At 38.7% G+C, this 53378-nt stretch carries 56 protein-coding genes and 2 tRNA genes; 3 read left to right on the forward strand and 55 right to left on the reverse strand.

The genetic code is table 11. From position 1 onward, the window contains the following. Positions 1-239: 239 nt before the first annotated feature. The 17 genes from lysS to spoIIE form a co-directional block, all read right to left on the reverse strand. Positions 240-1724 (reverse strand): lysine--tRNA ligase, encoded by a 1485-nt coding sequence (gene lysS, locus V7138_RS06340; RefSeq protein WP_335395100.1) that lies wholly within the window; start codon positions 1722-1724, stop codon positions 240-242. 149 nt (positions 1725-1873) lie between these two features. After that, positions 1874-2875, reverse strand: a complete 1002-nt coding sequence (gene dusB, locus V7138_RS06345) for a tRNA dihydrouridine synthase DusB (RefSeq protein WP_335395103.1) — start codon at positions 2873-2875, stop codon at positions 1874-1876. A gap of 42 nt (positions 2876-2917) precedes the next feature. Beyond that, positions 2918-3124 (reverse strand): helix-turn-helix domain-containing protein, encoded by a 207-nt coding sequence (locus tag V7138_RS06350; protein WP_335395106.1) that lies wholly within the window; start codon positions 3122-3124, stop codon positions 2918-2920. Then, on the reverse strand, positions 3076-3600 hold the full coding sequence (folK, locus tag V7138_RS06355; RefSeq protein ID WP_335395109.1) for a 2-amino-4-hydroxy-6-hydroxymethyldihydropteridine diphosphokinase: 525 nt from the start codon (positions 3598-3600) through the stop codon (positions 3076-3078). The genes V7138_RS06350 and folK overlap by 49 nt, the downstream gene beginning before the upstream one ends. Beyond that, entirely contained in the window at positions 3593-3961 is a 369-nt protein-coding gene (gene folB / locus V7138_RS06360) for a dihydroneopterin aldolase (protein WP_335395112.1), read from the reverse strand. The genes folK and folB overlap by 8 nt, the downstream gene beginning before the upstream one ends. Next, entirely contained in the window at positions 3961-4809 is an 849-nt protein-coding gene (folP, locus tag V7138_RS06365; RefSeq protein ID WP_335395115.1) for a dihydropteroate synthase, read from the reverse strand. The genes folB and folP overlap by 1 nt, the downstream gene beginning before the upstream one ends. Positions 4810-4837: 28 nt before the next feature. Next, the gene (gene pabA / locus V7138_RS06370; protein WP_335395118.1) at positions 4838-5449 is read right to left on the reverse strand and encodes an aminodeoxychorismate/anthranilate synthase component II; all 612 of its coding nucleotides are present in this window, start codon (positions 5447-5449) and stop codon (positions 4838-4840) included. Between the two features lie 176 nt (positions 5450-5625). Further along, positions 5626-6555 carry a cysteine synthase A gene (gene cysK / locus V7138_RS06375; RefSeq protein WP_335395121.1) on the reverse strand — a complete coding sequence of 310 codons (930 nt, stop codon included), beginning with the start codon at positions 6553-6555 and terminating at the stop codon, positions 5626-5628. A gap of 111 nt (positions 6556-6666) precedes the next feature. Next, positions 6667-7590, reverse strand: a complete 924-nt coding sequence (locus V7138_RS06380) for a peptidyl-prolyl cis-trans isomerase (RefSeq protein WP_335395124.1) — start codon at positions 7588-7590, stop codon at positions 6667-6669. Between the two features lie 19 nt (positions 7591-7609). Then, positions 7610-8488, reverse strand: a complete 879-nt coding sequence (hslO, locus tag V7138_RS06385) for an Hsp33 family molecular chaperone HslO (RefSeq protein WP_335395127.1) — start codon at positions 8486-8488, stop codon at positions 7610-7612. A 38-nt stretch (positions 8489-8526) separates the two neighbouring features. Next, complete coding sequence (locus V7138_RS06390; RefSeq protein ID WP_335395129.1) at positions 8527-9300, reverse strand: type III pantothenate kinase; 774 nt, start codon at positions 9298-9300, stop codon at positions 8527-8529. Between the two features lie 156 nt (positions 9301-9456). Continuing rightward, positions 9457-11397 (reverse strand): ATP-dependent zinc metalloprotease FtsH, encoded by a 1941-nt coding sequence (ftsH, locus tag V7138_RS06395; RefSeq protein ID WP_335395132.1) that lies wholly within the window; start codon positions 11395-11397, stop codon positions 9457-9459. A 115-nt stretch (positions 11398-11512) separates the two neighbouring features. Next, a complete protein-coding gene (hpt, locus tag V7138_RS06400; RefSeq protein WP_010285416.1) occupies positions 11513-12052 on the reverse strand; it encodes a hypoxanthine phosphoribosyltransferase in 540 nt (179 codons plus the stop codon). 19 nt (positions 12053-12071) lie between these two features. Continuing rightward, entirely contained in the window at positions 12072-13454 is a 1383-nt protein-coding gene (gene tilS / locus V7138_RS06405) for a tRNA lysidine(34) synthetase TilS (RefSeq protein WP_335395134.1), read from the reverse strand. Positions 13455-13519: 65 nt separating this feature from the next. Beyond that, a complete protein-coding gene (locus V7138_RS06410) occupies positions 13520-14548 on the reverse strand; it encodes a serine/threonine-protein kinase (RefSeq protein WP_335395136.1) in 1029 nt (342 codons plus the stop codon). Next, the gene (locus tag V7138_RS06415; RefSeq protein ID WP_335395138.1) at positions 14514-15254 is read right to left on the reverse strand and encodes a vWA domain-containing protein; all 741 of its coding nucleotides are present in this window, start codon (positions 15252-15254) and stop codon (positions 14514-14516) included. Before V7138_RS06415 ends, V7138_RS06410 begins: the two co-directional genes overlap by 35 nt. 76 nt (positions 15255-15330) lie before the next feature. Then, on the reverse strand, positions 15331-17817 hold the full coding sequence (spoIIE, locus tag V7138_RS06420) for a stage II sporulation protein E (RefSeq protein ID WP_335395139.1): 2487 nt from the start codon (positions 17815-17817) through the stop codon (positions 15331-15333). 470 nt (positions 17818-18287) lie between these two features. Here spoIIE and V7138_RS06425 point away from each other — a divergent pair. Then, a tRNA-Met gene (locus tag V7138_RS06425) sits at positions 18288-18364 on the forward strand. 10 nt (positions 18365-18374) lie between these two features. After that, a tRNA-Glu gene (locus V7138_RS06430) sits at positions 18375-18446 on the forward strand. A 276-nt stretch (positions 18447-18722) separates the two neighbouring features. Here the strand turns inward: V7138_RS06430 and V7138_RS06435 are convergent. From V7138_RS06435 to metG, 27 genes are all read right to left on the reverse strand, one after another. Next, entirely contained in the window at positions 18723-19154 is a 432-nt protein-coding gene (locus V7138_RS06435) for a S1 domain-containing RNA-binding protein (RefSeq protein WP_335395142.1), read from the reverse strand. Between the two features lie 82 nt (positions 19155-19236). Then, positions 19237-19611 carry an FtsB family cell division protein gene (locus V7138_RS06440; RefSeq protein ID WP_335395143.1) on the reverse strand — a complete coding sequence of 125 codons (375 nt, stop codon included), beginning with the start codon at positions 19609-19611 and terminating at the stop codon, positions 19237-19239. A 15-nt stretch (positions 19612-19626) separates the two neighbouring features. Then, on the reverse strand, positions 19627-20262 hold the full coding sequence (yabQ, locus tag V7138_RS06445; RefSeq protein ID WP_335395144.1) for a spore cortex biosynthesis protein YabQ: 636 nt from the start codon (positions 20260-20262) through the stop codon (positions 19627-19629). After that, positions 20259-20564: a sporulation protein YabP gene (gene yabP / locus V7138_RS06450; RefSeq protein WP_077620163.1), complete on the reverse strand. Its 306-nt coding sequence runs from the start codon at positions 20562-20564 to the stop codon at positions 20259-20261. The genes yabQ and yabP overlap by 4 nt, the downstream gene beginning before the upstream one ends. Before the next feature lie 112 nt (positions 20565-20676). Further along, positions 20677-20937, reverse strand: a complete 261-nt coding sequence (locus V7138_RS06455) for an RNA-binding S4 domain-containing protein (RefSeq protein WP_335395145.1) — start codon at positions 20935-20937, stop codon at positions 20677-20679. A 15-nt stretch (positions 20938-20952) separates the two neighbouring features. After that, entirely contained in the window at positions 20953-22401 is a 1449-nt protein-coding gene (gene mazG / locus V7138_RS06460; RefSeq protein WP_335395146.1) for a nucleoside triphosphate pyrophosphohydrolase, read from the reverse strand. Beyond that, positions 22398-24020 (reverse strand): putative polysaccharide biosynthesis protein, encoded by a 1623-nt coding sequence (locus V7138_RS06465; protein WP_335395148.1) that lies wholly within the window; start codon positions 24018-24020, stop codon positions 22398-22400. Before V7138_RS06465 ends, mazG begins: the two co-directional genes overlap by 4 nt. 124 nt (positions 24021-24144) lie before the next feature. Beyond that, positions 24145-24681, reverse strand: coding sequence for a stage V sporulation protein T (spoVT, locus tag V7138_RS06470; RefSeq protein WP_335395150.1), 537 nt, complete (start codon positions 24679-24681; stop codon positions 24145-24147). 58 nt (positions 24682-24739) lie between these two features. After that, complete coding sequence (locus V7138_RS06475; protein ID WP_335395152.1) at positions 24740-24865, reverse strand: hypothetical protein; 126 nt, start codon at positions 24863-24865, stop codon at positions 24740-24742. Positions 24866-25091: 226 nt separating this feature from the next. Beyond that, positions 25092-28628 (reverse strand): transcription-repair coupling factor, encoded by a 3537-nt coding sequence (gene mfd / locus V7138_RS06480; protein ID WP_335395155.1) that lies wholly within the window; start codon positions 28626-28628, stop codon positions 25092-25094. Between the two features lie 128 nt (positions 28629-28756). Beyond that, positions 28757-28987 carry an anti-sigma-F factor Fin family protein gene (locus tag V7138_RS06485; RefSeq protein ID WP_335395157.1) on the reverse strand — a complete coding sequence of 77 codons (231 nt, stop codon included), beginning with the start codon at positions 28985-28987 and terminating at the stop codon, positions 28757-28759. A 99-nt stretch (positions 28988-29086) separates the two neighbouring features. Continuing rightward, positions 29087-29650 (reverse strand): aminoacyl-tRNA hydrolase, encoded by a 564-nt coding sequence (gene pth / locus V7138_RS06490; RefSeq protein WP_335395160.1) that lies wholly within the window; start codon positions 29648-29650, stop codon positions 29087-29089. Between the two features lie 91 nt (positions 29651-29741). Further along, a complete protein-coding gene (locus tag V7138_RS06495; RefSeq protein ID WP_335395162.1) occupies positions 29742-30371 on the reverse strand; it encodes a 50S ribosomal protein L25/general stress protein Ctc in 630 nt (209 codons plus the stop codon). Positions 30372-30477: 106 nt separating this feature from the next. Next, positions 30478-31431, reverse strand: coding sequence for a ribose-phosphate diphosphokinase (locus V7138_RS06500; RefSeq protein WP_335395164.1), 954 nt, complete (start codon positions 31429-31431; stop codon positions 30478-30480). An 18-nt stretch (positions 31432-31449) separates the two neighbouring features. Next, the gene (gene glmU / locus V7138_RS06505; protein ID WP_335395165.1) at positions 31450-32829 is read right to left on the reverse strand and encodes a bifunctional UDP-N-acetylglucosamine diphosphorylase/glucosamine-1-phosphate N-acetyltransferase GlmU; all 1380 of its coding nucleotides are present in this window, start codon (positions 32827-32829) and stop codon (positions 31450-31452) included. Between the two features lie 381 nt (positions 32830-33210). Continuing rightward, positions 33211-33501, reverse strand: a complete 291-nt coding sequence (gene spoVG / locus V7138_RS06510) for a septation regulator SpoVG (protein WP_010285377.1) — start codon at positions 33499-33501, stop codon at positions 33211-33213. A 145-nt stretch (positions 33502-33646) separates the two neighbouring features. Further along, positions 33647-34021, reverse strand: coding sequence for a RidA family protein (locus tag V7138_RS06515; RefSeq protein ID WP_335395168.1), 375 nt, complete (start codon positions 34019-34021; stop codon positions 33647-33649). Beyond that, positions 34018-34878, reverse strand: coding sequence for a pur operon repressor (purR, locus tag V7138_RS06520; RefSeq protein ID WP_335395170.1), 861 nt, complete (start codon positions 34876-34878; stop codon positions 34018-34020). Before purR ends, V7138_RS06515 begins: the two co-directional genes overlap by 4 nt. Before the next feature lie 142 nt (positions 34879-35020). Continuing rightward, positions 35021-35887 carry a 4-(cytidine 5'-diphospho)-2-C-methyl-D-erythritol kinase gene (gene ispE, locus V7138_RS06525; protein ID WP_335395172.1) on the reverse strand — a complete coding sequence of 289 codons (867 nt, stop codon included), beginning with the start codon at positions 35885-35887 and terminating at the stop codon, positions 35021-35023. A gap of 180 nt (positions 35888-36067) precedes the next feature. Then, entirely contained in the window at positions 36068-36253 is a 186-nt protein-coding gene (locus tag V7138_RS06530; RefSeq protein ID WP_335395175.1) for a small, acid-soluble spore protein, alpha/beta type, read from the reverse strand. A gap of 315 nt (positions 36254-36568) precedes the next feature. Beyond that, complete coding sequence (veg, locus tag V7138_RS06535) at positions 36569-36838, reverse strand: biofilm formation stimulator Veg (RefSeq protein WP_116354422.1); 270 nt, start codon at positions 36836-36838, stop codon at positions 36569-36571. A 247-nt stretch (positions 36839-37085) separates the two neighbouring features. Further along, positions 37086-37973: a sporulation peptidase YabG gene (gene yabG / locus V7138_RS06540; RefSeq protein ID WP_335395178.1), complete on the reverse strand. Its 888-nt coding sequence runs from the start codon at positions 37971-37973 to the stop codon at positions 37086-37088. Between the two features lie 328 nt (positions 37974-38301). Then, positions 38302-39195 (reverse strand): 16S rRNA (adenine(1518)-N(6)/adenine(1519)-N(6))-dimethyltransferase RsmA, encoded by an 894-nt coding sequence (gene rsmA / locus V7138_RS06545; protein ID WP_335395180.1) that lies wholly within the window; start codon positions 39193-39195, stop codon positions 38302-38304. Next, positions 39188-39751 (reverse strand): ribonuclease M5, encoded by a 564-nt coding sequence (rnmV, locus tag V7138_RS06550; protein WP_335395182.1) that lies wholly within the window; start codon positions 39749-39751, stop codon positions 39188-39190. Before rnmV ends, rsmA begins: the two co-directional genes overlap by 8 nt. Positions 39752-40121: 370 nt before the next feature. Beyond that, on the reverse strand, positions 40122-41318 hold the full coding sequence (locus V7138_RS06555) for a ubiquitin-like domain-containing protein (protein WP_335395184.1): 1197 nt from the start codon (positions 41316-41318) through the stop codon (positions 40122-40124). 224 nt (positions 41319-41542) lie between these two features. After that, positions 41543-42310, reverse strand: coding sequence for a TatD family hydrolase (locus V7138_RS06560; protein WP_335395188.1), 768 nt, complete (start codon positions 42308-42310; stop codon positions 41543-41545). A 65-nt stretch (positions 42311-42375) separates the two neighbouring features. Then, positions 42376-44376 (reverse strand): methionine--tRNA ligase, encoded by a 2001-nt coding sequence (gene metG, locus V7138_RS06565; protein WP_335395190.1) that lies wholly within the window; start codon positions 44374-44376, stop codon positions 42376-42378. A 420-nt stretch (positions 44377-44796) separates the two neighbouring features. On the opposite strand from metG, the gene V7138_RS06570 reads away from it, so the two are divergent. Beyond that, positions 44797-45081 carry an AbrB/MazE/SpoVT family DNA-binding domain-containing protein gene (locus V7138_RS06570; protein WP_335395192.1) on the forward strand — a complete coding sequence of 95 codons (285 nt, stop codon included), beginning with the start codon at positions 44797-44799 and terminating at the stop codon, positions 45079-45081. Between the two features lie 47 nt (positions 45082-45128). Here the strand turns inward: V7138_RS06570 and rsmI are convergent, their stop codons facing one another. The 11 genes from rsmI to V7138_RS06625 form a co-directional block, all read right to left on the reverse strand. Continuing rightward, positions 45129-46004 carry a 16S rRNA (cytidine(1402)-2'-O)-methyltransferase gene (gene rsmI / locus V7138_RS06575; protein WP_335395195.1) on the reverse strand — a complete coding sequence of 292 codons (876 nt, stop codon included), beginning with the start codon at positions 46002-46004 and terminating at the stop codon, positions 45129-45131. Then, positions 45970-46269 carry a GIY-YIG nuclease family protein gene (locus V7138_RS06580; RefSeq protein WP_335395197.1) on the reverse strand — a complete coding sequence of 100 codons (300 nt, stop codon included), beginning with the start codon at positions 46267-46269 and terminating at the stop codon, positions 45970-45972. Before V7138_RS06580 ends, rsmI begins: the two co-directional genes overlap by 35 nt. After that, the gene (locus tag V7138_RS06585) at positions 46256-46999 is read right to left on the reverse strand and encodes a tRNA1(Val) (adenine(37)-N6)-methyltransferase (RefSeq protein WP_335395200.1); all 744 of its coding nucleotides are present in this window, start codon (positions 46997-46999) and stop codon (positions 46256-46258) included. Before V7138_RS06585 ends, V7138_RS06580 begins: the two co-directional genes overlap by 14 nt. Before the next feature lie 96 nt (positions 47000-47095). Then, entirely contained in the window at positions 47096-47449 is a 354-nt protein-coding gene (gene yabA / locus V7138_RS06590) for a DNA replication initiation control protein YabA (protein WP_335395201.1), read from the reverse strand. Between the two features lie 13 nt (positions 47450-47462). Further along, the gene (locus V7138_RS06595) at positions 47463-48290 is read right to left on the reverse strand and encodes a PSP1 domain-containing protein (protein ID WP_335395202.1); all 828 of its coding nucleotides are present in this window, start codon (positions 48288-48290) and stop codon (positions 47463-47465) included. A gap of 2 nt (positions 48291-48292) precedes the next feature. Beyond that, complete coding sequence (gene holB, locus V7138_RS06600) at positions 48293-49288, reverse strand: DNA polymerase III subunit delta' (protein ID WP_335395203.1); 996 nt, start codon at positions 49286-49288, stop codon at positions 48293-48295. 19 nt (positions 49289-49307) lie between these two features. Then, the gene (locus V7138_RS06605) at positions 49308-49748 is read right to left on the reverse strand and encodes a YaaR family protein (protein ID WP_335395205.1); all 441 of its coding nucleotides are present in this window, start codon (positions 49746-49748) and stop codon (positions 49308-49310) included. 18 nt (positions 49749-49766) lie between these two features. Continuing rightward, positions 49767-50096, reverse strand: a complete 330-nt coding sequence (locus V7138_RS06610; protein WP_335395206.1) for a cyclic-di-AMP receptor — start codon at positions 50094-50096, stop codon at positions 49767-49769. A gap of 165 nt (positions 50097-50261) precedes the next feature. Then, positions 50262-50894 carry a dTMP kinase gene (gene tmk, locus V7138_RS06615; protein WP_335395207.1) on the reverse strand — a complete coding sequence of 211 codons (633 nt, stop codon included), beginning with the start codon at positions 50892-50894 and terminating at the stop codon, positions 50262-50264. A 16-nt stretch (positions 50895-50910) separates the two neighbouring features. Then, positions 50911-52344 (reverse strand): aminotransferase class I/II-fold pyridoxal phosphate-dependent enzyme, encoded by a 1434-nt coding sequence (locus tag V7138_RS06620; protein WP_335395209.1) that lies wholly within the window; start codon positions 52342-52344, stop codon positions 50911-50913. Positions 52345-52468: 124 nt separating this feature from the next. After that, entirely contained in the window at positions 52469-52687 is a 219-nt protein-coding gene (locus tag V7138_RS06625) for a sigma factor G inhibitor Gin (RefSeq protein ID WP_335395210.1), read from the reverse strand. Positions 52688-53378 lie beyond the last annotated feature (691 nt).

Below are 53378 nucleotides of genomic sequence, written 5' to 3' on the forward strand. Positions count from 1 at the left end.
GTTTTCAAAGAACTTTTTTGTTGCTCTCAGAAGCAACTTTATAATATTATCATCTATCTTTCTGATAGTCAATAACTTTTTTAATTTCTTTTTTGAATCACCGCCACATCTCAGCGGCAGATTTATAATATACCACCTTGAAAGTTTAAAGGCAAGGTTTTTTATCAAAAAATTATACTAGAAAAGTTTTCCATTAAATAACACAAAAACAGAGTGGAAATCCACTCTGTCTTTTCAACTTATTTATGACGCATTTGCGGGAAGAGTAATACGTCTCTTATTGACGGTGAATTCGTTAAGAGCATAACAAGTCTGTCTACTCCGATTCCTAATCCGCCTGTTGGTGGTAAACCATATTCTAATGCTTCTACGAAATCCTCGTCCATCATATGAGCTTCGTCATTTCCTTGCTCTCTTTCTTTGAGTTGAGCTTCGAATCTTTGACGTTGATCAATAGGGTCATTTAACTCTGTAAATGCATTGGCATGTTCTCTTCCAACAATGAATAGCTCAAAGCGATCTGTAAATCTAGGATCTTCTGGATTTTTCTTTGCTAGTGGTGAAATTTCCACTGGATGTCCATAGATAAATGTTGGTTGAATAAGTTTGTCCTCAATTTTTTGCTCGAAGAACTCATTTACAATATGTCCGTAATCCATATTGTCATTGATTTCAACATTATGTTCTTTCGCTAGTTGTCTTGCTTCTTCTACACTCATTTCTTTCCAGAAGTCTACCCCTACGTATTCTTTAATCGCATCTACCATGTGAAGTCTTTTCCACTCTGGATTTAAGTCAATTTCGTGTTCTCCATAAGTAATCGTTGTAGTTCCTAGTACTTCTTGGGCAATATGCGCAACAAGGTTTTCTGTAAGACTCATGATGTCTTTATAGTCAGCGTATGCTTCATATAATTCAATCATGGTGAATTCAGGATTGTGTCGCGTTGAGACACCTTCATTCCGAAATACCCTGCCAATTTCATATACCTTTTCTAAACCACCTACGATTAGGCGCTTAAGGTGTAGCTCAATCGCAATACGCATATATAATTCGATATCTAATGCATTATGATGAGTAATGAACGGGCGTGCAGAAGCACCACCAGGGATCGAATGCATCATTGGTGTTTCCACCTCTAAATAGCCGTGATCATCTAAATAACGTCTCATCGCTCTGATGATTTTACTTCTTGTAATAAAGGTTTCTTTGCTTTCCGGGCTCATAATTAAGTCTAGGTAACGTTGACGGTAGCGTTGTTCAACGTCTTTTAATCCATGGAATTTGTCAGGTAATGGACGTAATGCTTTTGATAAGATCTCAAATGAAGTAACTTTAATAGAAAGTTCTCCTACTTTAGTCTTAAAGACAGTACCCGATACACCAACAATGTCCCCAAGGTCCGCAATATTAAATAGTTCATACTGCTCTTCTCCAACTGCATCAAGACGTACGTATAGTTGAATTTGGCCGGTTAGGTCTTGGATATGAGTAAATCCAGCTTTTCCTTTACCGCGCTTTGTCATAATACGACCAGCAATCGTTACGCTAACCTCTTTTTCGTCCAATTGTTCTTTTGTTAATCCATCATATAATTCGATAAGTTCACGTGTACTATGTGTTCTTTCAAATCTTTTTCCGAATGGGTCGACACCCAGTTCACGTAATGTATGTAACTTTTCTCTTCTGACTATCAATTGGTCATTTAATTCCTCATGATTCATTTTTATCAACTCCTATTTTGTTACATGATCTATTTCAAACGAATATCTATAACTTGTCCTATTTCAATATAAACGTAAAGAAGAAAAACTGCCAGCAAAAACTGGCAGTAGGCTACTTACGGGTATTATAGTGTAGGGAATCTTTGATGTCAAACAACCATCTCACTGTTTTGTTGCTTTTCTTCTACTTCTTCAACGAAGTCTTGTAAAAGCGAAACTAATTCATTTCGTGTATTGCAGTTGTTGATCGCATTCCGAACAATTGCATTGCCACGGATTCCTTTTAGGTACCATGCGGCGTGCTTCCTAAATTCCCTTACTGCGATGTCCTCGTTTTTTAAATTGATTAAACGGTCTAAATGAAGAATAGACACATCTATTTTCTCTCTTACTCCTGGCTCTTCAGTTAGTTCGCCGGTTTCTAGATATTTGACTGTTTGATAGATCATCCATGGGTTTCCGAGAGCCGCACGGCCGATCATAACTCCATCACACCCTGTTTCATCAAGCATACGTCTTGCGTCCTTCGGTGTCTTAACATCTCCATTGCCGATTACAGGGATATTTACCGACTGTTTTACCTGTTTAATAATGTCCCAGTTTGCGTAGCCTTCATACATCTGGACGCGCGTTCTTCCATGCAGGGCTACTGCTTGACCGCCAGCACGTTCTATCGCTTGGGCGTTTTGAATCGCAAAAATATGATCATCATCCCAGCCCATACGCATTTTTACAGTAACAGGCTTGTCCACTGCATCCACTACCGCTGAAACCATTTCATAAATTTTATTAGGGTCTAATAGCCACTTTGCCCCCGCATCACATTTTATGATTTTTGGTACTGGGCATCCCATATTTATATCGATTATATCTGCAGTTGTGTTTTTATCGACAAACTTTGCTGCTTCTACTAATGTATCTTTTTCTCCGCCAAAAATTTGGAGACTTAATGGTTTTTCACGTTCATCGATATAAAGCATTCCCATTGTTTTTGCATTTTTATATAAGATTGCTTTATCACTTACCATTTCCGCACAAACCAAGCCTGCACCAAATTCCTTAACAGTTAGACGAAAGGCTGAATTACATACTCCTGCCATTGGAGCAAGCACAACTTGGTTTTTCATTTCGATATCACCTATTTTTAACACGATAAACCTCCCTTCATTTTTATAAAAATCCATTTATTAAATCTATCCCTTTGGGGTTAGGTCCTCAAGTGGTACTTTAAGTATTTCTGAAACCTCTTGTAAAAATGTTTTACTTGGCATTCGTGTTCCACGCTCGACTTCCCCAACAATGGATACGGATACCCCGAGGTCTTTTGCTAGACCCTCCTGAGTATAACCTTTCAACTTTCGAAAAGCACGAATACGTCTTCCCCACTTCTCCGCTTCCATATACGTACACCTTCTCTGTCTTGTAGTTCCTCTAGTAGTAAGGATAATGGTTTTGTTACTGCTGGAATGTGTAGGTTCTGGTCAATTTCAAACAAAGGTACCAGAACAAAAGCCCGCTCTGTCATTCGGGGATGTGGAACGATAAGACGCTCTGTTTCAATATATTCATGATTATAAAGCAAGATGTCAAGGTCCAAGGTCCTTGGCCCCCATCTTATCTTCCTTTCCCTTCCAGACTCTAGCTCAATTTTTTGCAAAACCTGCAGTAAATCAATTGGTGATAAATGAGTTCTTACTTTAATGACCATATTTAAAAATAAATCTTGATCTTGATATCCAACTGGATCCGTTTCATAAATTGAAGAAAAATCACTAATTGCTATGTTATTGTCTTGGATTGCCTTTAATGCAGAGCATAAATACTGTTCGCGTTTTCCCAAATTCGTTCCCAGAGCAATATATGCCGTATTATCCATGTTGTCGACTCCTTGTGATTTCTACAGCAACTGATTGGAGATGACCAGGTATTGGCGGGTCTGGTTTTATTACTTTAATTGTGCAACTTAAAACCAATGAAAAATGCTTTAAAATTTCCGTGGCAATTTTTTCAGCCACCGCTTCTAGTAGTTTGTATGGTTGTCCTTCAACGATTTCTTTGCATAGGTTGTAAAGTTCCCCGTAGTGAACCGAATAATCTAGATTATCGGTTTGCCCTGCTTGTTTGACGTCGACTTCTACCATTAAGTCGACAAAAAAGCGTTGGCCTAATTTGGTTTCTTCCAGAAACACACCATGATAACCGTAAAACTGCATTTGATTTACATAGATTTTGTCCATTATTTAAGCTCACCTTTACCAACAAGGACATCCATCATCTTTGCCAGTCTTGCATTGACCTTTACATTATGTACACGGACAATATCACAGCCTTTTTGGATACCAAGGCAGGTCGTGGCACCTGTTGCTTCATCACGTTCCTGTGGTGGCAAATCAAAAATATGACCAATAAAGGACTTTCTTGAAGTTCCAAGCAGGACTGGATAGCCAAGTTCATAAAAACGATCTAGATGACGGATTGTTTCAATATTATCTTCAAAGGTTTTGGCAAAACCTACTCCCGGGTCTAGGATAATGTTTTCATCTTTAACACCAGCAGTCTTCACTATTTCAATACTCTCTTTTAAATCAATGATCATATCATCGATAAGATTTTTATAGTTTTTATTATCTCGGTTATGCATCAGGATGATTGGTACATTATAGGTTGCTGCAACCTCCGCCATTTTCGGGTCTGCTTTTGCACCCCAAATATCATTGATGATATGGGCTCCAGCTTCAATTGCTTGTTTTGCTACCTCTGATTTATACGTATCAATGGAAATGGGTACATGGACTTCCTTTACCAACGCTCGTATAATCGGCACAACTCTAGCTATTTCATCTTCGTCAGAGAGTCTTTCGTATCCCGGTCTTGTCGATTCACCGCCAACATCAATAATATCAGCACCATCATTGACCAGTTGTTTAGCATGGTTAATGGCTGCCTCTAGGTCAAAATATGAACCACCATCAGAAAATGAATCAGGTGTGATGTTTAATATTCCCATAATCATTGTTTTTTTGGAAAAATCTAGTCGATAGGGACCACATGTTAACGTTAGCCTCATAATTCTGTCTTGATCCATTTTTCAATCTCCTTTTACAATGTTTACTCTACAGCCTGTCAGATATGAGAGGCACGGACTCATTTTTACTTCCGATATATAATTTAATTACACTTTTAATTAATTGTTTTCCTGCTGTTGTCATAATCGATTCTGGATGAAATTGAACACCTTCAATCGGGAATTCTTTATGGCGGATAGCCATGATTTCTCCAGCATCTGTTTCAGCTGAAATTTCAAAGCACTCTGGAAGCGTCTCTCTTTTAACGATTAATGAATGGTAACGCGTGGCGGTAAATGGCTGTTCTATCCCCGAAAAAAGGGTTTTCCCGTCATGGTTAATTTCAGATGTTTTCCCATGCATTAACCTTTGAGCTTTAATCACATCTCCGCCAAACGCTTGAGCAATTGATTGATGACCGAGGCAGACACCAAAAATTGGAATACGCCCTGCAAAATAGGAAATGGCTTCTAGGCTTATTCCTGCCTCATTCGGTGTACAAGGTCCAGGGGAAATCATAATTAAGTCCGGGTTTAGATCCTCAATTTCCTGAACCGTGATTTCATCATTTCTTTTCACAATGATTTCTTCACCTAATTCTCCAACATATTGCACTAAATTGAATGTAAACGAGTCATAATTATCAATCATTACGATCATTCTAGCTCACCTCATACTCAAATTTTTTCTACTCTACTTACTCAGCTCTTTACTTTCATCTCTAGATCGTCTTGTCCTTTATTTTTATATTTTACATGATATATAATTTTCAGTACACCTTTGAAAGTAAAAAAGAGTCTAATCCCGCGGAAGGATTGACTCTTCATATATACTAATTATTGCTCGTCAAATTGATAAAGAACTGTACTTAAGTAGCGCTCACCATTATCTGGGACAACCGCAAGCACTTTTTTGCCTTTACCTAATTTTTTCGCAACTTGAAGTGCTGCAAAAATAGCTGCACCTGAGGAAATTCCTACAAGGAATCCTTCTTCTTGGCCTGTACGGCGTGCGTATTCAATAGCTTCTTCATTTTTAACTGTAAACACTTCGTCATATACTTCTGTGTTTAACACGTTAGGTACAAAGTTTGCACCTATACCCTGAATTTTGTGTGGACCAGGTTTTCCACCAGACAATATTGCTGAGTCAGCTGGTTCAACTGCTACAATATGTATGTTCGGATATTTTTCTTTTAACACAAGGCCAGCTCCAGTGATTGTTCCACCTGTTCCAATTCCAGAAACAAACGCGTCCAATTGGTCACCCATTTGCTCAACAATTTCCTTACCAGTCGTTAAACGGTGAACTTCAGGGTTGGCTGGATTGTCAAATTGTTGTGGCATGAAATAGCCGTGTTCTTTAACAAGCTCTTCTGCTTTGTTAACCGCACCTTTCATTCCTTCAGCACCTGGTGTTAACACAAGCTCAGCACCGTATGCGCGTAAAAGGTTACGACGTTCCATACTCATTGTATCTGGCATAACTAAGATTGCTTTTAATCCTTTAGCAGCTGCGACCATTGCTAAACCAATACCAGTGTTACCACTTGTCGGTTCAATAATCGTGTCACCAGGCTTTAAATCCCCTTTTTTCTCAGCAGCTTCAATCATCGCTAATGCGATTCTATCCTTAACACTGCTTCCTGGGTTAAAGAACTCAAGCTTTACATATACATCTGCGCTATCTTCATCAACTAAGTGGTTTAGCTTTACAACTGGTGTTTGGCCAATTAACTCATATATTGAATTTGCTACTTTTGTCATGATTCCACCCTCAATCCCTACTATTTTTATTGGTTTTATCTACAATTTAGCAATTCTCCTACTAAAAGTCAACGAATTTACTACTAGCAAATTGTGAATTTTTTCTAAATTTTATTGTTGATTCTCAAAGAACCATTTGACTCCAAGCTCTTTCCAAAATGGCTCAACCGTTATATTTCCATTCATTTGATCGATGGCAATTTGGCGCTTGATTTGGTCCTTAACATCGTCAAATGAATAAGTTACCGCATCTATTACTTCGTGAAGAATAATGACCGCAAAGCCACCTTCAACCTCAATCGGTTCGCTCCATTCATTTGGCTTCAAATGATTTGCCACATCTAAATAGCTTTCTGGAGCATATCCATTTTCCTTATTTACAAATCCAAGTTCCCCGCCCCGATTTGCAGAAAACTCATCCGTTGATTTCTCCATAGCAAGCGCTGCGAAGCTTGATCCATTTTTTAATTCATCTCGAACCTGTTCAGCTGCCTCTTTCGTTTTCACTACAATGTGGGAAAGATGATAAGACTTCGGAATTTCGTATAAATGTTTGTTTTCGTCGAAGAAATGCTTCATTTCTTCCTCAGATATTACTGCATCCTTTGTTAAGAGCTCTTCTAATAAAATGCTTAGCTCAATTTGCTCTTTCCAATGCTCATCATCAATATTCTCATGATCGATCGTGTTGTACATGGTTTTAATTAATGTCAATTCCCGGTCAATCGCATCATCTGCCAAAGCAATATTATGCTTTTTGGCCATTTGACGAACAACTTCCTCATCAATCATTTCCTCTAAAATTTGTTTCCCATATCTGCCTTCAAGCTCATGTAACCATTGCTGTCTTGTAATGGATGTTTTTCCGATAGTAGCCACTACCTCTTCTTCCCCACTGGCAACAACAGGCTTGGTTGCCTCAACCGTCTTTTCATCAGACTTTTCCCCTGATTGATCAGTCGCAAAGTACACAACCGACAAACAGTTTGTGATAACGAGAGCAACAATAATTGACCACAATACTTTTTGATTCATTTTTCCATCTCCCATTACCTTACTTTGCTTGGTCTTTTAATTCTATTAAGTCTTCTTTTGAAAAATGATATTTTTCGTTACAAAAATGACATTGTGCCTCAGCTTTTCCATCTTCCTCAATCATGGCTTCAATTTCTTCAGTACCTAAGCTAATGATCGCACTTTCAATTCGTTCCCTTGAACAAGGACAAACAAAGGATACCGGCATTTTCTCAAGAATTTTAAGATTTTCCTCTCCGACAACTTCGACTAAAATGTCTTCAGGAGTAAGTCCTTTTTCAATCATTTTAGAGATTGGTTCAATCTCTTGAAGTCTTTTTTCAATTTGCGTGATGGTTTCTTCATCTGTACCAGGTAAAAGCTGGATAAGGAATCCGCCAGCAGCTAAAATGGAGTTGTCTGGATTGACTAAAACCCCTACCCCAACAGATGATGGAGTTTGTTCAGAAGTAACAAGATAATACGTAAAATCCTCTCCGAGTTCTCCTGAAACTATTGGGACCTGTCCGGAGAATTGTTCCTTCATGCCTATATCTTTTACAACAGTTAGGGTTCCGTCTGTTCCAACAGCCCTTCTCACGTCAAGTTTCCCATGTTCGTTCAAATCAAAATGAGTTTGAGGGTTGGTTACATATCCTCTTACTTCCCCTTTAGCATTTGTATCAACGAGAATAATTCCGATTGGTCCGCCACCTTCAACTTTAATAGTAAGCTTAACTTCGCCCTTCAGAGTTGCTCCTAACATCACGCCTGCAGTCATTGTTCTACCTAGTGCAGCCGATGCAGTAGGCCAAGTATAATGACGTCTTTGGGCCTCGGCAACTGTTTCTGTTGAATTAATTGCATATGCTCGAACCTGTCCATTAAAAGCTAACGCCTTAATTAAATAATCACTCATTTTATTACTCCTTTACATGTCATCACATTGATGTTATTTTATTTCATTTCCTTATTACGTTGGTAAATAAGCTGTAAGCCTTTTATAGTCAAAAATGGATCGACTACATCAATCACAGTTGATTCAGCTGCAATCAATGAAGCAAGTCCACCCGTTGCAATGACCTTTGGTTTTTCCGTGGCTTGGGCTTTAATGCGAGCGACGATCCCTTCAACCTGGCCCACATAACCAAATAATATACCTGCTTGCATAGCACTAACGGTGTTTCGTCCAATCACACCTTCTGGACGTGCTATTTCAATTCTTGGGAGCTTTGCAGCCCTTGAATATAAAGCTTCTGTTGAAATGGCAATTCCAGGCGCAATCGCCCCGCCCATGTATTGCTTTTTCTCATTTATGTAGCAGAACGTAGTGGCCGTACCAAAATCAACGATGATAAGCGGACTTCCATATAGGTGAATTCCCGCGACGGCATTAACGATTCGGTCTGCCCCCACCTCTTTCGGATTATCATACTTAATATTTAACCCCGTCTTAATGCCTGGCCCTACCACTAAAGGCTTAATCCCAAAATACTTTACACACATCCGTTCCAATGCAAACATTATCGGTGGAACGACAGAGGACATGATAATGCCATTTATGTCTTTAAAGTCCAATCCTTCATGTGCTAAAAGTGATTTAATAACAAGTCCATATTCATCCTCTGTTTTATTTCGACTGGTTTCAATTCTCCAATGATGTTTTAGATCATCATTTTCATATACCCCTAAAACCATATTTGTATTCCCTACATCAAAAACAAAAATCATGTGGTACCCCTACCCCCAACAATGCAATTGCACAATGGCATATTTGCAACTTAATGCAAACATCATACCACACCTCGTTTTTATTATTCCACAATTAAAGAACTTAAATCGATACAAAAAAAGGTGCCTACATTAAGCTGTAGACACCTTTTGCTGTTATTCTTCTTTATCTTTGTTTTCGCCTTCTGTTACTTTCTCTTCTTTTTTAGAGTTAATTGTAACTTTTACATCTTCTTTCGGTTTATCTGCACTCTCAGAAGCGTCTGGGCGGTCAGGTAATTTACCTTCTTCAAACAAACTCTTAATTTGAGCAGCATCTAACGTTTCAACCTCAAGTAATGTTTCAGCGATTAGTTTAAGTTTATCTTGATGTTCTGTAAGAATTTGTCTTGCTTTTTCATAGCTTTCTTTAATAAAGCGTTGAATTTCAAGATCAATTTCGTGAGCGATAGCATCACTGTAGTTTTGCTCATTATGAATATCACGTCCTAAGAACACTTGACCACCTTGTGCTTGACCGAACTGAAGTGGACCTAATTTTTCACTCATTCCATATTCAGTAACCATTTTACGAGCAATACCTGTAGCACGTTGGAAGTCATTATGAGCACCTGTACTCACTTCTCCAAACGTAATTTCTTCGGCTACACGACCTCCTAAGAGACCTGTGATTTTATCCAACAATTCAGGTTTTGTCATAAAATAGCGGTCTTCCTTAGGAAGCATGACTGCATAACCACCAGCTTGACCACGTGGGACAATTGTAACCTTGTGAACCAAATCTGCTTCATCAAGTACCATTCCAATAACGGTGTGTCCTGCTTCGTGGAAGGCCACAATATTGCGTTCTTTTTTCGAAATGACACGATTCTTTTTAGCTGGACCTGCAATGACACGGTCTGATGCTTCATCGAGATCTGTCATATCAATTTTCTTCTTGTTTCGTCGAGCTGCAACGAGCGCAGCTTCATTAAGTAAGTTTTCTAGGTCTGCACCTGAGAACCCTGGTGTTCTTGCAGCAATTGCTTTTAAATCAACAGATTCCTCAAAAGGCTTATTACGAGCATGAACTCGTAAAACCGCTTCTCTTCCTTTAACATCCGGACGGTCAACTGTAATTTGACGGTCAAAACGTCCCGGACGTAGAAGGGCTGGGTCTAGGATGTCTGGGCGGTTTGTTGCAGCAATGATGATGATTCCTTCATTTGCACCGAATCCGTCCATCTCAACAAGCAATTGGTTTAAGGTTTGTTCGCGCTCATCATGACCGCCACCAAGACCTGCTCCACGCTGACGTCCAACTGCATCAATTTCATCTATAAAAATGATACATGGCGCATTTTTCTTTGCATTTTCAAAGAGGTCACGTACACGTGAAGCACCAACCCCAACGAACATTTCAACGAAATCCGATCCACTGATGGAGAAGAATGGAACTCCCGCTTCACCAGCTGCTGCACGGGCAAGTAATGTTTTACCTGTACCAGGAGGTCCAACAAGGAGGATCCCTTTTGGAATTCTTGCACCTAGCTCAGAAAACTTGCGAGGGTCTTTCAAGAACTCAACAACTTCAATAAGCTCTTGCTTCTCTTCATCTGCACCTGCAACATCTTTAAATCTAACCTTTTTCTTTTCTTCGCTATATAACTTTGCTTTACTCTTACCAAAATTCATAACCCTACTACCGCCGCCTTGGGCTTGGTTAAGTAGGAAGAAGAATAAAATAAAGATAATAACAAATGGGATAATTGACGTAAAGAAGGTTACCCAACCACTTGTTTCTTTCGCTTTAAGTATATCTACGTCTGCGGCTTTCGCGGCCTCAGTAATCCGATCAACTTCATTTTGGCTACCGATAATGTTAGTGACAAAGAATTGATCCTTATCATAGTTATTTAACTGTCCTCTAACCTCATAGACGCCTCTTTCAGGTTGGATCGTAATATTTTTTACATCTCCTGCTTCGAGATGTTGAACAAACTTGCCATATTTCATCACTTCAGGCTGGCCACCCGCTCCTTGGAAGAAGCTAACCACACCGATAATGACTAAAAATATGAGTAAATAGAATATGACGTTTCTAAAAATCCGATTCATCCCTTACCTCCTCCCACGGTGAACAAACTATAGTAAATAGTATCATAGATAATAAATGCTATTCAAATGATATACGTTTAACCTGCGATTAGGTTTCAAAAAAGTGTAGAAAAAACTATTCAGAATACACCTCAGGTTTTAACACACCGATATACGGTAAATTGCGATATTTTTCGGCATAATCTAATCCGTATCCAACAACAAACTCATCAGGAACAATAAAACCAACATAATCTGCGTTAATATCGGCTTTTCTTCCTGTTGGCTTATCAAGAAGCGTGACAATTTTAATGGACTTGGCTTTACGATAACGGAATAATTCAACGATGTAGCTTAATGTAAGCCCACTGTCGATAATATCCTCAATGACAAGAATATCTCTTCCTTCTACAGACGTATCTAAGTCCTTGATGATCTTTACTTCACCGGATGAAACCGTTGAATTTCCATAACTGGAAACATCCATGAAATCCATTTCTAAGTATGTATCAACTCTTTTTAACAGATCACCCATGAAAGGCATAGCTCCTTTTAATATGCCAATAGCTAAAGGAAATTTATCCTTATAATCCTCTGTTAAAGTATTGCCTAATTCCTTGATTTTTTGCTGAATTTCTTCCTCGCTAAATAAAACCTTCTCAATATCCTGCTTCATACTTTTAAAGCCCCCTAAATCATTGCGTATATTGTAGTACGATATAGTGCGATTTTGTTTGACAGTTTGCTTCATAGGATGATTTTTTTAATCCTGGAAGCCACAAAATCTTTCCTTGTTCATCCTCGACAATTGGCCAAAGGTTTCGTTTGTGAAGAGGTATTTTTTCATCGATGAAAATATCCTTCACTTTTTTAGAGCCATTCATTCCTTTTAGCCTCATTTTATCTCCGATTTTTCTCGTTCGGACATAAATTGGCAATTGGATGGTGTCTGGGTCAATAACGAAACAGTCATTTCCGACCAAGTTAGGATAGCTCTTCCACACTTGACTCTTTATTTCACTACCATCTTCAAGTTTATAAAGCCCGGGTGTATCAATCTGAAATCGATAGGGGCTTTCGTTTTCCTTACAATCCGTATAAGTATATGTACAACTCTCATAAGATTTTACAATTCGTAAACCAGCAGGAAAATGCAATTCTCCGGATGGATGATTACTTGCCAAGAAGGTTAACAAATTGTCAATATGTACGGCAGAAAGAGAAGGAGGAAGTTCTTTGTAGAGATAGTTTAATATTAGTTGAATCCCTCTTCTTTGTAAAGATTTTGGCATTGCTAAAAAAGAAGGTATTTCAATTTCTATTTCATTGTCCTCTTTCCTTTTCATTACTTTATTCATTTTTTCAATTGTTAATTCATCTAAAACTTTATTATCCTCTGTCAAGTACTGATTAAATTGCAAAAAATGTTCGTGAACCGCAGGATTTTCTTGCTTTATAAATGGAAGAACATGATGCCTAAATCGATTCCTTGTATAATCGTCTTGATCATTTGACGGATCGTGTCTCGGTGAAAGCTTCCATTCCTTGCAATATTCATCAATGTCGGCTCTTGTCACTGCTAAAAATGGACGAATAATCGACCCGCAAGAAAATGGGCGCTTCACCTGCATACCTGCATACCCAACTCCCTTGCTCCCACGAACCAAACGCATTAAAATGGTTTCGATTTGGTCGTCACCGTGATGCCCAAGCGCTAAATAATCGGCTTTATGTTTCCGCATGACTTTATAAAAAAAATCATACCTCACTTCCCTTGCTGCTACTTGGGAACTTAAACCATGTTCCTTTTTATAGGATGTCACATCAAATTGAATTGATTCAAAAGGGATTTGGTTCGTTTCACAAAATCCTTTTACATAGAGTAAATCCTTTTCTGACTCTTCTCCACGAAACATATGGTCAACATGCGCAGCAATTACAGTTGTTTCCTTTTGATAGTGGAATAAATAATGCAGTAACGCGAGGGAATCCGGACCACCAGATACCCCCACAATAATCGTTGAGCCCTTTTTTATTAATTCATGTTTTTCAATAAACTGACTTACTTTTTCGATCATGATTGGACCAACCCTTATTAAAATCTAAAATGAATGTATTTATCGTACCACTTTCAGAAACTTTTTTACAGAATTTGTCCATATAGATAGAGTAAATACCCGAGTGATACAAACAGCAGTAATAAAACCGTCTCGAGTACTCCGCCTTTTTGTTTCTTAGGTTTTTGCTTTCGATTAGCTCGTGATAGGTTAAGTTGTGCATGGGAGTGACTAGTTGCTTTGGTGTTGACTTGTGATTTTCTTGAAGCTCGTGTTTTTTGTACGGGTGTGCGATCCCTTTTAACTTCGCTTAATTTCATCACCAAATCTTTACGCATTTCAGATGCTCGTTGATAGTTTCCATCAATGGCTTGATATAGCACGGTATCAAACTTTCGTAAAAAATCGTTATTATGAATAATAGATTTTAATTGTTTCACCGGTTGGTCAGTTCGTGTAAAACGGTTTGGATAGGCTGCATTAATGATAATCATGGCAACCGCAAATAAGTCATAGGAGGCTTCCGCCTTTCTCGAACCCGCTCCCCAATAGCCACGATCAAAGAATTCGGTAAACTCTTTTATTGCCCTTCCCTGCACAGTTGTTCCGCCGACATCAATACAGCGAATTTTTGGCGGATTTCCTACAACCAGCAGATTATCCGGTTTTAAGTCACCAAAAACCCATCCGTTCTGATGCAGTCGGTCCAGGTCTGAAAGCAATTGCAAGCATAAAATGCCTGTCCATTCTTTCCCTCTTTTTTCAATAAACGATAAAAAACTTTCTCCTCGAATATATTCCATAACGTAAAAGGATATCGGGCTTGAAAAACCGGGTCTGATCCAATCATCCACATCTATAAAAGAAGGCCCAAGGGCAGCACCTTGGACCTTAGAGAAGTGTTTCAGCACATTTACTTCAGACGTAATTGTCACGCCATTTTCACTAATTTTCAAGGCCACAGGGCCCTCAATGCTCTCTGCTAAGTAGACAATACCATTAGCACCTTGTCCTAAAGGTCTCACAATGCGATATGATTTTTTATGCCATTTTCCAGTGATGACCGTACCAGGGGAAACCTTACATACCTGACTCTTCGTAGTATTGTTCATCATCACGAGATAATAAGCTCCTTAATGATTTTTTTTTCTTGAAGTAGGTAATGGCTTCACGGATTGCCGGACCTGTTGGTGTAATTCCACCAGTTGTAAGCTTCGGAAAAATACTAGACAAGGATTCTAGTCTAGGCGTCCAATCTAATACTCTTTCTACCTCGACCCTTTTCCCTGGAAATACGAAAACAGAAAATTGATTATCTCCCATTCTCGCATTTAAGCTAATTGATAGGTCAAGCAAGGCTTCTTTTACCGTTGGCAACTTATGCTTCATACTCGCACTTGTGTCCACTAGAACAAGCACCTCTAAATCAACAGTTTCACCAAGTTCATCCACAACCTCCATAACTTCTCCACGTTTTTCCGGAGGCAGGTCTTCCATTGATGTCCTAGCTCCAAGGATCTGCTGAAGCTCCTTGTTAACAACCCCCTGTAGAGTTTGAGTCATTGCTTGTTTTGTCACCATTTGTACAGTTTGTGACAGCTGTGCGGAATAGACGATTTGACTTACGCCTCCACCCGCCGTGGCGATTCCTTCAATTTCCTGCATACCTTGTTCATCAATCGTATCCTGCTCCACTACACCAATAACATTAATAGTTACTCCTTGCTCTCTAGCAAGGGCCGCCATTGCAATTGGATCTTCCCCTTGATTTGAGCAACCGTCCGTAATTAATAGAATTTGCTTCAATGTGCCTTTTTGCACGTTCCATCCCCTCCAACTCGTTAAAATTAGTATAAGGATGGACGAAATAATTGTTTTTTAAACCTCCTTCATAGACTCAGATTGCTTTCCTTTTCGTTTTCTGATAGCCATACGCAGGGATTGCCGCCCATTTTGGCGTATTATGTTTGATTTTTGTTACAACAACAGTCATGTCATCCTCAATTTGACCTGATCTTGTACGGATTACCTCCTCCATAATCAGATCCGCAACCTCCTGTGGATCTTTTGTTTTAATTTCATTTATCTTGCGTTTCATCCACATATCATAGTTTTCTACATGTTTTGGACCTTCAAAAATTCCATCACTCATCATGATTAAAAGGTCCCCTGCCTTCAATTGTTCATCAACAACCTCGACTTCAAAGTCCTCAATGATTCCCATCGGTAGATTACTTGCCTGTATTTTGCTAATTTTATCTCCTCTCTTTATATAGCTAGGTGTAGAACCTATTTTTAAGAACTTAGCACTTGCATCTTGTAAATCAATTACGGCTAAATCGAGTGTTGAAAAAATTTCATCTGTTGTTCGTAATGAGAGAATCGAATTAACGGATTTAATCGCCACCTTTTCTTCAATACCGGATTGAAGAATCTTCTTTAACAACTCCAAGGTTTCATTGCTTTCATAATGGGCTCGTTCACCATTTCCCATTCCATCACTAATAGCCACCGCATGCTTTCCAGCACCTAACTCAATTGTTGAATAGCTATCCCCCGATACTAATCCTCCGCCCTTAGCAGCATGAGCGACACCCGTATCAATGACATAAGCTTTTGCCGAACCAAGTGTCACGTGGCAGTACCCATTTGGATATGCCGAACATTCTTCATTCTTCACGAGAATTGTCTCTTCCAAAATATCGGATAGCATTGGTGCAATTAATTTTTCACACTCCCCACTTCCATCGCAATATGGAATGCTTAATTCAATATCAACGTTTCCCTGCTCCACACTGTAAATTTCCACATGCCCAATTTGGATCCCAAACGACTGCAGCGCGTCTAAGATTTGCTCTTCTAGAACATGATGATTTTCACCTTCCCTTTGAATTTCCTTTGCAAAGTCGCTCATAACCTGGGAGACACCCAGCAATTGATCGGCTACTAGTTTTCTGCTCTCCTTCACTTGTTTTTTTAGTTTCTGATTTGCCTGGTAATAGGTAAGCTCTTGTTCAATGGCATCGATTACTTTCTTCGAGCGTACACAATGCTTGTCCCAATCTCTCGTAAGCTTGTGATTGTACTGAAGCGAATTTGTGTCACATCCATGCATAATATCTTTCATATAATCATATGTTTTATTAAAGTTCTTGGACCAGCACGCTTCCTTTTTAAAACAAGATTGACAGGTCTTTTCCGTTACATTGCTTAAAAATAAGTCGAGTTCACGGTCTTTGTCCTCTTCATCAATGGGGTACCCATATTCGGAAAAACTATTGGACAACGCCTCAAACACAGTTGAAAACTGTGATACACGATTTGCTGTCACATCACGTATTTTTCGAAGATATTGCTGCTGTTCTGCATGATGTTCAGGTGTACCAGGTATGTTTTTTGCCACTTTGCTTATTAGGTTCTGTGGTGTTAGTAAAAATAATAGGATGGCCACTCCGGATTCATATAAAGTAGGAATAATTTGACTAGCTCCTTCACCGTAAAGGCCAATTAACAGTGTTCCAACAATGAGACCAAGTGCTACTCCTACCTTTTTGCCTTCTTTTAACAGGCCACCAAGTAAACCTGAAAAAGCAAGAAGACTCATTTGGTACAAGCTCGTTACATTCGCTAAACTTAAAATAAGTCCGGTTACAACCCCTACTGTAGACCCTATTGTTGCTCCAGCAACAAACGCAAACAGTAGGACGACATAACGTGAAAGAATATTAGATATAGACATCTCATAGACAAGCCATCCCATTGTTCCTGTTAACACGGAGGCAATAAGGATAATCAAACATATAACTTCTTCTGTTTTAAAAGATTGTTTCCTTCGTTTCTCTGTTAGAAGAGGGACACTTTGCAGGAAAATTAAGGTTAATATACAAGCTAAACCGGATCCGACACCGATCATGACGCCGTCATGGATGGTTATTGATCCTTGCATAACATAGAGGATGCTCACCTTCGCTATGGCTGAAGCGATTAGCACCAATATTGGTAGTATTTTAATTAAATCTATCTTAAACCTTTGTAGAACCTTATAGATTACAAGAAAAAAGGCAATTGATAGAAATGTAAAAACGGTGACATCTGCTGATAGGGTAAACGATCCAGCAATAACAGCTGCCATCGCAAGTCCTGCTTTTCCTTTTTTCATCATAAAGACGCTTGCGAAAAATGGTAGCGCAAAGGGGGTTAATTCATTCAGGATGAGGGCTCGTCCTAATAAAAACCCAACGACTACTAGTAAAAGCCCTTTTAGTAGAAATAGATTTTCAAGTTTGACTTGAAAACGCTGAAACCACTTTGACACGGTGTCCTGTGTTTTTTCAATATCTACCTCTGCAATCGGTCCGCTTAGATTCCTCTCTATTCTTTCCATTAATAAACACTCCCCGTTTTTAATCGTTGTCTGTTATTATACAGTTGGAGAAATTCGTATTTTGTCAAAACAACAGGAGCGAAAAGAAAAATCATTCGACTGCTTGTCTCGTTTTCCAACAAAATAAATGTCAGATGGCGAATTTTAGGAGTGTAATTTAGTAGGTTTGTTCCAAAAGTTCATAGATTTTATGTGTATATTGTGAGAATCTTTGTATTATTTTCCTTCAATACAAAAGATATTGACGAATGAATACACACAAGGTATTATATAACTTGTGCTTACTTACTAGAGTTTGAGACAGAGATTGTCGAACACTAATTAATATGGCGGTGTAGCTCAGCTTGTCCCTACTTCTTCGAGTCATCTTCTATGAGGACATGCGACGAAGAACGGAGTTAAGAGGAGCAGGCGAAGCCAGCACGATAAACTCAGTACAGTATTTGAAACTTAATTACTTTCCTAAACATGGCGGTGTAGCTCAGCTGGCTAGAGCGTACGGTTCATACCCGTGAGGTCGGGGGTTCGATCCCCTCCGCCGCTACCATAATTTTTTAGGCCCGTTGGTCAAGCGGTTAAGACACCGCCCTTTCACGGCGGTAACACGGGTTCGAATCCCGTACGGGTCATAGGAACAGTGCGAATATATTCGCACTGTTTTTTTGTGTCCATTTTCGTTTGGGTGGACACTTTAATCTGTAAATTTACCTCTTGGGTACCTTCCTCTTAAACAATTTTTTTATCGGACAAAATTGATGAGATATCGGACAAAACTTTACTTTTATCGGACCAAGACTATAAAATATCGGACAAAGCCCAATTTTGAACTTTCCATTTAAAAAAGCGCACACAAAAAAGCACCCAATTCGGGTGCTTTATCTATATATTTAAGCTACAGCAGCAGGTTATCCTCTTCTCGCTCCACGCCCACCGCGTTTCGATTCAGTGTTGCGCTTTAAGGAAGATAGACGATCTTCACTGTCCTTCAGAAAGCGACTCATTTTTTGTTCAAAGCTTTCAGTCCTGTTTTGATTACGTTGGTCGTTTCTGTTATTTCTTGGACCATTGTGTCGTGGACGTTGTGGTTGTTGTTGTTGTGGTTGTTCTTTTGCTTTTTTAATGGATAAACCAATTTTTCCATCTTTCTCAACATTAATAACCTTGACCTCTACTTGGTCGCCAACCTTTAAATGCTCATTGATATCTTTAACATAATTGTCAGCAACCTCGCTTATATGGACAAGACCAGTTGAGCCCTCTGGCAGCTCCACAAACGCTCCGAAATTCGTAATTCCTGTTACCTTCCCTTGAACCTTGCTGCCTACTTCGATTGACATAAAAAAAATGCTCCTCCTTAAATTTGAAAAAAAATCAATTTAACTATATTATACATAATTTAAAAATCAAGTGTCAATAAGACTAAGACCCATCTCCAACTTTAAAGATGATTTCTCCTTCCTTAGATAGAAAATAATCCCTGCGAATGATCTTTTCAATATATTCATCGCTATTGAGTTTTACAACTTCCTCTTCTAGAAGGACTTGCTTATCTTTTAGTGTAGTGAGCTGCTCTTGTAATTGTTCCTTTTGAGCTGCCTTTTCATTCATGGTCTTATGTTGTGATACAACCATCGATATGAGTCCATACGAAATGATTGCGACCAAGACAAAAAAGGCAATCAATCTTCTAATCAAGCCTTTTCGTTTCACCTGAAGGGCTTGTTCTTGCTCTTTATACTTTTCCATATAGGTTGATTGTAGCTGTGTTACATTTTTCTTTCGAACTGCACTCATTGTAGAGAATGCCTCCTATTGTTTCCTTATCTTCTTCCACCATTTTATCAGTATAGGTTTGATATTCTCTACCTTTTTCAAAAATCCTGCACATTTTCGAAAAATCTTTTCTACATTTTTCGTAACGGTAGATGGCAACAGCCTCCAGATCATGATTCCAATCCACTTTATTGGCGCAAAACAAATTTTAATAATCATCCAACAAATCTTGAGAAGGATTCTCCCAAATACCAGGAGAACATTTAATATCCCGAGTAAAATCACAATCAGGAGTTGATAGAGCATTTTTATAGGTCGAACGATGAGAAAATCACCCGTTCGAAGTAAAAATTCATAAAAACGTATGATGGCTTGTATGATATATTCGAGTGTTCTTACATAAAATGTTTTTAATAGGCTTTGGTATGCAGCAAATCCACATAGAATCGCGATAAACACATAAAATCGCAGTTCACCTTCATTTACCAACAAAAGCATATAAAAGAACAACAGGCCTTGTACAACCCAGAAAAGAATGTCATTGATAAAGACGAAGAAATACTTTCGCCTCGAGCGCTTTAGAAAGCGTTGATATGTGTCAAGAGAGGCTCCTAGCCATCCCCCCATGCAGATCATTGCAAGTAATGTGTAGAACTGGGTTGTCAGGGTCATCTAAATAACTTGCTAAAGAATCCTTTAGCTTTCTCCGTGGAATGGTCGTCCAAATAGCTAATATCATAGACTCTTCCTTTGATTGATACAATGCCTTTTTCCACATCTAGATTTTTCATTTGCAGGTTTTGGCCGCGAATGGCTAGGAAACCCATAACAGTTTCAAGTAAAAATTCTTCATTATCAAAGCTTTCTACCTGTTTTACACCTGTTATGTCAAGAAGCTTGCGACTTCTCATGATCACATCATGCTCTTGTACGGTTCCTTTATTAGACGGCGTTCCATCATAGTATTGGTTCATCTTTTATCCCCCACATTCATACTTAAGTAGTCAAAACAACTACTTGTTTAATAATAAAATGTATGAGTTTATGGTGGGATTTAGAACAAGCCTTGCGCAAGATTATCAAATGTTACGCTTCAACTTTTTCCTCTTTCACGACCGAGTAAAGCTTGGTTGCATCTTCTTTTTTGGTTGTTTCTTGAAGATCCTCAATTTTTACAGTTACAACTTTCTGGCCAAAACGAATGGTTAACTCATCCCCTATTTTCACATTGCTGCTTGCTTTTGCAGCTAAGCCGTTAATAAGAATTCTCCCTTGGTCTGCCACTTCTTTTGCCAATGTACGTCTCTTAATTAAGCGTGACACCTTTAAAAATTTATCTAAGCGCATATCTTTCACCTCTTTCTACAAACCCGTTTGTTTGGCTTTCTCCCAGATGGCATCAAGCTGTTCAAGGGTTTGCTCCTCAAACGTTATCCCTTGTTTTCTGAGTTCTTCTTCTATAAATTGAAAACGTCTTGCGAACTTTTGATTTGTCATCGCAAGTGCTTCTTCCGGGTCAAATTTATAAAATCTCGCGATATTGGCTAATGCAAAAAGGATGTCCCCAAACTCTTGAACGGCATCTCCTTTTTGTTTTACGTATATTGCTTCCTTGTATTCTTGTATCTCTTCAAAAACCTTCTCCCACATAGGTTCGACAGCATCCCAATCAAATCCTACTTTGGCAGCCTTTTTTTGATACTGAACAGCCTTCATTAAACCCGGTAAGCCCTTTGTAACGTCATCTAAAATGGACTTTTCTTCTGTTGTAATGCCTTTTTCTAATCGTTTGATTTGCTCCCAATTGGTGACAACTTCCTCTGCGGTATCTGCTGATACTTCTCCAAAAACATGTGGATGTCTTCGAATCATTTTTTCCGAAATTCCACGAATTACATCATCAATGGTAAACATTCCTTCATCCTCGCCAATTTGGGCATGTAGAAGAATTTGAAGAAGCACGTCCCCTAGCTCCTCTGCTAAATGATCATCATCTTTACTATCAATTGCATCAAGAACTTCGTATGCTTCCTCCAGCAAATACTTCTTTAACGAATCGTGGGTTTGTTTTTGATCCCATGGACAGCCACCTGGTCCTCTTAATGCAGCAATGATTCTTCTAAAGGTACGAAAATCATGGTAAAGCAGCTCATCCTCTTTCACTGGCGGGACATAGACACTCGTTAAATTGTTAACCTCTACTCCTCGATCTAGTTCATACAGAGGAACTTTCGTGATTTTTTCCTCATGACTACCGGCTGCGGTAACAATATATACTTCATAATCATCAGGCAATTGCTCCATTAGTGTTAATTTCACATTTGACGCAATGTACCCGTCATACACCTGACAGATAATGATATGCTGTGATAATTGTAGTTCATCTTTTTCAAAGGATAAGGCATCAACGAATTGAAATCCCTCTATTGGATCAATCTTTAACGATGCGAGTAATGGGTCAATAAAGCTCTGACCACCCTCAATTTGAACCTCAAGATTTTCGTCCTCAAGTAATAGCTGGGTTGTCATTTCTGCGACCATTGGATGTCCTGGTACAGCATAGACGATATCCTTTGTTGACGCCTCATTTTTCAAAATAGAAACAATTTCATCGTAAACCGCCTCAAATTGTTCATGCTTTTCATAAATGTCGTCAAAGGATTGATAAGTCATTCCTTCAGCTTCTAATTCCTTAATAACTGGATGCTCCTTCGTTCGAAGAAACAAATGCTCCGCTGCTAAAAGTTTGCGATAAATACCTAGTGGGAGCTGTGATAAATCACCCGCTCCTAAGCCTAATACTGTTATCATACGTTCTTACCCCCTTTAAGTAACCTAATTAGATAGGTTCCTTTTGATCTAATTGGGATTTCTGAGAGCTCTGCTTCTGAAAATACGCTCCCTCTCAGAATAAAGATTAGATAGATTACTCCTCCAATAAAAACAGAGGACAGTGCTTCAAAACTAGCAAATGTACGGGTTTCTGCTGCTACCGGAAAAAGGTGGTGCAAGCCCCGGGAATAACAAAATATTGTAAGTACCATAGCCATTGTCGCGAGAAGAACAGGGATAACAAATGTCCATTTGGTTAGCACCCCGGGTAACTTTCTTTTTACGATAAAAACATGGATGATTGCAATGATCCCAAACGCTACAAGGGTTGCAACAGCTGCTCCAATTGTTCCATATCGAGGTATAAGCAACAGATTGAACATCCATTTTAATAACATTCCGCTCAATACGACAATAGCGGGCAAAAAGGGATGACCCAAACCTTGCAAAACCGCTGTAATGGACTGGGACAAGGTCGTAAATAAAATGGAAAAGCCGATGATCATTAAGACATTTGTACCAAGATCATTTCGAAATAGCATAATATTCGTTGGCTCTAAAACACATGCTAGTCCTACTGCAGCCCCAATACCTACAACAACACTTAGACGAAATGTTAAATCAACCTTTTCGTGAATAAAGACCAAGTCGTTTCTAGCCTTTGCACTTGCAATTAGTGGGACAAGAGATAAAGCCAAGGAGGTAGCGACTACTGTTCCAAGCTGAAGCAAAGGCTGACCTCTGTCATAAATACCCTTTACCTGTTTTGCTGTTTCTTGTTCCATGCCACCTGAAACCAATAAAGAATACACAGTGAAGGAATCAACCAACTGAAATAGAATTAACAATAAGGCACTTATACAAATCGTCATCCCTTGGGTGAAAAGGATTTTGACAATCTCCATTGTTTTGATTGATGCTTTTTGAGGCAATCTTTTTTGGCCATTCTTCTTTTTCAGTAAATAAAACAATAGAACCGTAATGGCTGCAAGCCCACCAGTAATGGAACCAAATATCGCTCCCGCCCCCGCTTCATATGCTCCATAGCCATAATCCAGGAGAAGAAATGACATGAGCAATATGGTGATAACGCGAATCGTTTGTTCAGTTACTTGAGAAACGGCGGTTGGAATCATATTTTTATAACCTTGAAAATAGCCACGAAAGACTGAAATAAATGGCAAGAGTAAAAAGGAAAATGAGATCACCTTTATTAGTGTTGAAAGCTCTTTGTCACCCATCCAACCAGCAACGATTTCGGCTCCCCAGTATAAAAAGCAAAAAAGGATAGTCCCAATTCCTAGCAGGGTCATTAATGAGATATAGAGTATTTTCATGACGGAAGCTTCGTCATGTTGTTCCAATTTCTCCGCAAGAAGCTTTGAAATAATCACCGGAAATCCATATGTAGAGAAGACAAGGACCATTCCATAAATCGGATACGCCTGTTGATATATGTAAAAGCCGATATCCCCCGCTATATTTTGATAGGGAATACGGTATCCCGCACTTAGTACCTTGGTGATCAAACCGGCAAGGGTAAGGGCAAATGCACCCTCCCAAATTCGTTTTGATCGCCCTTCGGATTGGACGTCCATCGCCCATCTCCTTCCAATCAGATAATTTCCAGTGTATTATAACATACTTAAGGGCAATTCTTGTGCTAACAGAAGAAAAGGCAGCTATAATAGCTACCTTTTCCATCCATTGCGCTTTTCTTTATTACTGTTCCATTTGACGTGCTAGGAATCCAGCGGCCGTTTCGACTGCTTTTTGTTCTACTTCTCCTAGCGCCTTTTCTTTTGATAAAATTACAACTGCACCAATTGGATCTCCATTTGCAATGATCGGACCGATTGTATATGATGAGATTGTTTCATCTGCACCTTCTACGATGGATACTTGGCGTTCTTCTGTTTCTAAAATAGAGGATCTGTCCTCCATCGCTTTTTCGATTAGTTCACTTATGTTTTTATTTAAGTATTCTTTTTTCGATCCTCCTGCAACCGCAATATATGCATCACGGTCACAAATAAGTACTTGATGCCCTAGACTATCAAAAAGGGCCTCTGCATATTCCTTCGCAAAGTCACTTAGTTCACTAATCGGAGAATATTTCTTTAAAATGACCTCCCCATCACGGTCAACAAAGATCTCTAATGGATCTCCTTCTCTAATACGTAGGGTTCTGCGGATCTCTTTTGGGATAACTACTCGACCTAAATCATCAATTCGACGAACAATACCAGTTGCCTTCATTCTTATGATGCCTCACTTTCATCTGATGATTAAAGAATAGTGGTGATTGATAAGAAGTTCAAAAGTCCGGTGAAAATGACACTTCGAATTTCTTCGTTGGCTTGCTTCTCCGTTGCTCACGTATTAACAACATACGCTCCGCTACTCGAAGCTGCGCCGCCTCGAACTTCTTGGTCCTTTTCATCCTCCTTTGAACATGCACTTAATGTACATTTTGTCTGGATTTGAATAAATCACCATTTGTTGTTGAGTTTAGTATCTTACACCAACAAAGTTCTATTCACGATGATTGTGATTTTTCACTGTAGGAAAAAATAACCATACACAAGAACTATAGGTCACTCGTGCTTTGGTTCTATTCACCGAAGTTTTCCCTTTTATTATTACCAGTTAAAGACATGAAGCCAACATTAGACCGCATTTGCATTCTCTTTTTTCACGTTTTGCAACCCTTTAACCATATCATGGATAATACCTAACCATTCGTTCACATCTAGGCCCTTTGTTTGGATGACAATCTTTAACTTACTGCCTTCCATTCCAAGACCAACCATTCGTCCGAATGTGTTTCCTAATTTAAAGATTTTCGCACCATCGATGGTGCTACTAGCCTCTTCAGATAATAGAATAGTGATTTCCTGTTTAACCTGCTTAATGGAGATCACTTGCTCAGCTAATGCATAGACCTTAATTTTAGCAATCTTGAAGAGATCATCTACCTCTTGTGGATATTCACCAAAGCGGTCTATCATTTCCTCTTGAAGTTCCTCGACATCCTCCATTGAAGAAATGCCTCTAAATCGCTTATACATATCAATTTTTTGACGGCCATCTGAAATGTACGAGTCTGGAATATACGCATCTACTTCCACATCAATTTCCACATTGGTTTGTTTTACAGCCGGGGTATCGCCCATTCGCTCTTCAATAGCCTCTTTAAGCATTTGTGAGTAGAGATCAAACCCAACAGAATCAATAAATCCATGCTGCTGAGCTCCTAGTATATTTCCTGCCCCTCGAATCGATAGATCACGCATCGCAATTTTAAAACCTGAACCGAGCTCTGTAAATTCCTTAATAGCTTGGAGTCGTTTTTCGGCAACTTCGTTTAATACCTTATCCTTTCGATACGTAAAATACGCATAGGCAACCCGATTTGACCGCCCTACACGACCTCTAAGCTGATAAAGCTGTGACAGCCCCATTCTGTCTGCGTCCTGAACAATCAATGTATTCACATTCGGAATATCAACACCTGTTTCGATAATGGTTGTTGTTACAAGGACATCAAATTGACCATCCAGAAAGTTCAAAATGACTGATTCAAGTTCATTCTCACTCATTTTTCCATGAGCATAGGCAATCCTCGCATCAGGGACAAGCATCGAGATTTCTTCAGCTTTACGCTCAATATCCTCAACACGGTTATATAAAAAGTACACCTGACCATCTCTTGCCATTTCCCGTTCGATCGCTTCTCTGATGAGTTCACCGTTGTATTCAACCACATAAGTTTGCACAGGGAACCGATTTTCAGGTGGGGTTTCAATTACAGATAGGTCACGAACACCAAGCATGGACATATGAAGTGTCCGCGGGATTGGTGTAGCCGTTAAGGTAAGAACATCAATATTTGCTTTTAACTGTTTAATTTTTTCTTTATGGGTAACACCAAAACGTTGTTCCTCATCAATAATTAATAGTCCAAGGTCCTTATACGTAATATCCTTAGACAAGAGGCGATGTGTTCCGACGACTAGATCAATCGTTCCTGATTTTAGCCCCTTTAATACCTCTGTTTGCTGTTTCTTTGAACGGAAACGACTTAATTGGCCAATTGAAATTGGGAAGTCCTGAAATCTTTCACGAATCGTTTCGTAATGCTGTTGTGCCAAAATTGTGGTTGGAACTAGGAATGCAACCTGCTTTCCATCCATTATCGCTTTGAATGCAGCACGAATAGCAACCTCTGTCTTTCCATAGCCAACATCACCGCAAAGAAGACGATCCATTGGGCGCTCGCGTTCCATATCCTTTTTAATTTCATTAATCGACCTTAGTTGGTCCTCTGTTTCCTGGTATTGGAAGGAAGCCTCAAACTCTCTTTGCATTTCACCATCAGGAGAGAAGGCAAATCCTTTACTTGCTTCACGCTCTGCATATAGCTTAATTAAATCATCCGCAATATCCTGTACCGATGATTCGACCTTCTTCTTAACACGTTTCCAATCGGTACCACCTAATTTGTAAATCTTCGGATCTTTTCCTTCAGAAGCCACATACTTTTGTACCTGTTCAATTTGATCAACCGGTACATAAAGCTTGTCATTGCCTTGATATCGAATATGCAAGTAATCCTTATGGATACCATTGATTTCCAATGTCTCTATTCCTAAATACTTCCCAATCCCGTGGTTAATGTGAACAACATGGTCACCAACTTGTAATTCGGAATAGCTTTTAATACGCTCAGCATTTGAAAGCTTTTGCTTTCGTTTTGTCTTTTGCATTTTTTTCTTGAAAAGCTCTTCCTCTGTGATGACAGCAAGACGTTGCAACGGCAATTCAAAACCATCCTGAAGATCGCCAAGTATGATTTGTGCTTTTCCTAGCAATATATCCCCATCACTTTTACTAGTTAATGCATTGATTTCATAATCTGCTAGGACTTGTTCGAGTTTTTTCACCCGCTCCTCATTAGAACCTAGGAAAACAACAGAGTAATTCCCTTTCTTCCAACGTTCTAGCTCTGATTTTAGAACATGCATTTGTCCATGAAAATTTTGCATCTGTTTACAGGACATATTTAATATGTTCTGTGGGTTTGTATGTGGTACATGCCGTAGAAAAAGCGATAGATAAACCAAAGGATTGACTGATTGTTGAAGAAGCTTCGTGAATGAATGTGACAAAGTCAGATTGTGAATGATCTCACCTTGTGATAAAAGACTTGTCACCCATTCGGCCTCTTCTTTATCTAGACCATCTGCCATCTCCTGAATTCTACTAATTTCATCTAATATAACGATCCCGTCTTTAGGTAAATAGTTTAGTAAACTAGCAGGCTGGTCGTAGAAGAGAGAAAGGTATTTGAACATTTGCTGTATGATTTGCTCATTTTTTAACTGCTCAAGCTCGTAAGAAATATTTTCTATTAATAGCTCTTTTGCCTTTTCATCCTTAACCTTCTTTAAACTTTTGGCTAGACCTTCCTCTAACGCCTGTACGCCTTTTTGCAAATGCGTTGGCGTCAGTAAAATTTCAGTTGCCGGTCCCAGCACGACAGAATTAACTTTTCCTTGTGATCGTTGGTCCTCTAAAGAGAATGTACGAATGGAATCTACTTCTGTATCAAATAACTCAATCCGAACTGGGTTTTCCTCAGTTAACGGATAGATATCGAGAATTCCGCCTCGTACACTATATTCTCCTGGTGCAGAAACCATTGACACACGTTCATAGCCCATCGCAACGAGCTTTTCTAATGTATCTTCCACTTCAATATCATGACCGACCTTAAATGTCAGCTGACTTTCATTCCAAAGCGTTTTGGGTGGAAGTATCCTTTTTAAGCCGGCAATTGGAGCAACAATGACACCTTTAGATTGGTGGCTCCAATAGTTCAGAGCTTCAATCCGTTGCCCTTTCAGCTCTGGGCTTGCAATTCCTATTTCTGATGCAATTAATTCATTAACTGGATATAGGAAAACCTCGTCCTCTTCTAAAAGCCCATTTAAATCCTCATAAATTTTCTGAGCTTGGAACAGATTATGAGTGATAACTAAAATCGGTCGTTTAGTCTGTCTATACAATGCAGCCGTAAATACGGTACGAGCAGACCCAGATAAACCAGCGATTAATTGTTCACGTAAGCCTCCGTCTATTCCGTTGATAATTGATTTTAACTCGTCATTGTTTCCAACATATTGTTGTAGTCCCTTAAGCAACTCGGTTACCCCCTCTCTAAGTTCGTTTATCTTTCCTCATATCTCAATCGAACTTAGGAATCTCAAGTCTTTCTCTTACATAAATAGAAAAACGCTTTGGTGTGTAGGCCAAAGCTTTTCCTCATATTTTATTGAATAAATGATTCATATTGATGATAATCAGGATTACGTTGTAATGCTTCCTGACAATCCTCACATATTGTCTTTACATGGATGTCGCCATTTTCTTGGTATGATATCATCTCTTGTCGTTCCTGGTCTGTTAATTGATGAAACCCGAGACTTTCACTATGTAGGGACAAGTTATCGATGCTTCCAACCTTCACACCACAATGTCGACAATGGTAGTGTAGTGACATAAGAATCCTCCTTATGAGATTACGTTCCATAGTTTACACTTCCTAGTATAAACCGCGAAGAGATTCTTTATTCACATCTACTTACCTAATGATACTACACTACTTCGAATTAAATTCATTCATTACCTGTAAAAATGGTGTAGAGACCCATTTTTCTGCAGCCTCTGCCGATTTTATAATGGCATCCTTTATATCCTGTGTTTCTTCTGTCGAAAAACGTCCTAGAACATAATCTGCTATTTTCATGCCATTTATTGGACGGTTGATTCCAATTCGTATGCGCTTAAACTCTTGCGTGCCCAGATGGTTGATGATGGATTTCATCCCATTATGGCCACCGGCACTTCCCTTTTCACGTAGTCTGATTTTTCCTACTGGAAGATCTAGCTCATCATATACAACAAGTATATCATCTATTAGAATATCATAATAATCCATAAGTGGCCTGATACTTTCTCCCGATAAATTCATAAATGTGAGGGGCTTTAAAAGTAGAACCTTCTCCCCATTTACTATGCCTTGTCCAAACACCCCATTGAATTTTGCCTTATCTAAAGAGATATGTAATCTATCCGATAACTCATCAATAACCTTAAAGCCGACATTATGTCTTGTTTCCTCATACTGCCTACCTGGATTTCCTAACCCAACAATTAGCTTCATGATCCTTCCCCCATTTTATTTATGTAGTTATATGTGACAAAAGGACGTAACCGTATTGGCTACGTCCAATCCTTTAATCTCTTTAATTGCTTTACTTGGATTCGTTTGTTTCTCTGCCTTCTAGATTATCTGGTTGACCAGGCTCTTGTTCCTCACCTGTGCTAATCTCTTCTTCCTGTCTTGGAGCTAGTACAGATGCTACAACCTGCGAAAGGTCCTGATCAATCGTATACTTGCCCTTTGTATCGATATCCTCAAGCTTAATTACATCCCCAACCGCTAGCTGTGACACATCGACATCGATTGTTTGTGGAATGTCTGATGGTAGGGCAGAAATCGATACCTGATGGATCGACTGCTGAAGCACTCCACCATCTTTTACTCCAACTGCTTCCCCAACTAAATTGATATTCACGTCAACAGTTACCTCTGATGACATGTTTACAATTTGGAAATCGGCATGAATGATTTCACTCTTAATTGGATCTGTTTGAAGTTCATGAAGCATGACAGAATGCTTGTTATTGTCAATGGAAAGCTGGATAATCCCATTTCGGCCTGTAGCGCGAATAGTTTTTAAAAAGTCCACACTACTTATATAAATCGGTTGACTTTTGTTTGGGCCATTTAAAACGGCTGGGATGTTTCCTGCTTGTCTAATTTTCGTTAGTGTTGAGTGTTTATCTGTTTCTCGTACAGTCGCTTGTAATACTGCAGACATTGTTATACACCATCCTTGGAAGATTTAGTCATATTACTAAATTTCCCCTAAAGATGGTGAAGTAAACCTTCTTTTTCAAAGAAAAAACGGGTGTCTGCCCATTTAATTAATCAAATAGTGTACTAACAGATTGTTGCTCGTGAACACGGATGATTGCTTCACCAATTAACGGAGCAACTGAAAGTTCCTTAATTTTAGCAATCTTTTTCTCTTCAGGTAAACGAATTGTATTAGTGACAACCAATTCTTTGATTTTTGAATTTTGGATGCGTTCAATTGCTGGCCCTGATAGGACAGGATGTGTACAGCATGCATAAACTTCTGAAGCGCCGTTTTCGACTAATGCATTTGCAGCTAATGTAATGGTTCCTGCTGTATCTATAATATCATCAATTAAAATGGCAGTTTTCCCTTCAATATTTCCAACAATGTTCATAACTTCAGCCACATTTGGTCTTGGTCGACGTTTGTCAATAATCGCAATTGGAGCTTTAAGCCGATCAGCCATTTTACGAGCACGTGTAACCCCACCATGGTCAGGAGAAACTACGACAATGTCTTCAAGGTTTTTGCTTTTAAAATAATCGGATAGAATTGGTACACCCATTAAATGATCAATTAGGATATCAAAAAAGCCTTGAATCTGTGGAGCATGAAGGTCTAGTGTAATCACGCGATCTGCACCTGCTGTTTCTAACAGATTAGCGATTAGCTTAGCAGTAATTGGTTCACGTGCACGGGCTTTACGGTCCTGTCTGGCATATCCATAATAAGGCATGACAATATTAATTGTTTTTGCTGATGCACGTCTTAGTGCATCAATCATGATCAATACTTCCATGATATGCTCATTTACTGGTGCACTCGTAGATTGAATAACAAAAACATCACATCCACGAATACTTTCTTCAATATTAATTTGAACTTCTCCATCGCTAAATCGTGTAACAGAGCACTTTCCGAGCTCAACACCAATCGAATTAGCAATTTCCTCAGCCAAAGGTGCATTCGCATTCAATGAAAATACCTTTAAACTTGAGTCACGGTATTCTTTAGACATGATCTAACCCGACCTCCATTAGGAATTTTTCTTTTGATTTAAACGTTCCACATAATTCTCTTTATTGACTTGACGTGCTCTTGCAATGGAAAGAGCGTTGCTAGGCACTTCATTTGTTATTGTTGAGCCTGCTGCAACATATGCCCCTTTTCCGACCGTTACTGGAGCCACTAGATTTGAATTACAACCGATAAAGGCATTGTCCTCTATTTTCGTTAAGAATTTATTTTTCCCGTCGTAGTTTACGGTGATTGAGCCACATCCAATATTCACGTTTGTGCCGACCTCTGCATCGCCAATATAACTTAAATGAGATGCTTTACTTCCTTCACCGAAAACTGCCTTTTTCAATTCTACAAAGTTTCCTACCTTTACTTTGTCACTGATTTGTGATGCAGGACGAATATGAGCAAACGGCCCAATTGCTACATCATTTCCAATACTACTATCATGCGCAACTGAATGGCGGATTACTGTTCTTTCACCAATTTTGCAATTCTTAATTTCTGAATTTGGACCAATTTCACATTCCGTTCCAATTTCAACATCTCCGATAATGATCGTTCCAGGATGCAGGACAGTATCCGAACCGATTTTCGCATCTGATGAAATGTACGTATTGTCTGGATCAATGATTGTCACACCATTTACCATATGATATTTATTGATTCTTTGTTTCATTAGCTTTTCCGCCTGTGATAATGCGTAACGGTCATTTACTCCCAACGTTTCATCAAATGACGCTGTTTGGAAGGCTGAGACAATTTCACCTTTGTTTTTGAGAATTTCAATCACGTCGGGTAGATAGTACTCACCTTGCACATTATCATTCGATACGTTTGATAGTGCTTCAAACAACGCTTCGTTATCGAAACAATATGTGCCAGTATTGATTTCGGTAATTGTACGTTCTTCTTCTGTTGCATCTTTATGTTCAACAATGCGCTCAACATGTCCTTCTGCATTACGAACAATTCTACCATATCCTGTTGGCTCTGCCGCCACAGCTGTAAGAATTGTTGCTTTCGCTCCTGCCTCCTCATGCTGTTGAAGCAGGGCTTCCATTGTTTCCGCGGTGATAAGAGGAGTATCACCACAAACAACTAAAGTTACCCCCTTTTCATTTGCTAAATGAGTAGCTGCTTGCATAACGGCATGTGCAGTACCTAACTGTTCCTCTTGAAGGGCATATTCACTTTTATCTCCAATTTGTGCTTTTACTTTTTCCGCTCCGTGTCCAACGATTGTCACAAGCTTTTGCAAGGATAATGTTGAAATTTGGTCCACTACATGCTGAACCATCGCTTTTCCACATACAGGGTGTAGAACCTTGTAAAGCTTAGATTTCATACGTGTTCCTTGCCCTGCGGCCAAAATTACGCCATATCGTTTTGTCATGTTTAGGCCTCCATATCAAATTCGCTTCGGCGAATTTGTGCCCAAATTTTCTTAGGCCCACACGAGTTGGATCACAAGACGTTGCCACAGGAACTGGGGTTCTTAGTCTTGAACCTATACTCGAAATTTCGCCTTTAAAAAATCGCGGCATCCGCCAAAGCTTTGATTTTATTCAGTCGGGTTCAACCTCGATTGAATAAAGTTTAAACCTTTTTATCCATTTCGAATATATCTTAAAAATAGACCATTTTCAAGAAAACTAACGAAAGTACACCACTTTTTTGATTGGAAATTTTTAATATGGGGCTAGGAGAAAGAGTATGGGGATAGAAAAAGAGCCTATCAGGTATGTAGGCTCTTCGATGAATCTATATGTTTATTTTAAGATGCTCCTGCTTCTTCAAACTCAACCTCAACTTCACCTAAACGATGATACTCGGCTAGTACTGCGTCTTGGATTTTTCCACGCGTACTTGAGTTAATTGGATGAGCGATATCACGAAACTCTCCATCGGGAGTACGTTTGCTCGGCATAGCAACAAATAAACCATTGTTTCCGTCAATTACACGGATGTCATGAACTACAAATTCATGGTCTAACGTAATTGATGCAATCGCTCTCATTCTACCTTCAGTGTTAACGCGGCGTAATCTAACGTCTGTCACTTCCATTCTGTTCACCACCTTTTTTACTATATAAAAACTTAGTAGTTATTCATATTCAACGGAAAATCGTAATCTCCTGCTAAATATTAAATAATTTTTCAAAAAGATTCATACTTTTTTGTTAATGAACAGAATATTAGTGAAAAAAGCCTTATTTTACAAGTGCAATAACTTCGATTTCAACCAAAACATCTTTTGGAAGTCTTGCTACTTCAACTGTTGAACGAGCTGGTTTGTGTCCAGCAAAGAATTCCCCATATACTTCATTTAATTCCGCAAAATCATCCATGTTTTTTATAAAAACAGTAGCTTTAACGACTGTATCTAAGGATGCACCTGCTTCAGCCAAAATAGCTTGAAGATTTTTGAAAACCTGAGCTGTTTGTTCTTTAATGCCGCCGCTCACTAATTCCCCAGCCGGAGTTAGCGGAATTTGGCCTGAACTAAAAAACATATTGTTAACAATTATTCCTTGGGAATATGGCCCAATTGCTGCTGGAGCCTGGTTTGTTTGAACTTGTTTCATTCTTCTTCCCCCATCTCATCTTCAATCTCAACATGCTTTAGGTAAGATTCATAATTTCCCACTGCTACTTTTATCTGCTTTTCCTTTACATCAACATCTGTCAGCTTTACTAAGGATATGTATTCATCTACAAGTCTTTCTTCGACTCCCTCTGACTCAACGAGGACACCGATTCCCTTTACATTTGCATTGAACTCTTCAAGAATACTGACCATCCCTTTAACAGTACCGCCAGCCTTCATAAAGTCATCAATGATTAAAACATTAGAACCTTCCTTCAGGCTTCTCTTTGCTAACACCATTGTCTGAATCCGTTTGGTTGATCCTGAAACATAATTAATACTCACAGTGGAGCCTTCTGTCACTCGATTTCCATGTCTTACAATTACAACAGGTACATCAAGGTTAGAAGCAACTGCATATGCAAGAGGAATTCCCTTTGTCGCAACAGTCATGACAACATCAATCTCGTGATTGGAATAAATAGAAGCAAAGATTTTCCCGATCTTATTTACAATTCTCGGATCTCCAAGTATATCAGTTAAATATAAATAACCGCCTGGAAGTAGCCGATCAGGATTTGCAATTACCTCACAAAGCTCTTTGACAACCTCACTTGCTTCTTCTTCCCCGACCATTGGAATAAACTTCACACCACCAGCTGCTCCAGCTACTGTAATTAATGTACCAATTCCCTGTTGCTCAAATGTTTGCTTAATAATCGCTAAGTCTTCACTAATGGAGGATTTAGCCGAATCATATTTGTCAGCAAAATAGGAAAGAGATACAAGGTGCTGTGGGTGTAAAAGCAAGTGATTTGTCATATCAACAAGTCTACTACTCCGTCTAAATTTCATGTCTTGCCTCCAAAAACCGAATATTTTATTGTTAATATAACATTAATGTACGTTATAAATCAAATACACCAAGGCACTTTTGATGAATATTTGTTTAATCTTCGTTTCCAATTAAAAAGTAGATTACTTCTTCTAAATAAAGCTACATTTTATTGCGTTCTCCGAGCAGCCGTACTGCATAAACTTGGTCACAAAAGCCACGTAATCCGTTATAAATCCGATGCATTCTTGACTCTCTTTGCACAAGGCCAAAAACGGTTGGACCACTACCGCTCATTAAAACAGCATCTGCACCAAATCGTTTCATTTGTTCTTTAATATGAGCCACTTCTGGATGAAGTTTTAAAGTTACGTCCTCTAAAACATTACCGACTCGACTGCAAATACCATCAAAGTCCTTCGTTTCGATTGCTCGAATCATCCCATCCACATCTGGATGGTTAATTTGATCAATCGAAAGATTTCGATACACTTCTGCTGTCGAAACGCCAATCGTTGGCTTTGCTAGAATAATCCAGCAATGTGGAGGTGCGGGTAATTCTGAAATAATTTCTCCCCTACCTGTTGCTAGGGCCGTCCCTCCATATACACAAAAAGATACATCTGAGCCAATTTCCGCACCAATTGATGCCAGTTCATCCAAACTTAGTCCTAGGCCCCAAAATTTGTTCAATCCTCTTAACGTCGCGGCTGCATCGCTGCTTCCGCCTGCTAATCCTGCTGCAACTGGGATTGATTTAGTAATCGAAATGACTACGCCTTTTTTCACACCGAATCGTTTCTTTAATAAGTTTGCCGCCTGATAGGCCAAATTGCGGCTATCATCTGGTACAAAACGATTATGTGATATGACCTTTATTTCATCTCCCTCATAATCGGATAATTCAAGCCTGTCCGATAGATCAATGGTTGTCATAATCATCCGCACCTCATGATAACCATCCTGGCGTTTATGTAGTACATCAAGCGCCAAATTGATCTTTGCTGGGGCCTTAACTAATAATTTCATGAAAACACCTGCTTTAAACGTAAATTCAATATTGCCATTGTACCACAAAGTAAACGTCGTAAAACAGTGACGTCTTAATGTCTGCACTGTTTTTTATGTAATTTATAAAGTAAGACCTTTTACCTATAAAAAGAAAGCCGAAGCAAATTTGCTCCGGCGCCGTAGTTAAAATAATTGTTTTTAATGGTTTTGTCCTTTATTGGCAAGCTGTTGTTGTCCAATTTCAATTGCACGTTTCACCATATTTCCAGCATCACGTGAACGAATTGCACCCCAACCTTCTTTTTTTACGGTATCGTAAAAACCGAGTTCTTTTGCTAATTCTTCTTTAAAAGCTTCTGACATGATACCACGACGTCTTCCCAATAACTACAACCCCTTTCTCATCTACGACATACTTAGTATTTGAAGATGATGGGTTAGTTATAGTATCAAATTTTGGGCCCACAGGACTTTGGGTCACAAAGACGTTGATAGAGGACGTGGCGTTCTTAGTCTTTAAACGTATACTTTAAAAATTTCCTTTTAAAATGGATGTCTTTACCAGAGACTTAACTGTATTAAGTGTTAACACTATACATAAAAAATATACTTTTTTACTATAAACAACAAACAACGCGGTACTTTATGAAAAAGTACCGCTTTGTTTGAAAAAAATAAAAAAGCAGCAAACAAAAATGTCTACTGCCCACTTATCGCTACGTTCCCGGATGTCTCATCAAAGAATGTTAATTGAACGGTTTCTGTAAGGATATCAGCATAGCTGTATGAAACTCGCTCAAAGGAATTCTCATCCTGGTCTAGTTCAATTACAAATACAGAGGGGTACGTTTCAGCGAGCACTCCTGAGCGCTCTATTGTTTTTCTACGACCACCATTTGCCTTTAATGTAAGTCGCTTACCTAAATTTGTATCTAGAGACCTTTTAATATCAAGCAAAGTTTTTGCCATTTCACTCCACCTCACTATGTATTAGTATACCAAAAAAAACGCCGAACGTCAAACAAAACTAAAATTATAACAATGATACAAAATACTTGTCAATAAGTATTTTCCAACAAATTTCTCAGCACACAACCCCTAGTATGTTCAAAAGTGCAGTCAATATGTATAAAAACACGGATTTATTTTCATCGACAAAATTTTCACTTAATCCCATATGTAATAAAATACCAAAGGGATCTCAAGCGTTACGCTGTTAGAGATCCCCAATTCCCTCTTCATCAACCAATTTTTGATAGGGCATACCCGTTCGTAAAACACCCTTTGTTTCTATTCCACCAAGACCTTTTTCACCTGTTAATGTATTGCGCAAAACATCCCACACATTGATTCTTTCATCAAATGGAGTAAAACAAATTTTTGCAACGATATAAACAGGGTCTAGGGCATGTATATTGACTCTAGACGGTGAACTTGCATAATTTGCCCCTGCACGTATCAAAGACTCAAAATGAGACTGACAGGCGCCTGCAAAGATGACAAGCTGATCTAAATGCGGAACTCTTTTTCTAGCTTGTCGAACTGTTTGAGCGAAATGACGGGAATGTCGATACGCTTTTAATTCCGTGACCTTTCCCTTTGATTTAGAATATGCATCATGACCAGTTATCACAAGTATATCAGGCCTGTATTTTTCAAGTAATTCATCTATTCTTTCGGGCATTTCCTTTTCATGACAGTGATACCCATAGACAGGAACCCCAATTTTTTCATATAACATCATGCATTTTTTTAAATAGTTGGGGTCACCATCAATGTGCAAAACTCTTCCTGGGATTTGAAAAAAATCGGCATTATTTGAATAGCCCCCTGTCGCATAGTATTCATTTTTTTGTCTAACCAATTGATAATCTTGTCGAAACAGTCGATAGGAATGATCCACCTTTTCCCGATCGGTTCGCTGCCTTTTCAGCCTTTCATCCTCGTCAATTAAGACTAAGTCATCATACGGAGCATCTGCAATCAACCTTACATCCTCACCATATAAATAAACAGTTTGGTCATGTGTTATCTCAGTTACTTTGAACAATAAATCAAACTGATATGATTTACGTGCAACAATATCGCCAACTTTTATATCCATCCTCACCCACTCCAACTTCTGAGGTTATTTCCGTTTAAAAGGAGGTCAAAAAGGAGGATGAAAAGGACCACGTCGACAAAAACGCCACGTCCTGTGGCATTGTCGACACTAGCACATCCTGTGCGTCGAAAATTCGAGGCGGCGCAGCTTTGAGCACCGGAACGTATGTCATTAATACGTGAGGAGCGGAAAAGCAAGCCAACGAAGAATTTCGATGTGTCATTTTCACCGGACTTTTTGAACATCCGCTATTGAGATGCCTTCTTGTTAGCCTATGCAGTATACCTCCTAGTGGTGAGGAGTAAAAAAGGGTGCAAAAAAAGACCTACTATGCAGTAGGCCCATCATTCAAAACTTTATGTAATGCATCACTTAAACGCCCAAACTCTTCAATGGATAATGTTTCACCACGGCGTCGCGGATCAATATTTGAAGCGGCTAAACAGCCTTCAATTGCCTCCTTAAACACCTTCCCATTTGGCATATTCGAGGTTAAGTTATTTAAGATTGTCTTTCTCCTTTGTCCAAAAGATGCTCGAACAACGTCAAAAAAGAAGGATTCACTTTCAACTTTAATAGCGGGTTCCTTTCTCTTTAACAAACGAATCACTGCTGAATCCACATTTGGTTGCGGAACAAATACGGTTTTTGGAACCGTCATGACGGTTTCAGCGGTTGTATAGTATTGGATGGCAATTGACAAGGAGCCGTAATCTTTTGTACCGGGAGCGGCTGAAATCCGGTCAGCCACTTCCTTTTGAAGCATGACAACAATGCCCCTTAATGGGAGGTTTTCTGTTAGCAACTTCATAATAATTGGTGTTGTTACATAATACGGTAAATTAGCGACTACCATGATATCATTGATTCCCTGCATTTTATTATGAATGACAGACTGGACATCTGCCTTTAAAACATCCTCATGGATAATCTCGACATTTGGATATGGTGATAAGGTGTCCGCTAAAATCGGCAATAATCGGCCATCAATTTCAAATGCAACAACCTTTTTTGCACGCTTAGCAAGCTGCTCGGTTAATGCGCCAATTCCAGGTCCAATTTCAATCGCAGCCGTTTCTTCCGTAATTTCTGCATGATCAACGATACGATGTAAAATATTCGTATCAATTAAAAAGTTCTGTCCTAAACTTTTCTTAAACGAAAAACCATGCTTTTCCAAAATAGCTCTGGTTCTTATAGGTGTGGCTATATCTTTAATCACGTTGCCTTTCCCCCTGTAGCACTTTTTCAACGGCCTCGTCAAATGCCTCTTTTGTAATCTGAAACATCTGTAGACGCTTATAAAGCTGTTTTCCGTTAGTATAACCAATTTTCAAAAGAACGCCTAGTTTTTCCCTTCGTTCCTTTGCCATACTGCCACCAACCAATCCAGCGTCCACTAGAGCGTCAAATTCAATTTCCGAGTGAAAGTCCTCTTGTTCCTGTTTAACGTCTGCTAAGGCCTTTCTAATCGCCTCTGGAGTGGCATGCTCCACACCTACCTTTTTACCTGACTTTGCTAGAGCCTCATTTTTAGGTAAAAAAGCATGTTTACATCCCGGAACCGCTTTTGCAACGATTTTACGAATTCGTTCACCAGGGTAGTCTGGGTCTGTAAAAACTATAACGCCTCTAACCTCGTGAGCATGTTTGATTCGTTCTAATACTTCTTTATTAACGGCTGAGCCATTTGTTTCTATTGTGTCAGCATCGACTGCTCGTTGAATCGCGACGGTGTCATCTTTTCCTTCCACAACAATTATTTCTTTTATTTTCATATTTTTTGAAACCTTTCTCGTTTGAATTCGTCTAACAATATAGATACAAATATTACATTATTATAACAAAAAAGACATAAATAAAAACAGAAATGCTGAAGCGCCTTTGAAGCGGAACATCGACTAACTACTGCCACGTCCTGTGGCAAACGTCGATGTCAGCACTTCCTGTGCAAGTCCGACAAGCATAAGAAAAGCCGGCGAGAAGGATGCTGTTTATCCTTCTTGACGGATTGGCTTAAGACCTCTAGCTGCTCAAAGCATAGCTTTTCGCAAGATACTCCTAGAAGATTATTCAGGATGAAAACTGGCTAGGCGCTGAAGCTAGACATAAAAAAAACAGAGGAATACCTCCTCTGTTACGTGCAAGTTAATTTAAGATTTGAATTTTCACCTTTCGTTGCCCCCAACGGAAGGCTTGAGATTTCTCTGAGAAAAAGACATCAATTTTATAACCTTTAATATCTGTGCCCTTATCGGCTGCTATCGCATAGCCATACCCTTCCACATACACTTTTGTACCTAGTGGAATGATGCTTGGATCAACTGCAATTACTTTTACATTTGGATTAGCACGAAGGTTAATTCCAGTCGCAGTTGTTCCTGAACACCCGCTGCAGTACGCAGTATAAGCTGTAGAGGATACATAGAATTCCTTTGATGCATTAGCTGTACCACGGGAAACCTGTTGCACAATTTCACGCGTACCAACTGCAACAACCTTATCCTTACTATCCGCTAAGGTTTCTGTTTTGATAAGATCTCTTGAAACTTCTTTTCCATTCTCAAGAACGACTTCATAGTGCTTTGCAACCTTACCCTCTTGGCCTGAGGTTACAACCTTTTCTTTGCCTTTTTCAATGCTGTTGTCTTTTTTACGAACAACCGCAAAGGCAACTGACTCTTCCACTACATCGGTGACTTTTTCTACTCGTACAACATTAATGACACTATTTGCTGTAATCTGTTCTTCCATTCCTGGCTCTACTCGATCCAATTCATTTAGTGCAACATTTTGACCTTTTAAAAAGTCAGCGACAGTAGTCGAAGTGGACCATACTTGCTTTTCCGTACCGCCGTCATTAAGTGTAAGTTGAAACGCCTTTTCAACCTCTACTTTTATATTTTTTGTTAGCTTTGTATCTAAACTTGGATTGACTTTATCATGCTCTGTAATTTCTACCTTCTCATCTTTGAAAAGATCTCCCACGGTTTTAACTGTTGTCCAGACCTTTTGCGGTTGGTTATCAACTACAAGTTCAACCGGAATGGCCTCTTGCCACGTCACCTTCAAATTGTCCTTGATTGCCGTATCCATAGATGGTGAAAGCTCGTCATGTTTTGAGACATCAATCTCTAAATCCTGTAGAACTTCAGCAACCGTGTTTGCGTGCGTCCTTATAACTTGCTCATTTCCATTTAGTGATAGTGTAACTGTATCCTTAGTGGTTTCATACGCAGCATAACCTGTACCGGCACCTGCTAAAACTATAAAACTACTTATCGCGACTATTAATCTCTTTTTGTGCTTCGACTCGGAAAACAGTTTTTTCATGTTTGTAAGCAAACGAAAAACGCCTCCTTCTCTCAGTGGATTATATAAAGGATATATTAATCTGTCAACCCCACCCCTTCTTACGTCACCGTTGTAGAATATTATGCAAGAAGAATATTTAAAAAGGAAGAATTAGTTGTCGACAAAGATATATATGAGACGAAGGAAGCATGTAGAACTTTTTCTAATTCACTTAGCGTTGGACAAGCTACCCTATTTTTTGACAAAATTTGCTATCATTTTATGCCGAAAAACCGCTTCGCATTGTCGGATGTTTTTTGTGCTATTTCCTCGAATGAAACCCCTTTTAGCTCTGCAATTTGCTCTGCTACATATTTCACATAGCTTGGTTCATTCCGTTTTCCCCGAAAAGGATGTGGGGTTAAGTATGGGCAATCTGTTTCAATTAAGAGACGATCTAGAGGAATTTCTGCTGCCACTTCTTTTGGTTTTTTTGCGTTTTTGAATGTAACAGGACCGCCAAATGATATGTAGAAATTCATATCGATACATTGTTTAGCCACTTCGATACTTCCTGTAAAGCAGTGCATAATTCCGCCTACTTCACTTGCATTCTCTTCTTGTAGAATCTCAATAATATCAGCGGTAGCTTCTCGATTATGAATGATAATCGGCAATTTTACTTTCTTTGCTAATGCGATTTGCTTTCTGAAGACTTCCTTTTGAATATCCTTTGGAGACTTGTCCCAATGGTAATCAAGACCCATTTCTCCTAATGCTACAACCTTTGGATGGGCACTAAGCTCTTCGATCCACTTGAGGTCTTCATCCGTCATATCGATCGCATCAACTGGATGCCAACCGACAGTCGCATAGATAAACTCGTATTGATCGGCTAATTCTATGGCTCTCGTTATAGTTTCACGGTCAAAGCCGACGACAACAATTTTTTCTACGCCTACAGTTAGTGCTCTATCGATTACTTCATCTAAATCGTCTTGATACTGTATCGCATTTAAATGGGCATGTGTATCAATTAACATCTTAAGACTCCTTTATTCGCGTAATTCTTGTATGTAAAAAGGACAGATGACTCTGTCCTTTTTGACTATTTTACTTTGGCTCCGTTTGGCAGGCTTTGGTCAATCGTTGCGACCGATAGCTTTCCGTCAACAGATCCTGCTAATATCATACCCTGTGATAGCTCACCACGAAGTTTAACAGGTTTAAGATTCGTTACACAAATTACCTTTTTACCTACTAATTCTTCTGGCTTGTAATACTGGGCAATACCTGATACAACCTGGCGCTTTTCAAAGCCTAAGTCTAGCTGAAGCTTTAACAGCTTATCAGCCTTTTTCACTGGTTCGACCTGGAGTACCTCAGCAACACGCAGCTCAACCTTCATGAAATCATCGATTGTGATTTCGTCCGCTTGTTCCACTTCCTGTACTGGTTCTTCCTTTTTCGTACCGCCCTGCATTTTTTCCTTAATATATTCAACTTCCTCGTCAATTTCTAAACGTGGAAAAATTGGGTCGCCCTTTGCTACCTTAATACCTTCTTGTTTCATTCCAAATTCAGTTAGGCTTTCCCATGTTTTCAATGCATCATCTTTAATACCAAGCTGATCAAAAATAGCTCCTGGTGTTTTGATTAAAAATGGTTCAAGCATAATCGCTGTAAAACGAAGAGATTCTGCTAAATGACTCATGATAGAACCTAATTCATCTTTTTTCGCTTCATCTTTTGCAACTACCCAAGGCTGTGTTTCATCAATATACTTATTTGTACGACTTACAAACTGCCATAGGGCTGTAAGTGCAACAGAAAACTCCATTTTTTCCATGGCCTCTTCATATTTTGCAACAGTTTCCACTGCGAAATTTGATAACTGTGTATCATATTCTGATTGATTACCACTATATGCTGGAATCGTACCATCAAAATATCGGCCAATCATCGCAACAGTTCGATTTAATAAGTTTCCTAAGTCATTTGCTAAATCAAAATTGATTCTTTCAACGAATCCTTCAGGAGTAAACACACCGTCAGCACCAAAAGGAACCTCACGTAATAAGTAATAACGTAGAGAATCGAGCCCGTAGCGGTCAATTAATGTGACTGGATCCACGACATTTCCCTTTGATTTTGACATTTTTCCATCCTTCATTAACAACCAGCCATGGGCAAATACCTTTTTCGGTAAAGGTAAATCTAATGCCATCAGCATAATAGGCCAATAGATCGTATGGAAACGAACAATTTCCTTCCCTACTAAATGAACATCAGCTGGCCAATATTTTTGGTATTTCGTATCATCTTCTGTACCATACCCTAGAGCCGTAATATAGTTTGATAGTGCATCAATCCAAACATAAATAACATGCTTTGGATCACCAGGTACTTTAACTCCCCAATCAAAGGTTGTTCTTGATACAGCTAGATCCTCAAGTCCGGGCTTAATGAAGTTATTAATCATTTCATTTTTGCGGGATTCAGGCTGGATGAATTCTGGGTTTTCTTCATAATACGTTAACAAGCGATCTACATATTTACTCATTTTAAAGAAATAAGATTCTTCCTTCACCTTTTCAACTGGACGACCACAGTCTGGGCAATTTCCATCGACTAATTGTCTTTCCGTAAAGAAGGATTCACAAGGTGTACAGTACCAGCCCTCATATTGATCAAGGTAGATATCTCCTTGTTTGACAAGTTGATCAAAAATCTTTTCCACAACTTTTTTATGACGGTCCTCTGTTGTACGGATAAAATCATCGTAAGAGATCTCTAGTTTCTTCCAAAGTTCTTGGATTCCCGATACAATCTCGTCTACATATGCTTGAGGGGTTACACCCTTCTCCGCAGCAGAACGTTGTATTTTTTGACCATGTTCATCAGTTCCTGTTAAGAACATTACATCATATCCACGTAGTCTTTTATATCGAGCCATAGCATCCGCAGCTACAGTTGTATAAGCGTGTCCTATATGTAATTTCCCACTTGGATAATAAATGGGTGTGGTTAAATAAAATGTTTTTTTCTCTTGAGCCATCAGTAAACCTCCTCTAAAATACGCTCGAATAAGTAAGACATTCCTATTCATCTATTCCTATTATATCTTCAAAATATACCTAAAGCACAAGGGGAATGTCAATTTATAGAGATTTATATGTATATGTCATTAAAAATAAAGGGGTACTATTCGACAAAGTATAAATTTACATCCTCTTTTTCGACAAATTTCAACAAAACGCTATTTTTTTGTCGAATTTGATTTGAGTTTTTCCCTCTATTATGATACAGACTTTTTTCCATTAATAGTTGATTCATAATGTCAAATGTCTTATAAAACCCTTCTGTTATAAGACACCGCGTACCATTTTTATACATATTTTAAAAGAATTGTAGTTAAAAATGATTGACGTTAAATGGAAATCTTGATATTATTATCTAGAAATCAATTTGTCGAAAATTGACGATAGAGAGATAAATAAAAAACAAATATTGAGAGGAGAAAAAACATATGAAATCTACAGGTATTGTTCGTAAAGTTGATGAATTAGGACGTGTTGTTATTCCTATCGAGCTTCGTCGTACATTAGACATCGCTGAAAAAGATGCTCTTGAAATTTATGTAGACGATGACAAAATCATTTTAAAGAAATATAAGCCAAATATGACTTGCCAAATTACTGGTGAAATTTCTGATGATAATTTCACTCTTGCTAATGGTAAGATCGTTCTTAGCCGTGAAGGTGCTGAGCAAATCCTTAGAGAACTTCAAGATAATCTTGCAGTTGTAAAATAATAGATCATACACAAAAAGCTTCTCGACCTGAGAAGCTTTTTTCTTTTTTACAAACCGTGATATTCTTGATAAATGACTCTCTTTTGCTGATTTCGGTCTTTTGCAACTTGTTTAATGGCTTCTTTGGTTGCCATGGAATCAGTCTCGACATAATGATTGACATGTTGTTCGATTGATAAGTCTTCCCACCATACCTCTGTAAAATCTTCCTTGCTTAGAGTAGTCCCCTCTACAACTAGACAGAACTCGCCGCGAATTGTATCCTCCTCTGTCCATGCAAGGATTTCATCCAAGTCTCCACGAATAAACTCTTCAAATTTCTTCGTTAATTCTCTGGAAACTGAGATTTTACGATTTCCTAAAACCTCTCGCATAATCTTTAATGTTTCTTTCAAGCGATGTGGTGCTTCATAAAAAAGCATCGTTGCTTGAATATGAACTAAACCTTCCAATTGCTTTCGTTTCTCTTTCTTATTTCGGTCTAGAAACCCATAGAAATAAAAAGGTTGTGCACTTAGTCCAGATGCAATTAAAGAGGTTAATGCCGCATTTGCACCAGGCAGTGGAACGACATACATTTTTTCTTGAACGGCTTCAACCACTAATTCATAGCCTGGGTCGGAAATCGTCGGCATGCCTGCATCACTGACGAGAGCCACATTTTTTCCTTCTCGTAGCAATGTTAGAATTTTATCCCCGCTCACCTTTTTATTATGTTCATGATAACTAATTACCGGTGTTTCAATCTCAAAATAATTGCAAAGCTTTTTAGTTTGCCTTGTATCTTCCGCTGCAATAAAAGCAGATTCCTTCATGATCTTAATTGCCCGGAAAGTCATATCCTCCAAATTCCCAATTGGAGTTGGAACGAGATATAAGGTCCCATATTCATAATTTGGTTGAAAGCTTTTTTGCTGCCACATATCGCTCCTCACTTTCCATTGCTAGCAACCGTTCCTTTTCAGGTCGCTTCAATCGTTTAAATCTATATTCTGCACGCATCGCTTCTTCTTTCGTTTCAAACTCAGCAGCAAATAATAATGTGATCGGGCCTCTTCCTCTTGTATATTTGGCTCCTTTTCCTTCATTATGCTTTTTCATCCTTTGCTCAACATCGGTTGTATAACCGGCATAATAAGTTCCATCCTTGCATTCCAGGACATAAAAATAATGCTTATTCGTCTCCATAGAGAATTTTCCTTATCTCTTTTGTATACTCATTATGTTCATCATATACATATAGGGGAGGTAAAATTTTCAAGTCTGCATTCCCCTGTTTAATTCCTTCAACTAAAATAGTGTTTGCCTCTTTGCCTAGTCTCGGATGCACAAATTGCAGACGCTTTGGCTCAATCCGGTATTGTCTCATCAAGGTTAGAATGTCCATTAGCCGCCCAGGACGGTGAACAAATGCAACCTTTCCCCCTTGCTTCACCAATTGGCTGCTAACGCGGACAACATCCTCTAAAGTACAATATATTTCATGTCGAGCAATTGCAAGATGTTCATTTTTATTAATTTCATCTGCTTTTGGAGTTGGAAAATACGGTGGATTACATGTGACAACATCATATTTTCCTCGTCCCAGCTTTTCAGGCATGTCCTTAATATCCCCATGAATGATTGAAAGTTGATTTGAAAGTTCATTATACTCAATGCTGCGTTTTGCCATATCGTATATACGTTCTTGAATTTCAACCCCTGTAATCTCCGCCTTTGATCTCCTGCTTAATAATAAGGGAATAACCCCATTGCCTGTACATAAATCAATGATTTTTCCTTTTTGGATGGGTACATACACAAATCTTGCTAAAAGCACAGTATCCAATGAAAAAGCAAAGACAGAAGGGCTTTGGATGATTCTTAAATTCTCTGCTAACAAATGATCTAATCGTTCACCATCACGTAATTCAACCATTGCATTCTGTTTCCTTCCCTACGGTTATCTATGTATCATGTATCATTATAAGTCTTTTTGTTGGAAATGAAAAAGCCCTCTCCAGTTGGAAAGGACCTATTTCTTATTTAAAAAGGAGAGACAAAATAAGCAATCGCCATCAGAACGGACACTTCCATAATGAACATTACAAATATGAAATCCCTCCTGATAAAGTCTCGCTAAATTATCATATCCTTCACCGATATCAACTAGCCTTGCTTCTTGTAAAGCTTTATCATTTTTTTCTTCTTTTTTCTTTGAAATGGATTGATCAAGTCGACGACGTAAAAGGTCATTCTCCATTTTCAGATTGTGATTCTCTTCAAGTAATTGCCCAAGATGTTCTTTCAATTCTCCTAGTTGAGTATACAGATTTCCTATTTGAGTCTCCATACTACTAACAGATTCAAAAATATCTTTTTTGTCCACGCATTCCACCTCGTCATTCTGTGGCTTGAATCGAAATCGCTCCTTCTTTCAGTAGTTCCTCCCATGTATATTCCACAACTCGTTCACGGCCAATTAATTCTAATTGAAGCACTCGTTCTAAAATATTGAGTCCAACAACTTTGCCAGGCCCACTTGTTGTTTCAATCATATCACCGAGGTCTGGAAGCTGTTCCTTTGCACTTTCATACTCATCATTTTCATATTTTAAACAGCACATTAAGCGACCACATAAACCTGATATTTTAGTAGGGTTTAATGAAAGGTTTTGATCTTTTGCCATCTTAATTGAAACTGGCTCAAAATCACCTAAGAAGGTTGAGCAACAAAGCATTCTCCCACATGGACCAATTCCGCCAAGCATCTTGGCTTCATCACGTACCCCAATTTGTCTTAATTCAATTCTCGTACGGAAGATCGCCGCTAAATCCTTCACTAATTCACGGAAATCCACACGTCCATCTGCTGTAAAATAGAAGATTACTTTATTTCTATCAAACGTATATTCTACATCAACAAGCTTCATATCAAGGCTGTGTACCACCACTTTTTCTTGGCAGACATCATATGCCTCTTTAGCCGCTGCTTTATTTTCTTCTACAATTAATTTATCTTTCGAATCCGCAATGCGGATGACCTTCTTCAATGGAAGTACGATGTCATTTTCATCGACTTGCTTTTTATTTATAACAACCTTGCCAAATTCAATTCCTCTAACTGTTTCGACAATGACATATTCGCCATCAGGAATTGTAAAGCCATTTGGGTCAAAGTAATAGATTTTACCCGCTTTTTTAAAGCGTACACCAACTACATCATACAAGCTTAAATCCCTCCTTGTAACTTTATTACCAATTGCTCCATTAATAAATGTGGGTTCATGTTGGTGTATAGACGACGTTTCGCCTCTAATACCGCTGCTATTTGATCACTCACACGTCTTGTTGACGTGGTAAGTGCATGTTGTTTAAAGCTCGTAATCTGGTCATGAAAAATAAGCTTTTCTTCATCATTAAGCTGTATATATAATAAATCTTTATAAATAAGCAATAATATATCTAAACCAAAGCTAAGCTGCTCTTTCTCTTTAAAATGAGGCAACCATTGATCCTGCAAAAAAAAGAAAGCATGAGTTGGCCTTGTATGGATTACTTCATATAATTGTAACACTATTGAACGGGACTGTCCAAACCAAGCATCCTCACTTAATTCACGAGCTTCCTCTAAATTATTGGTTGTATGAGCCACTAGCGAAGCCATAGTAGGAGCTATTCCTTCATCAATCAGACGCTCTGAAATGACCTTTGGAGCAAGTGGCTTAAACGACAAAACCTGGCATCGAGATAAAATCGTATTTAGAATTCGATGGATTTGTTCCGTTAACAAAATCGCTACGGTTTGGCTGGTTGGCTCCTCTAGGAACTTCAATAAACTATTCGCGGCATTTGTTGTCATTTTATCGGCATGATTAATCAAATACACTTTACGATTTGACTCAACGCCCGTTTTAGAAAATTCCTCTTGCAATGCTTGAATTTGCCATTTTTTAATCGATTGACCATCCGGCTCAACAATATGAACATCAGGATGGTTTCCTGATGAAATTCTGCGGCAATTTGTACAGTCGTTGCACGGTCTGTATGCATTTGGATGCTGACAGAAAAGACTTTTTGCTAACAGAAAGCCTACTTCCTTTTTGCCTGTCCCTCGACTTCCCTCAAATAAGTAAGCATGGGCCACTCTATTCTTCTTGAGACTATTTTCAACCATTTTAAGGACAAGTGGTTGATATTCCTGAAGTTGTTCCCATGTTTTTTCCACCATATATCACTCTTTCAAATCACGTATATAAGTTGATTAATAAGCCTTTTATTAATCCAACCTTTCCGAGTATATCAATTGACCCTTTTTCTTGGTCAACCATTTGCTCTGTTAAATCCAATAATTCCTTGTCTATTTGCTCAACAAGCTTATGTGTTCTCCCTTGTCCATTAAAGTTCCAACTATGAGATTCTTTCATATCCATCCCATACTCCACAGCCTCATGGATAAAGCGTTTTACAAGGGATTTATAAGAAGCCAAGTCCTGAAATGTTTGAGAGCGAGAGAGTCGATCTCCCGCCATGTCAATTTGAGAAAGGAGCTTCGTCAATTGCTCCATTTGAAGTTTATTTCCTTCTTGATGGACAATTTTACTGAAAGTATGATTTCCCGAAACTTTATTCATTGTGTTTGGCTGATTTTTATCTAATTTAACACGAAAATCCTGGTTTATTTTCATGAAGTATAATGCACCTACTTAAAATTGGTGAAACGCATCAATCGGTAAAACAAACACCGTAGCTCCTCCCACTTCAACCTTCACTGGGAATGGAACAAAGGAATCAGCATTTCCACCCATTGGTGAAACAGGCGCAATCATTTGCTCCCGGTGTTTGCAATTATCCCTGATAATATCTAATAATTTATTCACACGGATGTCCTCTGTTCCTACAAGGAATGTAGTATTACCTGATTTTAGAAATCCCCCTGTTGTAGCAAGCTTTGTTGCTCTAAAATTATGTTCAACTAATGCCTGTGACAAACGGTTACTGTCCTTATCCTGCACAACTGCAACAACTAGCTTCATCGTATTGCCTCCCTTTATTTTATCACTTTTACGTGTTCCTTCATATTACGAAATTTGGTAACTAATTGTGCGAATGTCCACATTTGTCTTTATTCTATACCAAGTATAGCCAGAACGAAAAGAAAAACCTCAAAAATCATCAGACTTTTGAGGAAATTCATATACTTAACCTTTATTTACATGTTGTTCAATCAATTCTAGTGCTTCCTTGGTCACTTCATCGAGTGCATTCTCCGCATTAATGATATGGAACCGATCCTGAAAGCGATCAGCAACCTTTAAATACCCTTCATACACCTTTTGGTGAAATGAAAGCTTTTCAAGGTCAAGGCGATTTACTTCCCTTTCATCATTCTTTTTTATTCTTGTTAATCCTTTTTCAGGTTGAATGTCAAAAAAAAGTGTTAATGATGGCATAAGTCCATTAATCGCAAATTCATTAATGGAATAAACCTCATCAATTCCTAGGCCACGAGCATAGCCCTGATACGCTAACGAACTATCTACAAAGCGGTCACACAAGACAATTTTTCCTTCTTCTAAAGCCGGAATAACTTTCTCAACTAAATGCTGGCGACGAGATGCAGCATATAGAAGTGCCTCTGTACGTCCATCCATTTTTGTATTGTTCTTATCTAAAATGACAGAACGAATTTGTTCTGCTATATCAATTCCACCTGGTTCTCTAGTGGAAACGACATCATATCCTCTTTTCGAAAGTTCTTCTTGGAGGACTCCTAATACGGTTGTTTTACCCGCACCCTCCGGACCTTCAAATGTTATAAAATAACCTGCCACTTTTTGTTCAAGCCCCTTACATATCTAATATCTTGATATATTTCCTCTTCATATCCCCACCTTGGAAATGTGCACCCGCCTCAATATACGTAGTAAGGATTTCGATGTGTCGTTTAGTTACACATTCTCCTTCCATAAGAACAGGAATTCCTGGGGGATACGGAATAATCATTTCTCCGGAAATGTTTCCAATCGCATCCTTAAGAGAAACAACCTTTTTATTGTACCCTTTAATTTCATTATAGCAAAGTCCAAGTGTGGTAACTGACTTTCCTGCATCGTGTAAATCAATAAATCTACGTTTTATCGGTGTATATTCCTTTACAGCATAATTTATTTTATTGATAATTTCATTAGCATCAAAACTTTTTGATAAAGGTAACACAAAAAGGACATTGTTAGGGTCCGCCATTTCTGTAAAGAGACCTGCTTTTTCAAAGGAGCTTTGCAGTTCATAACCATTTAGCCTACATTGCGATTGGATCGTAAGTTTTAATCGGTCCGTTTGTACGTCTTGATTTTTCGACTTTACGACTTTTAATTGCGGAATTGCTTCCAGCCTCAGTGCAAAAGCAGCAATTTTTTTAATGATTTCATCCGTACCTTTTTCCTTCACCATAGCAAGGTAATGCCTAGCAAGATCAAGTGAAGCCATAATCGGATAGGATGGACTACTCGATTGCAAAATTTGAAGATACGACTCGACCTCTTCATGTTTAATGAGTTGACTGTTTATATGCAAAAAAGAGCCCATTGTCATCGCTGGGAGAGTCTTATGAGCAGAATGCACCACAATATCAGCACCTAAAGAAAGAGCGGATGAAGGAAAACCATTTAGCATAAAATGGGCCCCATGTGCTTCGTCGATTAAAACGGCAGCACCCCTTTCATGGGCATATGTAATGATCCGGTATAATTCGGTTTGATTCGTCATTCCATAATAATTGGGGCTCGTTAAAATAACAGCCTTTATTTGTTGATAAGAATCAAATGCCTCTTTTACCGTTTTAAAAGAAACATAGGAGGGGACCTGTACTTCATCATCATACGTAGGATGAAGAAAGATTGGTCGAACCCCTGCCATCTTTAACCCATTTAAAATCGATTTATGCGAATTTCGTTGCACCAGGACCGTATCATTCCCAGAACATGTCGCAAGTATCATCGCTAAATTTCCTACCGTCGATCCGTTCACTAAAAAATAACTTCTTTTCACTCCATATAAATCTGATACTAACCTTTCTGCTTCCAAAATAGCCTCTTCAGGATGATGTAAATCATCGAGTCCAGTCAATTCTGTTGCATCAATTTCTAATACTTTATGAAAATAGGCTTGTCCCTTACTCGAAAACACTTGTCCATATTTATGGCCTGGTACATGCATCGATTGAGGCATCCTCTTCGCATGATGATCTAACACATCAAACAATGGGGTTTGTAGTTGATTCATAGCTTCATATACCTTCCTTATGTACTTTACCTTATTATAAAACAAAAAAAGGGACCTGTTCTACTAGGTCCGACACCAGCTTGGAATTGCACCTAACGCAATAGCAATGCCAAGTGGTTTGAAACTATGAATATATCTCTGGGGTTGAAATCTTTTTGAGCCGATCTAAATAAAATTGATACTTTGGATCATTTGTTTCCGTACGGATCATATCTTGCTCACAATCCAAACAAATGAATCTTGTATAAAGGTGTATGCCTCTGTTTTTCTCTTGCTCACATATAATACACGTTTCCCCATAATGCTCTCGATTTGCGAGTGAACTCACTGCCTCCACCTCCATACACATATTTTGTCCGGATTTCTTGAAATGTATACACAATTATAAAAATAATGAACAGTTGTAATTTAGTTTATTTAGTAATCTATGAAGTTCAGGAGCTAGTTTGTGTATGTCTTAGATAAAAGTTTATAACTGAAACTGGATTTGGTTGTATTTGAATTGATGGTTTGTTGGAGTACATTGGGGGTGCATTGGTTAGCGCATTTGCAGTTGCTTAACTGAGTGATTCACCGATTTTTGTGTTAACAGTATTTCGGTTATTGGATTGTGATTTGATGATATACCTTTTATGGAGTTTGCAGGATATCATTTGTTGTTTGGCGGTCAGGCGATATACTGTTTTTGGCGTTTGCGGAATATCATTTATCGTTTGGCGACTGGATGGTATATCGTTTATGGAGTTTGCGGTGTATCATTTGTTGTTTGGCGGTTGGGTGATATATTGTTTAGGCTGTTTGCGGGATATCGTTTGTTGTTTAACAACTAGGTGGTATTCCGTTTCCATTTGTGGCATTTTTAAAGATTAAAAAATTGCATGTTCAAGAGTTGTCGTTCCCTTTTTTAACGCTTCAGACTTAAAATGGGCATGATTAACCACGTTGCGTTACTCTTTCCCTCATTCTATTCACTAAAGGGGAACGATTCAACATTTGAACAAGGCATGTATGCACAAAATAAAAAAGACCAACCA

It is taken from the genome of Bacillus sp. JJ1533 (assembly GCF_036965045.1).
GTDB lineage: Bacteria > Bacillota > Bacilli > Bacillales > Bacillaceae_L > Ferdinandcohnia.

Bases quoted from the DNA above. Each gene is read 5' to 3' on its own strand.
- lysS (WP_335395100.1), bottom strand. From the start codon at position 1,724: ATGAATCATGAGGAATTAAATGACCAATTGATAGTCAGAAGAGAAAAG.
- V7138_RS06350 (WP_335395106.1), bottom strand. From the start codon at position 3,124: ATGGAAGCGGAGAAGTGGGGAAGACGTATTCGTGCTTTTCGAAAGTTG.
- folK (WP_335395109.1), bottom strand. From the start codon at position 3,600: ATGGATAATACGGCATATATTGCTCTGGGAACGAATTTGGGAAAACGC.
- folB (WP_335395112.1), bottom strand. From the start codon at position 3,961: ATGGACAAAATCTATGTAAATCAAATGCAGTTTTACGGTTATCATGGT.
- folP (WP_335395115.1), bottom strand. From the start codon at position 4,809: ATGGATCAAGACAGAATTATGAGGCTAACGTTAACATGTGGTCCCTAT.
- pabA (WP_335395118.1), bottom strand. From the start codon at position 5,449: ATGATCGTAATGATTGATAATTATGACTCGTTTACATTCAATTTAGTG.
- cysK (WP_335395121.1), bottom strand. From the start codon at position 6,555: ATGACAAAAGTAGCAAATTCAATATATGAGTTAATTGGCCAAACACCA.
- V7138_RS06380 (WP_335395124.1), bottom strand. From the start codon at position 7,590: ATGAATCAAAAAGTATTGTGGTCAATTATTGTTGCTCTCGTTATCACA.
- hslO (WP_335395127.1), bottom strand. From the start codon at position 8,488: ATGAGTGATTATTTAATTAAGGCGTTAGCTTTTAATGGACAGGTTCGA.
- V7138_RS06390 (WP_335395129.1), bottom strand. From the start codon at position 9,300: ATGATTTTTGTTTTTGATGTAGGGAATACAAATATGGTTTTAGGGGTA.
- ftsH (WP_335395132.1), bottom strand. From the start codon at position 11,397: ATGAATCGGATTTTTAGAAACGTCATATTCTATTTACTCATATTTTTA.
- hpt (WP_010285416.1), bottom strand. From the start codon at position 12,052: ATGAAGCAGGATATTGAGAAGGTTTTATTTAGCGAGGAAGAAATTCAG.
- tilS (WP_335395134.1), bottom strand. From the start codon at position 13,454: ATGATCGAAAAAGTAAGTCAGTTTATTGAAAAACATGAATTAATAAAA.
- V7138_RS06410 (WP_335395136.1), bottom strand. From the start codon at position 14,548: ATGATGAACAATACTACGAAGAGTCAGGTATGTAAGGTTTCCCCTGGT.
- spoIIE (WP_335395139.1), bottom strand. From the start codon at position 17,817: ATGGAAAGAATAGAGAGGAATCTAAGCGGACCGATTGCAGAGGTAGAT.
- V7138_RS06435 (WP_335395142.1), bottom strand. From the start codon at position 19,154: ATGTCAATCGAAGTAGGCAGCAAGGTTCAAGGGAAGGTAACAGGAATT.
- V7138_RS06440 (WP_335395143.1), bottom strand. From the start codon at position 19,611: ATGAGTGCAGTTCGAAAGAAAAATGTAACACAGCTACAATCAACCTAT.
- yabQ (WP_335395144.1), bottom strand. From the start codon at position 20,262: ATGACCCTGACAACCCAGTTCTACACATTACTTGCAATGATCTGCATG.
- yabP (WP_077620163.1), bottom strand. From the start codon at position 20,564: ATGAACCAATACTATGATGGAACGCCGTCTAATAAAGGAACCGTACAA.
- V7138_RS06455 (WP_335395145.1), bottom strand. From the start codon at position 20,937: ATGCGCTTAGATAAATTTTTAAAGGTGTCACGCTTAATTAAGAGACGT.
- mazG (WP_335395146.1), bottom strand. From the start codon at position 22,401: ATGATAACAGTATTAGGCTTAGGAGCGGGTGATTTATCACAGCTCCCA.
- V7138_RS06465 (WP_335395148.1), bottom strand. From the start codon at position 24,020: ATGGACGTCCAATCCGAAGGGCGATCAAAACGAATTTGGGAGGGTGCA.
- spoVT (WP_335395150.1), bottom strand. From the start codon at position 24,681: ATGAAGGCAACTGGTATTGTTCGTCGAATTGATGATTTAGGTCGAGTA.
- V7138_RS06475 (WP_335395152.1), bottom strand. From the start codon at position 24,865: ATGAAAAGGACCAAGAAGTTCGAGGCGGCGCAGCTTCGAGTAGCGGAG.
- V7138_RS06485 (WP_335395157.1), bottom strand. From the start codon at position 28,987: ATGTCACTACACTACCATTGTCGACATTGTGGTGTGAAGGTTGGAAGC.
- pth (WP_335395160.1), bottom strand. From the start codon at position 29,650: ATGAAGCTAATTGTTGGGTTAGGAAATCCAGGTAGGCAGTATGAGGAA.
- V7138_RS06495 (WP_335395162.1), bottom strand. From the start codon at position 30,371: ATGTCTGCAGTATTACAAGCGACTGTACGAGAAACAGATAAACACTCA.
- V7138_RS06500 (WP_335395164.1), bottom strand. From the start codon at position 31,431: ATGTCTAAAGAATACCGTGACTCAAGTTTAAAGGTATTTTCATTGAAT.
- glmU (WP_335395165.1), bottom strand. From the start codon at position 32,829: ATGACAAAACGATATGGCGTAATTTTGGCCGCAGGGCAAGGAACACGT.
- spoVG (WP_010285377.1), bottom strand. From the start codon at position 33,501: ATGGAAGTGACAGACGTTAGATTACGCCGCGTTAACACTGAAGGTAGA.
- V7138_RS06515 (WP_335395168.1), bottom strand. From the start codon at position 34,021: ATGAAACAAGTTCAAACAAACCAGGCTCCAGCAGCAATTGGGCCATAT.
- purR (WP_335395170.1), bottom strand. From the start codon at position 34,878: ATGAAATTTAGACGGAGTAGTAGACTTGTTGATATGACAAATCACTTG.
- ispE (WP_335395172.1), bottom strand. From the start codon at position 35,887: ATGAAATTATTAGTTAAGGCCCCAGCAAAGATCAATTTGGCGCTTGAT.
- veg (WP_116354422.1), bottom strand. From the start codon at position 36,838: ATGGCAAAAACTTTGCTTGATATTAAAAGGTCTCTAGATACAAATTTA.
- yabG (WP_335395178.1), bottom strand. From the start codon at position 37,973: ATGGATATAAAAGTTGGCGATATTGTTGCACGTAAATCATATCAGTTT.
- rnmV (WP_335395182.1), bottom strand. From the start codon at position 39,751: ATGAAAATAAAAGAAATAATTGTTGTGGAAGGAAAAGATGACACCGTC.
- V7138_RS06560 (WP_335395188.1), bottom strand. From the start codon at position 42,310: ATGTTAATTGATACACATGCCCATTTAAATGCGATACAGTATCAAGAC.
- metG (WP_335395190.1), bottom strand. From the start codon at position 44,376: ATGAATAGGAATGTCTTACTTATTCGAGCGTATTTTAGAGGAGGTTTA.
- V7138_RS06570 (WP_335395192.1), top strand. From the start codon at position 44,797: ATGAAATCTACAGGTATTGTTCGTAAAGTTGATGAATTAGGACGTGTT.
- rsmI (WP_335395195.1), bottom strand. From the start codon at position 46,004: ATGTGGCAGCAAAAAAGCTTTCAACCAAATTATGAATATGGGACCTTA.
- V7138_RS06580 (WP_335395197.1), bottom strand. From the start codon at position 46,269: ATGGAGACGAATAAGCATTATTTTTATGTCCTGGAATGCAAGGATGGA.
- V7138_RS06585 (WP_335395200.1), bottom strand. From the start codon at position 46,999: ATGGTTGAATTACGTGATGGTGAACGATTAGATCATTTGTTAGCAGAG.
- V7138_RS06605 (WP_335395205.1), bottom strand. From the start codon at position 49,748: ATGAAAATAAACCAGGATTTTCGTGTTAAATTAGATAAAAATCAGCCA.
- V7138_RS06610 (WP_335395206.1), bottom strand. From the start codon at position 50,096: ATGAAGCTAGTTGTTGCAGTTGTGCAGGATAAGGACAGTAACCGTTTG.
- V7138_RS06620 (WP_335395209.1), bottom strand. From the start codon at position 52,344: ATGAATCAACTACAAACCCCATTGTTTGATGTGTTAGATCATCATGCG.
- V7138_RS06625 (WP_335395210.1), bottom strand. From the start codon at position 52,687: ATGGAGGTGGAGGCAGTGAGTTCACTCGCAAATCGAGAGCATTATGGG.